Below are 56932 nucleotides of genomic sequence, written 5' to 3'. Positions count from 1 at the left end.
CGGGGCCGACGGCCCCGGAATCGTCTCGTTGGTCGTACCGCGTGGGCGGCGGTACCGGGAGCCGTCCGTCGGGCCCCGGGGCGGGGATCGGCGGACGGCCCTTGCGCGGGTGCTGCTCGGTGCTGCTCGGTCGTGCGGTTCGGCTCGGCGCCCGGCTAGTGGACGGGAGAGCCGCCGCGCTTCTTGTGCAGGCTGATCGACACGGTTTTGTCCTCGGCGACCGAGGAGTCGACCTCGCCGGCCAGGGCGGAGAGCACCGTCCAGGCGAAGGTGTCCCGCTCGGGGGCCTTGCCGTCGGTGGTCGGGGCGGAGACGGTGACCTTCAGCGAGTCGCCGACCAGCCGGAACTCGCAGGACAGGACGGAGCCGGGCACCGCCTGCTGGAGCAGGATGGCGCAGGCCTCGTCGACCGCGATCCGCAGGTCCTCGATCTCGTCGAGTGTGAAGTCCAGCCGGGCCGCCAACCCGGCCGTCGCTGTTCGCAGGACGGAGAGGTAGGCCCCCGCTGCGGGCAGCCTGACCTCCACGAAGTCCTGAACACCGAGATCGCCGTCGATCTGGGACACCCTTGCCTCCTGGGTGACGCGCTGTGCCTTCTTTGGTACCCCGCTTGTTACCGCTTGCTGCCCCCGAAGGGGGGTCCGGCGCGGCGGATCCACCATCGCTCTGCCTTCCGCAACCCCGGTTCGGGAGTTACTCATGGTAAGGCATTGCGACGCAGGGTGGCAGACCCTTTCTCCGGACTCCGGAGAGCCGTTCAGCGCCGTCCGGCGTCGGCCAGCGCCTCGTCGGTGAGCCGGTACACCGTCCACTCGTCCATCGGCACCGCGCCGATGGACTTGTAGAAGTCGATCGAGGGCTGGTTCCAGTCCAGGACCGACCACTCGACCCGGGAGTAGCCGCGCTCGACGGCGATCCGGGCCAGTTCCAGCAGCAGCGCCTTGCCGTGGCCGCCGCCGCGGGACTGCGGGCGGACGTACAGGTCCTCCAGGTAGATCCCGTGGGTGCCGCGCCAGGTCGAGAAGTTGCGGAACCAGACCGCGAAGCCGACCGGCTCGCCGGTGGTGTCGTCCTCGGCGATCAGCCCGAACAGGGCCGGGTTCTCGCCGAAGAGGGCCTGGTGCAGCTGTTCCTCGGTGGCCTTCGCCTCGTGCAGTGCCTGCTCGTAGTCCGCGAGTTCGCGGATCATGGCGTGGATGACGGGGACGTCGGTGGCGACGGCGGTGCGGATCATGCCACTGAGCCTACTGCTCGGGACCGGTCTCGTCCCAGGCCTGGACGGAGGTCTGGTCGACGATCCGGCCGTCCCGCAGCCCGGCCATCGAGGACATCAGCACCCGGACGCCGTCCGGGTACCGGCAGGACTCCAGGAAGGCGACGTGGTCGCCCTGGACCACCACCTGTTCCAGCTTGTGGGTCATCTCGCGGCTGTAGATGTCGTCCAGCATGGCGCCGATCTCCTCCCGCCCGTGCATCACCAGGGGGTGGCTGGGCTGGGTCTTGCGATCGACCATGCGCAGTTCGGCGTCCTCCGCGTAGAGCGCGAGGAGGGTCTCGGCGTCGCGGCGCTCGATGCCCTGGCGCAGTGCGCGGGTGTCGAAGGCGGCGGGGGCCGCCGTGGTGGTCATGATCTCGCTCCTCCGGTCGGGTTCCGTCGGCTCGTACCTTGAGCGTACGCCCGGCCGCCCGGGGCCGGAGGAGCGAGAGCGGGGCCGGTCAGCGGGCCGGGACGGTGCGCAGGTACCCGGCCAGCGCGCCGATCGCGGCCGGGTTGCGCGGGCTCTCCACCAGGTCGACGTAGTCCATGACGAAGATCTGGTCGTTGCGGATCGCGGCGACGCCGGCCAGCGGCGGGAAGGACTTGAGGAACTTCCGCTTCTCCTCGGCGCCGGTGCTGCCGTAGTTGTTGATCACGATCACCTCGGGGTCGCGCTCCACCACGCTCTCCCAGCCGGCCGTGAGCCAGGTGTCGGTGAGGTCGCCCATGACGTTGGTCCCGCCGGCCTTGGCGATGATCTCGTTGGCGGCGGCGAACTTCCCGGCGGTGTACGGCTTGTCCTGCCCGCTGTCGTACAGGAAGACGGACGGGCGGCGCTCGGGCTGCGGGACGGCGGCGATCCGCGCCTTGAAGTCGGCGATCAGCTTGTCGGCGCGGTCCTTGACGTCGAAGACCTCGCCGAGGTTGGCCAGGTCGGTGTAGAGCGCCTCCAGCGGGTCCATCACGCCGCGCTCGGTGCCCTTGCCGCTGCGGCAGGACTCGCTGAGCACGTACGAGTCGATGCCGAGCGCCTTGAGGGTCTGCGGGGTGACGCCGCGGCCCTCGTCGAAGCCGTAGTGCCAGCCGGCGAAGACCAGGTCGGCCTTGGCGTCCAGGGCGATCTCCTTGGTGATGATCTGCTTGGAGAGCCACTTCGCCTGCTGGTAGCCGTCCTTCCAGGCGACCTGGTCGATCTTCCCCTTGTCGTCGGGCATCACGTAGCCGGCCATCCGGTCGGCGAGGCCCAGGGAGAGCATCAGTTCGGTGATGCCGACGTCGTTGGTCACCACCCGGGCGGGCTTCCGGTCGAAGGTGAGCTTCTCGCCGCAGTTGTCCACCGTCACCGGGTAGTGGGCGGAGGCGGTGGCGGTCTCCTTGGGGGCGATCTCGGCCCCGCAGGCGGTGAGTCCGAGGGTGAGCAGGGCGGTGGCGGCAACGGCCTTGGTGCGCACGGTGGTTCCTCTGGGCAGGGGGGCGGATCAGGCGGGGCGGTCGAGACGGTCGAACAGCAGCTGGAGGGCGCCGCTCTCCGGGTGCCGCACCGGGGTGGCCCGGACGCCGAACACCTCGGCCAGCAGGGCGGGTCGGAGCACCTCCTCGGGCGTGCCGGAGGCGACGATCCGGCCGGCCCGCAGCACGTACAGCAGGTCGCAGTGACCCGCGGCCAGGTTGAGGTCGTGCAGCGCGGTGAGCACCGTCGGGCCGGCCTCGCGGGCGAGCGCCAGCACCTCCAACTGGTGGGCGATGTCGAGGTGGTTGGTGGGTTCGTCCAGCACCAGCAGGCGCGGCTCCTGGACCAGGGCGCGGGCGAACAGCACCCGCTGCTTCTCGCCCCCGGACAGGCTCAGGAAGCCGCGCTCGGCCAGGTGTCCGGCCCGGACCTTGCGCAGCGCCTCGGCGCAGCGCTCGGCGTCCCCGTCGGTGGGGGCGCCGAAGCCGCGGCGGTGCGGCAGCCGGCCCATCGCGACCACCTCGGCGACGGTGAAGTCGAACTCGGCGGAGTGCTCCTGGGTCAGCGCGGCCACCCGGCGGGCCGCCTCGCGGGCGGTGAGGGCGTGCAGGTCGTCGCCGGCCAGCCGGACCGCGCCGCCGGCCGGCTTCAGCACCCGGTAGACGCAGCGCAGCAGCGTCGACTTGCCGCTGCCGTTCGGGCCGATGAGCCCGACCACCTGTCCGGCGGCGGCCGCCAGGCTCACCTCGTGGACCAGCCGGGTGCCGGCCAGCTCCACCGAGGCGGCGTCGACGGCGAGGTCCTGGGCGTGCGCGGCCACGGCGGCCGCCTCGGTCACGTCGGTCACCGGGTGCCTCCGAAGGACTGGCCGCGGCGCCGCATCATCAGCAGGAAGGCGGGCACGCCGAGCACCGCGGTGAACACCCCGACGGGCAGTTCGGCGGGCGCCAGCAGGGTGCGCGAGGCGATGTCCACCCAGACCAGCAGCAGGGCCCCGGCGAGCGGGGCGATCACCAGCACCCGGCGGTGCCCGGCGCCGACCAGCATCCGGGCCAGGTGCGGCATCAGCAGCCCGACGAAGCCGATCGCCCCGCTGACCGCGACCACGGTGCCGGTGACGGCGGCGGTCACCACGAACAGCTCGCGGCGCAGCCGGTCCGGGTCCACGCCGAGCGAGGCGGAGGTCTCGTCGCCCATCGCGAGCGCGTCCAGTCGTCCGGCGGCGCAGGCCAGGTAGGCGAGGCCGGCCAGGACGGTGACGGCGGCGATCGGCACCGAGCCCCAGGTGGCGCCGCCGAGGCTGCCGAGCAGCCACATCATGGCGTCCCGGGCGGCCTCGCCGCGGTCGGCGGCGAAGACCATCAGGGTGGTGGCGGCGGAGAACCCGTAGGACAGGGCGGTGCCGGTGAGCACCAGGCGCAGCGGGGTGAGCCCGAACGCGGTGCGGGCGGCGAGGTAGACCAGCGTCATGGCGGCCAGGGCGGAGCCGAAGGCGGAGGCGGAGATCGCCCACACGCCGAGCGAGGCGAAGGCGCCGAACAGCAGGACGGCGTTGGCGCCGACGGCCGCGCCGGAGGAGATGCCGAGGACGAAGGGGTCGGCCAGCGCGTTGCGCACCAGGGCCTGGACGGCGACGCCGCAGGCGGCCAGTCCGGCGCCGACCACGGCGGCCAGCACGGTGCGCGGCAGCCGGATCTCCCAGACGATCGCGTACGCGGCCGCCTCGTCCGCCTCCAGCCGACCGTCCGTCAGCCCGGCGCCCAGCAGCCGCAGCACCCGGGGCAGGCCGAGCCCGGAGGAGCCGAGGGCGACCCCGCAGACCAGCGAGAGCAGGAGGGCGGCGCCGAGGCCGGCGGCGAGCGGGACGACGGGTATGCGACGAGTGGGCGGGCCGACTGCCCGGTCTGCGGGTGCGCGGTTCACGGGTGCGCCTTGCCTCGGGCCGGGGTGCGCCGGGGCGGGCGCGGGCCGGGGCGTGCCGGGGCGCCGTTCCCCTCGCAGTCCACGGCGAGTTGTCGGGAGTTCGGCGGCCGAGGGCGATCGGGCTGGCGCGGCCGTACGGGCTGGTACGGGCCGTGCTCACCGTTGCGGGTCAGCGCCGGATTCACACCGGACTTCCCCCTCGGACGCCCTGGCAGCATAACAGCCACTCAGGGCAGGCAACCCTTACCGGCCGGGGATCGGGCGTGAACGCACGACCGCCCCCGTCCGGTGGTCCGGACGGGGGCGGTCGGGTGGCGACGCGTCAGGCTCAGGCCTGCTTGGTCTCCCAGAAGATCTTGTCGACCTCGGCGATCAGGTCCAGCAGGGCCTGGCCGGTGGCCGGGTCGGTGGACGCCTTGGCGGCCGAGGCGGCCTTCAGGGTGTCGTTGATCAGCTGGTGCAGCTGCGGGTACTTCTCGAAGTGCGGGGCCTTGAAGTAGTCGCTCCACAGCACCGAGATGTGGTGCTTGACGGCCTCGGCGCGCTGCTCCTTGATGATGATGGCGCGGGCGCGGAAGTGCGGGTCCTCGTTGGCCTGGTACTTCTCCTGGGTGGCCTTGACGGACTCGGCCTCGAGCTTGGCCTGCGCGGGGTCGTACACGCCGCAGGGCAGGTCGCAGTGGGCGTGGGCGGTGGCGCGCGGTGCAAACAGACGAGAGAACATGGGAGTCCTTCCTTAGATCGTCTTCCCGCGCCCGAGATTACCCTTCCGCCCTCCCGGTTTCGCGATCGGGCGGCGGGCCTAGGGCGAAAGACGGACCCGGAACCGGGGTATTCCGGACATCGGAGCGCTGACGGCCCGTACGGCAGACTGGGGGACGGGCGGAGCGGGAGGAGGAGTCGTGGCGCGGAGCACGCGACCGGAGGACGTCGGAGCCGGGGACCGGGGCGGAGTGCTGCCGTTCGGGCTGGTCGACGTGGCGGGGCCGTCGATGGTCCCGACCCTGCGCGAGGGCGACCGGCTGCTGGTCCGGTACGGCGCGCCGATCCGGCCGGGCGCGGTGGTGGTCTTCCGGCACCCGTTCCAGCAGGACCTGCTGGTGGTGAAGCGGGCCGCCGAGCGCCGGCCCAAGGGCTGGTGGCTGCTGTCCGACAACCGCCCGGTGGACAGCGACAGCCGCAGCTACGGCGCCGTCCCGGACGAGCTGGTGCTCGGCCGGGTGCTGCTGCGGCTGAGCCCGAGCCCGGCCTGGCTGGCGCCGGGGCGCCGGCTGGAGCGGCTGCTGCTCACCCCGCGGCTGGCCCGGGTGCCGGGCCTGGCCCGCCGGCTCGGCGCCTGGGTGGAGGAGGTCTGAGGCCCCGGGGCCCCGAACTCCCGGGGCCCCGAACTCCCCAGGCCCTGAGTTCGCGAGGGCCTGAGTTCGCGAGGGCCTAGGCCCGGGCCGCGGCCTCCGCCTCCTGGCGCTTGCGGGCCCGGTAGGCGGCCACGTTGGCGCGGGTCGCGCAGCGGTCCGAGCAGTAGCGGCGGGAGCGGTTGGTCGAGGTGTCCAGGTAGGCGTTGCGGCAGGGCGCGGCCTGGCAGATGCCGAGCCGGTCGGCGCCCAGCTCGGTCAGGTGGACGGCCAGGCCCATGCAGGCGACCGCGGTGTAGTGCGCGGTGGCGGTGGGGGAGTTGTCGGCCAGGTGCAGGTGCCAGCGCGGCCGCCCGGCGTCGTCCAGGAGGTCGTGCCCGGAGACCAGCGGGCTGACCGGGTACTCCATCAGCAGGCTGTTCAGCAGGTCGACGCCGCGGACCTCGTCGCCCTCGGCGGCGGCCTCGAAGACCCCGCGCAGCCTGGTCCGCACCGCCCGCAGCCGGGGCAGGTCGGACTCGTCGGCGAGGGCGGCGGCCCGCGAGGAGTCGGAGAACAGGCCGCGCACCGCCTCCACGGAGGTCAGCGTGTCGGTGCCGCGCTCGGGCTCCTCGGTGTTCACCAGCCGAACGGCGAGATCGGCGTAGGCGGCGAGCTCCACAGGGGTCCTTCCAGATTCGGTAACGGGCTGACTGCCTCCAGCCTATTACTCGTACGGCGTTCCAGCCTCCTTTCCCCGGTGGGAAAGGGGTCGGCGCCCGGCAGGACGGGTCTGCCGGGCGCCGACGGTACGGCCTAGAGCACCTTGGACAGGAAGGCCCTGGTGCGCTCGTGCTGCGGGTTGGTGAGCACCTCGCGGGGGTTGCCGGACTCGACCACCACGCCGCCGTCCATGAACACCAGGGCGTCGCCGACCTCGCGGGCGAAGCCCATCTCGTGGGTGACGACCACCATGGTCATGCCCTCCTCGGCGAGGCCGCGCATGACGTCGAGGACGTCGCCGACCAGCTCCGGGTCGAGCGCGGAGGTGGGCTCGTCGAAGAGCATCAGCTTGGGCTTCATGGCCAGCGCGCGGGCGATCGCCACGCGCTGCTGCTGGCCGCCGGAGAGCTGCGAGGGGTAGTTCCCGGCCTTGTCGGCCAGGCCGACCCGCTCCAGCAGGGCCATGCCGCGCTCGCGGGCGTCGGCCCTGCTCTCGCCCTTGACCTGGACCGGCGCCTCCATGACGTTCTCGATGGCGGTCATGTGCGGGAACAGGTTGAAGCGCTGGAAGACCATGCCGATGTCGCGCCGCTTGAGGGCGACCTCGCGGTCCTTGAGTTCGTGCAGCCGGTCGCCCTTCTGCCGGTAGCCGACCAGCTCGCCGTCCACCCAGAGGCGGCCGCCGTTGATCTTCTCCAGGTGGTTGATGCACCGCAGGAAGGTCGACTTGCCGGAGCCGGAGGGGCCGATCAGGCAGAACACCTCGCCCTGCTCGACCTCCAGGTCGATGCCCTTGAGCACCTCGACCGGGCCGTAGGACTTGTGCACGTTCTCGGCGCGGACCATGGGCTCGGTGGACGCCGCGGCGTCGGCGGGGGTCTTGCTCAGGTCGGTCATACGTGACCACCTCCCTCGAGCCCCGGGACGACGTCGGCGTTCGTCTTGGGGGCGGGCTTCCCGGCGAACAGGCCCCGCAGCCGCTGCAGCGGGGTGGGCGGCAGGGTGCGGTTGGAGCCCCGGGCGTAGTGGCGCTCGATGTAGTACTGGCCGATGGTCAGCACCGAGGTGAAGAACAGGTACCAGAGGCTGACCACGATCAGCAGCGGGATGTTCTGGTAGTTGCGGGAGTAGATGACCTGGCCGGCCCGGAAGATCTCCTCCAGGGAGATCACGGAGACCAGCGAGGTGGTCTTGAGCATCGAGATGGTCTCGTTGCCGGTCGGCGGGATGATCACCCGCATGGCCTGCGGCAGGACGATCCGGCGCATGGTCTGGAACCGGCTCATGCCGAGCGCGTGCGAGGCCTCGGACTGGCCCTCGTCGACCGACTGGATGCCGCCGCGGACGATCTCCGCCATGTAGGCGGCCTCGTTGAGGCCGAGGCCCAGCAGGGCGGCGACGAAGGTCGGGATCAGCACGTTGGTCTGCTCGGACCAGAACTCCGGCCCCCACGGCACGCCGATCGACAGCTTGGCCCAGATCAGGCCGAGGAAGTTCCAGAACACCAGCTGAACCAGGACCGGGGTGCCGCGGAAGATCCAGATGTAGACCCAGGCGACGCCGGCCAGCAGCGGGTTCGGGGAAAGGCGCATCACCGCGAGGACGATGCCGCCGACCACGCCCATGAGCATGGCGAGAACGGTCAGTTCCAGCGTCACCAGCAGGCCGTGCATGATGCTGTCGTGGAACAGGTACTGACCGACGATGTCCCACTTGAAAGCGGGGTTGGTGAAGAGGGCGCTCACGAGCATCGCCGCGAGTACGGCGATGACGACGGCGCCGGCCCAGCGTCCGGGGTGACGGACGGGGACGGCCCTGATGGTCTCGGGCCGCCCCTTCTCCGCCGTCCCCTTGTCCAAAGAGTTCACGGTGTGGCCTCGGGGGAGAAGTGAAGCGTACGAGGGTCAGGAGGCGCCGTTGACGACCGACTTTTCGATGGCGCCGGCCTCGACACCCCACTTGTTCAGGATCTGCTTGTAGGTGCCGTCGTCGATCAGCGACTGGACGGCGCCCTGGATGGCCGGGGTGAGCTTGGAGCCCTTGGCCAGGGCCACGCCGTAGGGGGCCACGCCGTAGGTCTCGCCGACTTTCTCCAGCTGGCCGCCGGACTGCTTGACCGCGTAGTCGACGACCTGGGAGTCGGCCATCAGCGCCTGGTCGCGGCCGGAGACCACGGCGTTGGTGACGTCCGTCTGGAGGTCGAACTTGTCGCCCCCGTTCTGGATGCCCGGCTTGCCGGCCTTGGCGCAGTCGGGGTCGCGGGTGTCCTTGATCTCGTCGGCCTGGGTGGTGCCGGTCTGGACGGCGACCTTCTTGCCGCAGAGGTCCTTCGGGTCGATCTTCTCCGGGTTGCCCTTCTTCACCGCGACGGCGCTGCCGGAGTTGAAGTAGGTGACCATGTCGACGATCTGCTCGCGCTCCTTGTTGTCCGTGAAGGACGACATGCCGAGCTGGAACTTGTTCGACTGGATGCCGGGGATGATCGCGGTGAAGCCGGAGTCCTGGACCTCGGCCTTCAGGCCGAGCTTGGCGGCGATGGCGTTGGCCAGGTCGACGTCCATGCCGATGACCTTGCCGCTGTCGTCCTTGAACTCGTCCGGCGCGTAGGAGGCGTCCGCGCCCACCACGAGCTTGCCGGCCGCCTTGACGTCATCCGGGACGAGCGAGGCCAGCTTGGGATCGGCCTTGACCTCGTTGACGGTCGCGGAGGCGTTGGGGGCGCCGCTGCCGTCGCTCTTGCTGCTGCTGCAGCCGGTCAGCACGAGGGAGACCGACGCGGCGACCACACCGGCTGCGAGGAGCCGGCTGCGCTGGGTACGGGTGGTCATGAGGGGGATCTCCATCCTGGGGGAGAGAGGTCGGGCGGAGCGCGCCGCGGGAGCGGCGCACCGGAACGGCGAGCCGCGCGGCTCGGTACGGGTGCGTGTCGCCGTACGTCGTCGTACGTGCAGGCCGGGTCGTGCAGTTGCCCGGGCGCGGGGGTGCCGCCCGGGGGTGTACGAGGTACTGCTTCCGCCACCCTCCGCCGAGGTGGACGTTGACCGGTCGGCCTCGACCAGTGGCCGGCTCGATCCGAGATGGGGGGAATCCTGCCATCTGATGACAGTCAGGTGGCCCTCATCCAGATCAAAATCGGATAACGAGGGGTCGCACTGTCCGCTATTCGGACTTATCCCGTGTCCCTGTCACTCTGCGCATAGGTATGCAGACCCGTCCGTGCCGTACCCGGGGGTCCGCCGCCCGCCGGTCAGATGCCCCCGTTGACCACCGCGTTCTGCGCCGCGCCGGCGCTCACGTTCCACTTGGCCAGGATCTTGTCGTACTCACCGCTGCGGATCAGCTGGTCGATCGCCTTGGCCAGCACGTCGCGCAGCTGCCCGTCGTCCTTGCGCAGCGCGATCCCGTACGGGTTGGAGGTGGACTGCCCGCCGGTCACCTCGAAGCGGGCGCCGCCGTCGGTGGTCTTCGCCGCGTAGGCGGCCACCGGGAAGTCGTTCAGGCCGGCCGCGGCCGCGCCGGAGGCGACCTCGGCCAGCGCCTTGGTGTCGGTGTCCAGCTTGTGGGGGACCAGCGCGGGACGGCCGGCCCGGGTGCAGACGGACACCTGGCGGGTGACGATCTCGTCCTGGGTGGTGCCCTGCTGGAGCGCGACGGTCTTGCCGCACAGGTCGTCCAGGCTCTTGATCGCCTTGGGGTTGCCCTTCGGGACGACGATCGAGGTGCCGGCGATGAAGTAGTCCACGAAGTCCACGCCGGGGCCGGCCTGCTTGCCGTTCTCGTCCAGGGCGTCACGGCGCTTGCGGGTGTCGCTGAGCGCCGACATCGCCACGTCGTACTGCTTGGCCTGGAGGTTCGGCACCAGCTTGTCGAAGGGGGTGTCGACGAACTCGACCCGTACGTCGAGGATCCGGCCCAGGGCGGCGGCGAGCTCCGGGTCGAGGCCGGTCGGGGTGCCGTCCGGGCCGCGGAACTCCACCGGGGCGTAGTTGACGTCCATGCCGACCCGCAGCACCCCGGCCGACCGCAGGGTCTTCGGCAGCTTGCCGCGCAGGTCCTTGACCGGATCCTCCGCGGCGGCCTGCCCGCCACTGCCGCAGCCGGTCAGCAACAGGGCTCCGGCGGTCGTCAGGGCGGCGGCGGCCGGGATCGGACGGCGGGCGAGGCGGGCGTGACGCATGAGGGCGGCTCCTGTGGGAGGGACGGGCGCCGCCACGGTGTCGCGCGGGTGTACGCGAAATGGCGGACAAGCGATCCTGCCATCCCGGCCTGCCGGGCCCGGCAGCGGGTGTGTCAGAATTCGGTACCGGGTGACCCCCGAACGCTCGAACCAGACCGACGAGCCCCGACAGGCTCGCGGTGCTCGGGAACGGAAGTCCTCACGCGGCTCCGTATCCGGGGCGCCGACTCCCTTCGGACCTGCGTTCACTCCTGCGGGTGCGGGTGCGCGTGCGCTCATGCCGCTGCCGCCGCCGGTGCCCTGCGCTGAGACGCCGGGCTTCCGTGACGCGACAGCTCGGCGATGAACCGTACGTGACGAGGACGAAAAGGCATAGGTGCGATGCCGTCGTCCGACCTACGCTCGGCCCGTAAGCACAACGCGGACAACAGAAGACCCAACAAAACCCTCATCCGAGGGCGCCGCCCGACGGCAGCGCCCCGACCCTGACCCCGGGTCCGCTTCGGCGTACCCGGTTTCCGGTTTCCGGCCGGGTCGTCCTCCCGTCGGCCGCGCGTCCTCGCCAGATCAATGACGAAGAGGTCATCGTGGCAGCGGAGATCATCAGCAGCACCCAGGACACCGACGATCCGGTCGACGCGGTTTTCGCGCTCCACCGCGGCGGCAAGATGGAGATCCGGGCGACCGTCCCGGTGCGCGACGCGGACGACCTGTCCCTCGCCTACACCCCCGGTGTCGCCCGGGTCTGCACGGCCATCGCCGAGCAGCCGGAACTGGTCAACGACTACACCTGGAAGTCCAACACCGTCGCGGTGGTCACCGACGGCACCGCGGTGCTGGGCCTCGGCGACATCGGCCCGCAGGCCTCGCTGCCCGTGATGGAGGGCAAGGCCATCCTGTTCAAGCAGTTCGGCGGCGTGGACGCGGTGCCGATCGCGCTCGCCTGCACCGAGGTCGACGAGATCGTCGAGACCGTGGTCCGGCTGGCGCCCTCCTTCGGCGGCGTCAACCTGGAGGACATCTCCGCGCCCCGCTGCTTCGAGATCGAGCGCCGGCTCCAGGAGGCCCTGGACATCCCGGTCTTCCACGACGACCAGCACGGCACCGCGATCGTCACCACCGCCGCCCTGTGGAACGCCGCCAAGGTGACCGGCCGTGAGATCGGCTCGCTGCGGGCCGTCATCTCCGGCGCCGGCGCGGCCGGCATCGCCATCGCCAAGATGCTGGTCGCGGCCGGCATCGGCGACGTGGCCGTCTGCGACCGCAAGGGCGTGGTGTACGAGGGCCGCGGCGATCTCACCGACGTCAAGGCCGAGATCGCCGCGCGGACCAACCGCACCGGCCTCAAGGGCTCGCTGGCCGACGCGATGGCCGGCGCCGACGTGTTCATCGGCGTCTCCGGCGGCACCGTGCCGGAGGAGGTCGTCGCGACCATGGCCGAGGGCGCGTTCGTCTTCGCGATGGCCAACCCCACCCCGGAGATCCACCCCGAGGTCGCGCACAAGTACGCCGCGGTGGTCGCCACCGGCCGCAGTGACTTCCCGAACCAGATCAACAACGTGCTGGCCTTCCCGGGCATCTTCGCGGGCGCCCTCCAGGTCCGCGCCTCCCGGATCACCGAGGGCATGAAGCTGGCCGCCGCCAAGGCGCTGGCCGGCGTCGTGGCCGACGAGCTGACGCCGCAGAAGGTCATCCCCTCCCCGTTCGACGAGCGGGTCGCGCCGGCGGTCACCAAGGCCGTCGCCGAGGCCGCCCGGGCGGAGGGCGTGGCGCGGATCTGACGATCCGACCGGACACCGCCGATCGGCCCGGGGCCGGGACACGCGTCACACGTTCGCGTGGTTCCCGGCCCCGGCCGTCGGGGCTATCGTCCGGGGCATGTTCGCTGCCTACGCCGCACGTATCGACGCCGCCGACCCGCTGAGCGGGCTGGAGCTGGGCGAGCTCCCCGAGCCGCAGGCCCGTCCCGGATGGAGCGTGGTCACGGTCCGGGCCGCCAGCCTCAACCACCACGACCTCTGGTCGTTGCGCGGGGTCGGCCTGCCCGCCGAGAAGCTGCCGATGATCCTCGGCTGCGACGCCGCCGGCGTCGACGAGCACGGCAACGAGGTGGTCGTGCACTCGGTGATCGGCCAGAGCGGCTACGGGGTCGGCCCGGACGAGCCGCGGTCCATCCTGACGGAGCGCTACCAGGGCACCTTCGCCCAGCGGGTGGCCGTACCCACCTGGAACCTGCTGCCCAAGCCCGCCGAGCTGAGCTTCGAGCAGGCCGCCTGCCTGCCCACCGCCTGGCTGACGGCGTACCGGATGCTGTTCACCAACGCCGGGGTCAAGCCCGGGGACACCGTCCTGGTGCAGGGCGCGGGCGGCGGGGTGGCGACCGCGCTGGTCGTCCTCGGCAAGGCGGCCGGCCTGCGGGTCTGGGTCACCGGGCGGGACGAGGCCAAGCGCGCCCGGGCGGTGGAGCTCGGCGCCGACGCGGCCTTCGAGAGCGGCGCCCGGCTGCCCGAGCGGGTGGACGCGGTCATGGAGACGGTCGGCGCCGCGACCTGGTCGCACTCGGTGAAGTCGCTGCGCCCGGGCGGCACCATCGTCATCTCCGGGGCCACCTCCGGCCCCAGCCCGAGCTCCGCCGAGCTGAACCGGATCTTCTTCCTGGAGCTCAAGGTGGTCGGCTCGACCATGGGCACCAAGGAGGAGCTGGCCGGGCTGCTCTCCTTCTGCGCCAACACCGGCGTCCGGCCGGTGATCGACTCGGTGCTGCCGCTGGCCGAGGCCAGGGACGGCTTCGCCCGGCTCGCCAAGGGTGACGTCTTCGGGAAGGTCGTCCTCAACCCCTGACCCGGGGCCCGCCCGACGGCGCCCTGACGCCCCGGCACATGTGGCGGCCCGGCACCTCCCGAAGGGGGCACCGGGCCGCCGTTCCGGACCGTCGGCGTCAGCCGAGCAGTCGCTTCAGCCGCTCGCCCGCGGCGCCCAGCACCGTACGGGCCTCGGCAAGCTTGTCCGCGCCCACCCCGCCGTCCCTGGCCGCGTCCCGCACCTGGTCGCGGAAGCGGTCGAGCAGCCGCTCCAGCTCACGGGCCGGATCCCCGGCCGGGCCGGTGTGGGCCCACGACGGCAGGTCGGCCGGGGTTCCGGGCTCGTTCTCGTCCTTGTCCAGGTCGATCCTGGTCACGTTGACCTTCTCGGCGGGCTCCGCGGCCGGCTCCTCCGGGCCGTGGCCCCAGCGGGCCGCGTCGGCCAGCCCGGCCAGGCCCTTGGTCAGCTCGGACAGGCCCTCGGCCAGCCCGGTCGGCCAGTCGCCCTTCGCGGCGTGCTCGCGCACCTGCTGCTCGACCCGGCGCTTGATCCGCAGCGCCTCCTGCTGCGCGGCGGTGCGCGAGGCCTTGGCCTGCTCGCGCAGCCGGCGGGCCTCCGCCTCGGCGGCCTTCGCCTTGGCCTTGGCGGCCTGCTCCTGCTCCCGGGCGCGCTTGGCCTGCTCCTTGGCCTGCTGCTTGAACTGGGCGAACTCCTCCTTGGCGCGCTGCCAGGACTCGTTGTCGCCCCAGGGCCCGGCCCACGGGTCGCCGTTCTCGGCGCGCTCCGGCCGGGGCGCCTGCTTGGCGGCGTTCCACAGCTCCTCGCGCAGGTCCTTGGCGCTGTCCCGGACGTCCTCGCGGATCGCCCCGGCGAGCTGCGCCACGGAGTCGTGGATCTCCAGCTCCAGCTCGTCCAACTCGCCCTGTCGGGCTTCGAGTTCGGCGCGTCCGGCGTCGGTCAGCCGGTAGACCTTGCGGCCGCCCTCGGTGCTGTGGGTGACCAGGCCCTCCTGCTCCAGCTTGGCCAGCCGCGGGTAGACCGTCCCGGCCGAGGGGGCGTACAGGCCCTGGAAGCGCTCCTCCAGCAGCCGGATCACCTCGTAGCCGTGCCGCGGGGCCTCGTCCAGCAGCTTCAGCAGGTACAGGCGGAGCCGACCGTGGCCGAACACAGGGGTCATCTCAAGCCTCCTTGGTGAGGTTCGGCGTGCCGGGGCCGGCCGGGAGTTCCTTGACCACCACCGGGCCCTCCTCCTCCGCGTCGGGGCGGCGCAGCACGGTGACCGCGCCGGAGACGGTGGTGACGTTGAGGTTGCCGCGGCCCTCGCCGAGTCGGCCGGAGATCTTCTTGGCGCCCCAGGTGCTGCTCATCTGGAGCTGCTCGAAGGTGCTGGAGACGTCGCCGCTGGTGGAGCCGGCCTCGACGGTGGCGTCGGCCGCGGAGGGGATCCGGACCACGACAGCGCCGCTGACGGTGTTGACCTTGACGTCGGTCTCGCCGGCCACGTCGAGGTCCAGGGTGACGGCGCCGGTGACGGTGTTGGCCTGGATCCGGTCGGCGGTGCCGGCGATCACGGTGAGCTGCCCGGAGACGGTGTTGACCTTGAGCCGGCCGCCGACGGCCTGGGCGTCGACGTCGCCGGTGACGGTGCTCGCGTCGATCCGGCCGGTCACCCCGGCGAGGGTGGTGTCGCCGTTGGCGCTCTGCACCGAGACGTGCCCGTCGATGCCGCTGACGGTGGCGTGGGCGGACACGGTGCCGACCTTGACCTCGACGTCGGCGGGGACGGTCACGGTGACGCCGGCGATCCGCTTGCGCTTGAAGGAGCCGAAGAAGTTCCGCACCGAGCCGACGGACTTGACCCAGTCGCCGAACTCGCCCCAGCTGTTGATGTCCTTGTAGGTGACGGTCAGGACGCCGTCCACCAGCGTCACGTGCAGCGGGTCGCCGACCAGCTCGGTGACCTCAAGACGGGCCGGGCCGTCGGCCGCCACCACGTTCACCGTGCCCTCGATGGTCCGCACGTGCAGCGCGCGCACCGACTCGTCGAAGGTGATCCTCTCGGTGCCCTCGACCGTCCACTGGCTCATCTCTGCCGCCTCCCGTTGGCGATCGCGATGTATCGCGTTCTCTTTTAAAGACGATATATCGCGTGCTGGCAGAGTCAAGCGCTCCGGCCCCCGTCCCGACCCCGATCCGTCCCGGATCCGTCCCCGAGGCCTCCCCTACGGGGACGGCGGAGCTCCGTGCCCGAACACGCGTGAGGCCCGGGAGGCGATCGCCTCCCGGGCCTCACGACGGCCGTCACCGGGTCACTCGTCGTCCTCGTCGTCGAGCCGCGCCAGCCAGGTGGCCAGCCGCTCGACCGGGACCTCGAAGTCCGGGTTGAGGTCGACGAACGTGCGCAGCTGCTCGGCCAGCCACCCGAGGGTGACCTCCTCCTCGCCGCGCCGGTTCTCCAGCTCCTCGATGCCTCGGTCGGTGAAGTACACGGTTCGCTCCGGTCCGGTGGGGATTGACCTGGTCAGGATAGGGCGTGCGCCCTGGTCGGGTCAGCTCGCCCGCCAGGTGCTGACGGTGACCTTGGCGGCCCCGGAGGTCGGGTCGGCCTGCTCGATCGCCACGATGGCGATGTTGCGGGTGACCCGGTCCCGGACGCAGAGCAGCCGGCCGGGCGCGACCCGGTTGTACGAGAGGTCGGTGTCCGGCCGGGAGTCGATCGCGGCGGCGCACTGCTCGGCGGTGACGGACGGCTCGGTGATCACCGCGAAGTCCGACTTGTTGTCGCCGTAGCTGGCGAAGGCGTTGGCCTTGCTGCCGCTGCTGTTGTTGGTGACCCCGAAGCCCCACTTGAGGTCGGTGGAGCGGGGCACCACGGTGCCCGAGTCCAGGTCGATCCGGTAGGCGTCGGAGGAGTAGTCGGCGCTGGGGATCGCCAGCGACTTCTTGTCCAGCATCGGGGAGTAACCGGTGGGCCGGGCCGGGGCCGAGACGGTGCTCTGGCCGGGCTTGGGGGTCGAGGCCGTCACCGGGTCGGTGGAGGCGGAGGCGCTGGGGGAGGAGGCCGGCTTGGTCGGATCAGGGCCCTGGGTGACGGTGACCGCCGGGGCCGGCTTGGCGCCCGACGCCTTGCCGTCGTCCAGCTTCTTCATCAGCACCACGCCGCCCGCGGTGCCGCCGACCGCCATCACCAGGGCGACGGTGAGCAGCACCTTCCAGGACACCCCGCCCTTGCGCCCGGGCTCCGGCGCCGGGGTTGGGGCGGGCGCCGGGTCGGCGGTCAGTGCCGGGCCGGGCGGCGGGGTGTCGTAGGACGGCGGCTCCGACTGGAGCCGGACGGTCGGCGGGGTGGGCAGCACCGGCGCGGTCGGCGACTCGGTGGGCGGCTGCGGGGCACCGTACGAGCCGACCGGCGGCGGCGTGAAGCCGTGCGGGGGCGTCGGCGGCTGCTGCGGCGGGTGCACCGCGGTGGCCGGGTGGGTCGGCGCGCCGGGCGGCGGCGGGGGAGTGGCCGGCATCGCGGGCGGCGGGGTGGCGGGCGCGGCCGGCAGCGGGGTGGGCGGGGCCAGAAGGAATTGTTGCTGCGGCAGGTCCGAGCGGCGGGTGATCTCGGTGTTGACCTCGCGCGGCAGCCAGTCGTCGCCGAACCGCAGCTGGCCGCCGACCTCCGGGTGGTTGCGGGCGACCCGGATGATCTCGGCGGGCGTGGGACGGTCCTCCGGGGACTTCGCCAGGCAGCGCTGGATCAGCTCGCGCAGGTCCGCCGGAACGGCGGTGAGGTCCGCGTCCTCGTGCACCACCCGGTAGAGCACCGCGGTGTCCGGGCCGTCGCCGAACGGCGCGGTGCCGCCGGCCACGTACGCGGCCAGGGCGCCGAGCGCGAAGACGTCGGTGGCCGGGGTGACCGGGCGGCCCTGGGCCTGCTCGGGGGACATGAAGGCGGGGGAGCCGATCCGGTAGCCGGTGCCGGTCAGCGCGGTGGCGTCGGCGGCCCGGGCGATGCCGAAGTCGATCACCCGCGGGCCGTCCCCGGCGACCAGCACGTTGGCGGGCTTGAGGTCGCGGTGGACCACCTCGACGCTGTGGATCGCCTGGAGGGCCTCGGCGATGCCGCCCATCAGCAGCAGCACGGTGCGCACCGGGAGCGCGCCGTTCTCGCGCACCACCTGCTGGAGGGACGGGCCGGGGACGTACGCGGTGACCAGCCAGGGGGCGTCGCCGTCCAGTCCGCCGGAGTCGATCACCTGCGCGGTGTAGAGCCCGTGGATGCGCTGGGCGTTGCTGACCTCCTGGGCGAAGCGGCGGCGGAACTCGCCGTCCTCGGCGAACTCCGGGCGCACCACCTTGAGCGCGACCGGGCGCCCGCCCGGGGTGTACGACAGGTAGACCCGGCCCATGCCGCCGGCGCCCAGCCGGGCGAACAGCCGGTAGCCGCCGACCTCCCGCGGGTCGTCCGGGAGGAGCGGCTGGAAGACCGGTGGGAGCTTTCCGGCGTCCCGAGGCGTGTCGGCGGTCATGTGGTGGTCCCCCTGGGAGAGCGGTGAGGCGGTACGGCCGTGGCGGTCGGGCGCGCGGACGGGCGCCGGGGCCGCCGGACGGCGAGGCATAACCTACCGACCCGTCAGGAGCTCGCGCACCGCGGTTCCGCTTTGGTTGCAGAGCTGGGACCAAAAGGTCGGTGCGCACGGACCCCTGACGGGCACGCGGGAACGCCCGACCGGCGCGCGGGAACGCCCGCGGCCCCGCCCTCCGGTGGGAGGACGGGGCCGCGGGCGTGGAGAGTGCGGGCTTCAGCGCGTCAGAGCGCGAAGACCTCCTCGACCAGGGCCTGCTGCTCGGCGGCGTGCCGCTTGGCCGAGCCGACCGCCGGGGACGAGGCCGCGGTGCGGGCGACGCGGCGCAGACGGGCGTCGCCGCCGCTGCGGCCGATGACGACCTGCAGGTGGTCGACCAGGTTCATCGCGATGAACGGCCAGGCACCCTGGTTGGCCGGCTCCTCCTGCGCCCAGACGAACTGGACGTCGTCGCCGTAGCGGGCCAGTTCCTCCTGGAGCTCGGCCACCGGCAGCGGGTAGAGCCGCTCGACCCGGACGATCGCGGTGTCGGTGACGCCGCGCTCGGTGCGGGCCGCCTCCAGGTCGTAGTAGAACTTGCCGGCGGTGATGACCACCTTGCGGACCTGCGCCGGGTCGACGGTGTTGTCGCCGATGACCGGGCGGAACGAGCCGGACAGGAACTCCTCGGTCGCACTCGCCGCGGCCTTCAGACGCAGCATCGACTTCGGGGTGAAGACGACCAGCGGCTTGTGGTGCGGGTTGTGCGCCTGCCAGCGCAGCAGGTGGAAGTAGTTCGACGGCAGGGTCGGCATGGCGACCGTCATGTTGTTCTGCGCGCACAGCTGGAGGAAGCGCTCCGGGCGGGCGGACGAGTGGTCCGGGCCCTGGCCCTCGTAGCCGTGCGGCAGCAGCAGGGTGACGCCGGAGTGCTGGCCCCACTTCTGCTCGGCGGAGGCGATGTACTCGTCCACCACGGTCTGCGCGCCGTTGACGAAGTCGCCGAACTGCGCCTCCCACATGACCAGCGAGTTCGGGCGGGTCAGCGAGTAGCCGTACTCGAAGCCCATGGCCGCGTACTCCGACAGCAGGCTGTCGTAGACGGTGTAGCGGGCCTGGTCCTCGGTGAGGTACTGCAGCGGGGTGTAGTCCTCGCCGGTCTTGCGGTCGATCAGGACGGCGTGCCGCTGGCCGAAGGTGCCGCGGCGGCTGTCCTGGCCGGCCAGGCGGACCGGGTGGCCCTCCATCAGCAGCGAGCCGATGGCGAGGGTCTCGCCCATCGCCCAGTCGATGGTGTTGTCCTCGACCGAGGCGGCGCGGCGCTGCAGCTGCGGCATCAGGCGCGGGTGGACGGTCAGCCAGTCCGGCAGGTTGACCTGCGAGGCGGCGATCCGCTTGACCATCTCCTGGGAGATGCCGGTCCGGATGGAGACCGGGAAGTCGGCGACCGGCTTGCCGGCGGTGGTGGCGGCCGGCGCCTGGGCCGCGTCGCGGACCTCGGCGAAGACCTTCTCCAGCTGGCCCTGGAAGTCCTGGAGCGCCTGCTCCGCCTCTTCCATGGTGATGTCGCCGCGACCGATCAGGCCCTCGGTGTACAGCTTGCGCACCGAGCGCTTCTTGTCGATCAGGTCGTACATCAGCGGCTGGGTGAACGACGGGTTGTCGGCCTCGTTGTGACCGCGGCGGCGGTAGCAGATGAGGTCGATCACGACGTCCTTGTGGAACGCCTGGCGGAACTCGAAGGCGAGCCGCGCGACGCGGACCACGGCCTCCGGGTCGTCGCCGTTCACGTGGAAGATCGGGGCCTCGATCATCCGCGCCACGTCGGTGGAGTACATCGAGGAGCGGCTGCTGGCCGGGGCGGCGGTGAAGCCGACCTGGTTGTTGACCACCATGTGCACGGTGCCGCCGGTGCGGTAGCCGCGCAGCTGCGACATGTTCAGGGTCTCCGCGACGACGCCCTGGCCGGCGAAGGCCGCGTCACCGTGGATCTGGATCGGCAGCACCGGGAAGGTGGTGCCGCCCTGGTCCAGGATGTCCTGCTTGGCGCGGGCGATGCCCTCGACGACCGGGTCCACGGCCTCCAGGTGGGAGGGGTTCGCGGCGAGCGAGACCTTGATGGTCTCGCCGTCCAGGCCGGTGAAGGTGCCCTCGGAGCCGAGGTGGTACTTGACGTCGCCGGAGCCGTGCATCGACTTCGGGTCGAGGTTGCCCTCGAACTCGCCGAAGATCTTGCCGTACGGCTTGCCGACGATGTTGGCCAGCACGTTCAGGCGGCCGCGGTGGGCCATGCCGATGACGGCCTCGTCGAGGCGGTGCTCGGCGGCGGCGTCGATGGTGGCGTCCAGCAGCGGGATGAGCGACTCGCCGCCCTCCAGCGAGAAGCGCTTCTGCCCGACGTACTTGGTCTGCAGGAAGGTCTCGAAGGCCTCGGCCGAGTTCAGGCGGCGGAGGATCCGCAGCTGCTCCTCGCGCTCCGGCTTGGTGTACGGCTTCTCCAGGCGCTCCTGCAGCCACTGGCGCTGCTTCGGGTCCTGGATGTGCATGTACTCGACGCCGACGGTGCGGCAGTACGTGTTGCGCAGCAGGCCGAGGATGTCGCGGAGCTTCATCATCTTCTGGCCGCCGAAGCCGCCGACCGCGAACTCGCGCTCCAGGTCCCACAGGGTGAGGCCGTGGGTGGTGACGTCGAGGTCGGGGTGCTTGCGCTGCTTGTACTCCAGCGGGTCGGTGTCGGCCATCAGGTGGCCGCGGACCCGGTAGGAGTGGATCAGCTCCATGACGCGGGCGGTCTTGTTGACCTCGTCGTCGTGGGTGGTGGCGACGTCGGTGGCCCAGCGGACCGGCTCGTACGGGATCCGCAGCGACTCGAAGATCTCGTCGTAGAAGCCCTTCTCGCCGAGCAGCAGGCGGTGGATCTCGCGCAGGAACTCGCCGGACGCCGCGCCCTGGATGACGCGGTGGTCGTAGGTCGAGGTCAGCGTCATGATCTTGGAGACGCCCAGGCGGGCCAGGGTCTCCGGGGCGGAGCCCTGGAACTCGGCCGGGTACTCCATGGCGCCGACGCCGACGATGGTGCCCTGGTTCTGCATCAGGCGCGGCACGGAGTGCACGGTGCCGATGCCGCCGGGGTTGGTCAGCGAGACCGTGACGCCGGTGAAGTCGTCCATGGTCAGCTTGTTGGCGCGGGCCCGGCGGACGATGTCCTCGTAGGCCTGCCAGAAGCCGAAGAAGTCGAGCGTCTCGGCCTTCTTGATGGCCGCGACGACCAGCTGGCGGTCGCCGTTCGGCTTGACCAGGTCGATGGCCAGGCCGAGGTTGACGTGCTCCGGCTTGACCAGGAAGGCCTTGCCGTCCTCCACCTTGTAGCTGTGGTTCATGCCCGGGGCGGCCTTGATGGCCTGGACCAGGGCGTAACCGATCAGGTGGGTGAAGGAGACCTTGCCGCCGCGGGCGCGCTGCAGGTGGTTGTTGATGACGATGCGGTTGTCGATCAACAGCTTCGCCGGGACGGCGCGGACCGAGGTCGCGGTCGGCACCTCCAGCGAGGCGTCCATGTTGGTGGCGACGGCCTTCGCCGGGCCGCGCAGCTGGATCAGCTCGGGGCCGGTGGCGGCGGCGGGCGCGGCCGGCGCCGGGGCGGCGGCCTTGGGGGCCGGCGGCGCGGCGGGCGCGGCGGCGAGCGGAGCCGGGGCGGCGGCCGGGGCCGGGGCGGCCGGAGCAGCCGGGGCGGCGGGCGCGGCCGGAGCAGCAGCAGCGGCGGGCGCGGGGGCAGCGGCAGGGGTCGGCGCGGGGCCGGCCTGGGTCGCGGCCTGGGTCACTGGGGTCACCTCGGTACCGGGCTTGTAGTCGGCGAAAAAGTCCCACCAGGCTCGGTCGACCGAGTTCGGGTCCTGGAGGTACTGCTGGTAGATCTCGTCGACGAGCCACTCATTGGGGCCGAAGCCAGTGGAGCTTGCCGAGCTGTTGGGGGTTTCAGGGGACTGTGGCGACACGGCGGCAACCGCCCTCTTCCGCTTCCTTTTGGGATGTTTGGACAGCGGGGATTAAGGCTACGCCCCTGACCAGTGATCGCGCAGTCCCCGGGGCCCAGGCGTCGCCCAGATCACAGTGTTGACCTGCACTTTGGCTGAAAAAGTGCGTTAGGAAGCCGCATCTGGGGGGAAGCGATCGGCGCCGAACAGGGTCTATATCCGGACCAAACCGGACAAAAACTCGGTCGAATCCTTTAACGATCTTCGTATGCGTCTGTGTCGGATCTGTGACAAATGTCCCGACCGTCACCCTGGCGCTGCCCCGGAAGCCGGACCTCGATCCGGCAGCCGCGCGGGGACTCGGCCACCGCGATCCGCCCGCCGTGCAGGTCCACCGCCCAGCGGGCGATGGCCAGGCCCAGCCCGGTGCCGCCGTCCGCGCCCGGCCCGGCGGCGGTGGCGGTGCCGCTGCGGCCGAACCGCTCGAAGACCCGGGTGCGGTCGGCCGGCGGGATGCCGGGACCCTCGTCCTCGACCTCCAGCAGCAGGCCGCCCGGCTCGCCCTCCGGTCTCGCCCGCACCGTCACGGTGCCGCCGGGCGGGGAGTGCTTGCAGGCGTTGTCGACCAGGTTGGCGACCACCTGGTGCAGCCGTTCGGGGTCCGCCACGCCGGTCAGGCCGGTCGGGCTGACCTCCAGGGCCAGCCGGACGTCCCCGCGCCGGGAGAAGGCGCCGCCGGCCGTCGCGCCGTCCACGGTGACCCCGCGCAGCACGCCGTCCAGGAACTCGCGCACCTCGAAGGGGCGGGCGTCCAGGTCGACCACGCCGTCGTCGATCTTGGAGAGGTCGAGCAGGTGGGTGACCAGCCGGCCGAGCCGCTCGGTCTGCTCCAGCGCCGCCTCCAGGGTGGCCGGATTGGGCTGGACGACGCCGTCCACCACGTTCTCCAGGACGGCGCGCAGCGCGGCGATCGGCGTGCGCAGCTCGTGCGAGACGTTGGCGACCAGCTCGCGGCGGTGCCGGTCGGCGGCCTGGAGGTCGGCGGCCATGGCGTTGAAGGCGGCCGCCAGCTCGCCGATCTCGTCGCGTGAGCTCGCCTCGACCCGGCGGCTGTAGTCGCCGGAGGCCATCGCGCGGGCGGCGGCCGTCATCTCGCGCAGGGGGGCGGTCAGCCCGTGCGCGAGGAACTGCATGAAGAGCAGCGAGGCGATCATGGAGAAGACCACGATGATCCGGATCTGGGTCTCGGACCGGATCGCCACGACCACCATCCCGGTGGCCAGGAACACGGAGACGATCACGAGCAGGGCGAGTTTGCCCTTGATCGAGCGGACCGGGTCGAGCGGCCGGATGTCGGCCCAGACCCGGCGGGCGGCGCGGGCGGCCAGGTTCTGCTGCCGCGTGCCGTCGGATTCCCCGTTGCGTTGCTGTGGAAAGGTCATTGTCCCCTGTGGTCCCGCGTTGTCCCCCGCGTGGTGGCACGGCGTCGTCCGGACACGGGCCCCCCGGTGGCCCGTCGCCCGTGAGGCGAACGCTAGGAGAGCGGTGCTTCCAGCGCGTAGCCGACGCCGTGGACGGTGCGGATCCAGCTGGCGCCGATCTTCCGGCGCAGCGCCTTGACGTGGCTGTCGACGGTGCGGGTGCCGGAGGCGTCGGTCCAGTCCCAGACCTCGGCCAGCAGCTGCTCGCGGGTGAGCACGGCGCGCGGCTGGGCGGCCAGGCAGGCGAGCAGGTCGAACTCGGTCGGCGTCAGGTGGACGTCGCCCGAGGCTAGCCGGACCCGGCGCTGCACGTGGTCGATCTCCAGCTCGCCGAACCGCAGGCTGCCCAGGGCGGGCGTGCGGGCGGCCTGCTGGGCGCGCTCCACGCGGCGCAGCAGGACGTTGACGCGGGCGGCCAGTTCGCGCATCGAGAACGGCTTGGTCATGTAGTCGTCCGCGCCCACGCCGAGGCCGACCAGCAGGTCCGTCTCGTCGTCGCGGGCGGTCAGCATCAGCACCGGCACCGGGCGCTGGGCCTGGATCCGGCGGCACACCTCCAGGCCGTCGAAGCCGGGCAGCATGATGTCGAGGACGACCAGGTCCGGCTGCCAGGTGTGAAAGCCGTCGACCGCGCCGGGGCCGTCGTGGGCCACGGCGACCTTGAAGCCCTCGGCGCCCAGCCGGGCGGCGATCGACTCGGCGATCGTGGGCTCGTCCTCCACCACCAGTACTCTGCGCTGGCTGCTCACAGTGCCACCGGTGTGCTGGTTGTCCTGCTGGATTTCTGTCACGGTCACGCCACCGCCCCCAGGGCTGCGGGCCGGCCACCTGTGGGGATGGCGGGGCTCCGCTCGTAGTCTTGTTCCGTCGTGGACTGTGCCGGGTCCGCCGTCCCGCCGCGCGATCGGGAGACGGGGACGGATGGTCGGCCGCCCACTTCTCCCGCGCACTTCGCAGCGTACGGACAGCGGATGCTTCCCGGCAGGTGGACCGGACGTTTCCGGCCCGTGGGCCGGCTCTCGGGCCGCCCTCGGACCCACTGCACGAGTGGGCACGGGCCGATACCTTACCCGGCGAATTTTCTCTGCGTAACGGTACGTATGCAGTCCAGTTGACGCCAAGGCGCCGGTCAGAGGCCCTGTTGCCGCGTTGTGGGGGAGAAGGTCTGGACCAATGTCGGGAATCCGGCGGTCCGCCGCGGCGACCGTCTTCACGGGCTTTTCCCAGGTGCCTCTCAGAACCTCGACGTACCGTGGCCGCGACAAGACCCGACCGGGCGGAATCCGCGGCGCGCGCCGGTACGTTGGGCACCTGACGAGGAGTCGGTGGCTGCGGCGTGGAGCGGAGGCGGCATGGCGGGACTCGGGCGGGGCGCCGAGGGGTTCGGGGCCGCTGGGGCGCCGTACGGAATGCTCCGCCTGGGGCTGCGCGCCGGCGTCGTGGAATGGCTGCTGGAACGGGTGCCGACACCCCGGAGAACGCCCTTCACCATCGGATACCTCGCCGTCGTGGGAGCCACCACGACCTTCGCGAGGCTCGCCGATCCGGAACTCGTCCAGCGTCTGCAGGAAGCGTCCAGTTCGGACGGGCACAACCTGCTCCAGCACCCTTTGCGCGCTCTTGTGCTGAGCGGATTCTGGGTGGCCGGCGAGGTGTGGATGCCGTACCTGTGGGGATTCGCCCTCACCCTCGCGCCGCTGGAGCGCAGGGTCGGTCCGGCCCGGGCGGCGGCGGTGTTCGCGGCCGGGCATGTCGCCGCGACGCTGCTCTCCCAGGGCGTGGTGATCACCGCGGTGGAGGCCGGGCGGATGGCGCCCGAGGCGATGGACTACCTGGACATCGGGGTCAGCTACGGCGTGCTCGCCTGCCTGGGCGCGGTGGCCGGGCTGCTCTCCTGGCGCGGGCGGCTGCTGGCGCTGGGCGGTGCCGGGCTGATGATCGCCGAGCAGATCGCCTCCGACCGGGACGTGATCACCGGGGTGGGGCACCCGGCCGCGGTGCTGACCGGGGTCGCGCTGTGGCGCTGGCTGCGCCGGGTCGAGCGGCGCCCGTCCAGGCCGAGTCCGGTTGCCGCGACGGCCCCCGGCGGTGCGCCGGCGCGGGTGCGGGCGGTGCGTTGACGCCGTCGCCCGGTCGGGGTTCACCCAGGCTCGGGCGCTCGTCTGTCAGGACTTCCCCAGGAGTCCTTGGCCTCCTCTTGGCCTCCTTTTGACGCGGTCGCGGGAAGGGCTTTCCGTACCGCATCCCGTTCGCTCACAGCGAACAGAGCGTCGGGAACATCCGGCGGCCGCCAGGCCTTAGTCAGGTCGACTCAAGTTCGCTGACTGGGGAGAGATCATGGCATCGACGTCCACACCGCTCACCCTGCCCGTGCTGCCGCTCGACGACGAGGTCGTCCTGCCGGGCATGGTGGTCCCGCTGGACCTGAAGGACACCGAGGTGCGCGCCGCGGTCGAGGCCGCCCGGGCCGCCGCCACCGGCAACGGCAAGCCGCAGGTCCTGCTGGTCCCGCGGGTGGACGGCTCGTACGCGGCGGTCGGCACGCTGGCCACCGTGGAGCAGGTCGGCCGGCTGGCCGACGGCCCCAACACGCTGTTGCAGTCGGCCGCGCTGGTGCGCGCCGTGCGCCGGCTCCGGATCGGGGTCGGCACCACCGGCCCCGGCGCCGCCCTCTGGGTGGAGACCACGCCGTTCCGGGAGTCCTCGGTGGGCACCCCGGTGGCCGGCCGGGCCGCCGAGCTGGTCAGGGAGTACAAGGCGCTGTCCACCCAGTGGCTGCGCAAGCGCGGCGCCTGGCAGATCGTCGACCGGGTCGACCGGATCGATGTCGTCGGCGAACTCGCCGACAACATCGGCTACGCGCCCTTCGCCACCGCCGAGCAGAAGCTCAAGGTGCTGCTGGAGGCCGACCAGGTCGCCCGTCTGGAGTACGCGCTCACCCTGCTGCGCGACCACCTCGCCGAGGAGGAGGTCAACGACACCATCCGCAAGGACGTCGAGGAGGGCGTGGCCAAGCAGCAGAAGGAGTTCCTGCTCCGCCGCCAGCTGGAGGCCGTCCGCAAGGAACTGGCCGAGCTGAACGGCGAGGCCGCCGACGAGGAGGGCGACTACCGCGCCCGGGTCGAGGCCGCCGACCTCCCCGAGAAGGTCCGCGAGGCCGCGCTCAAGGAGGTCGACAAGCTGGAGCGCGCCTCCGACCAGTCGCCCGAGGGCTCCTGGATCCGCACCTGGCTGGACACCGTCCTGGAGCTGCCCTGGAACGAGCGCACCGAGGACGCGTACGACATCGCCGGCGCCCGCGCGGTGCTGGACGCCGACCACGCCGGCCTGGCCGACGTGAAGGACCGGATCGTCGAGTACCTGGCCGTCCGCAAGCGCCGGGCCGACCAGGGGCTCGGGCCGGTCGGCGGCATCAAGGAGGTGCCGGGCGAAGCCCATCCCGAGAAGGGTGGCGGTGGGCGGCGGGCGGGCGGCGCGGTGCTGGCCCTGGTCGGCCCGCCCGGCGTCGGCAAGACCTCGCTCGGCGAGTCGGTGGCCCGCGCCATGGGCCGCTCCTTCGTCCGGGTCGCGCTCGGCGGCGTCCGGGACGAGGCGGAGATCCGCGGCCACCGGCGCACCTACGTCGGCGCGCAGGCCGGCCGGCTGGTGCGGGCGATCAAGGAGGCCGGCTCGATGAACCCGGTCGTCCTGCTGGACGAGATCGACAAGGTCGGCTCCGACCACCGGGGAGACCCGGCGGCCGCCCTGCTGGAGGTGCTGGACCCGGCACAGAACCACACCTTCAGGGACCACTACCTGGAGGTCGAGCTCGACCTCTCCGACGTCGTCTTCCTCGCCACCGCCAACGTGCTGGAGGCCATCCCCGAGCCGCTGCTCGACCGGATGGAGCTGGTCCGGCTGGACGGCTACACCGAGGACGAGAAGATCGTCATCGCCCGGGACCACCTGCTCCCGCGCCAGCTGGAGCGGGCCGGTCTGAACGGCGAGCAGGTCACCGTGGACGAGTCGGCGCTGCGCGGGCTCGCCGGGGAGTACACCAGGGAGGCGGGCGTCCGGAACCTGGAGCGCTCGATCGCCCGGGTGCTGCGCAAGATCGCCGCGCAGGCCGAGCTGGGCGAGCGCGAGCTGCCCGTCTCCGTCGGCGCGCAGGACCTGCGCGCCCTGATCGGCCGGCCGCACCACGTGCCGGAGTCCGCCCAGGCGCCGGCCGAGCGCCGCACCGCCGTCCCCGGCGTGGCCACCGGCCTCGCGGTGACGGGCGCCGGCGGCGACGTCCTCTACATCGAGGCCTCGCTGGCCGACGCCGAGACCGGCGGCACCGGGCTGACCCTCACCGGGCAGCTGGGCGACGTGATGAAGGAGTCCGCGCACATCGCGCTCTCCTACCTGCGCTCGCGCGGCGCCGAGCTGGAGCTGCCGGTCACCTCGCTGCGCGACCGCGGCGTGCACCTGCACATCCCGGCCGGGGCCGTCCCCAAGGACGGGCCGAGCGCCGGCATCACCATGACCACGGCGCTGGCCTCGCTGCTCTCCGGCCGCAAGGTGCGCACCGACGTGGCGATGACCGGCGAGGTGTCGCTGACCGGGCGGGTGCTGCCGATCGGCGGGCTGAAGCAGAAGCTGCTGGCCGCCGACCGGGCCGGGATCACCACGGTGATCATCCCCAGGCGCAACGAGGCCGACCTGGACGACGTCCCGGCCGAGGTGCTGGAGCGGCTCGCCGTCCACCCGGTGGCGGACGTGCGGGAGGTGCTGGAGCTGGCGCTGGAGCCGGCCGGGGCCGCGGTGCTGGTGGCCGCCTGACCGGGAGCCCGGGCCGCCACCGCGGCGGCCCGGGCACCCGGCGGCGGCCCGGGCGGACGGCGGCGATCTGACGGGCCGACGGCATCCCCGCGTGCGAGACTGCGGAGATGCCGTCACCCACGCAGCGCGCCCTGGCCCGGGTGCCCGACCGGCTGCGCCCCTTCGTGGTGCGGCACCGCCGGCTGGTGAAGTTCCTGCTGGTCGGGAGCGGCTGCTTCGTGCTCACCACGCTGGTCAACTTCGAGCTCAAGCTCACCGTGCTGCAGCACAAGCCGGTGGTCGCGCTGACCGTCTCGACCGTGATCGGCACCGTCGTCTCGTACGTGCTGAACCGCCGCTGGGCCTTCCGGGCCGCCGGCAGCCGGCGCGAGGCGTTGATGTTCGTCCTGGTCAGCGCGGTGGCGATCGTCGTCAACGACGTACCGCTGGCGGTCTCCCGGTACCTCCTGGACCTGCGCGAGCCGTACGTCGACCCCGTCGGGCAGGAGGTCGCGGACTTCCTCAGCGGCATCGTCGTCGGCACCTTCGCGGCGATGGTGTTCCGCTACTGGGCGATGCGGCGGTGGGTCTTCGCCCCGTCCGCCCGGCCGACCCCCGGTCGGCCCGTCCCGGCACCGACGACGGCGCCCCGGGAACCCGGTTACGCTGCACCCGAGATGCCACGGGACGTGCCGTAGAGGGGCGAGGTGAGCCTTGTGCAGGAGCCGGACCCCGTTCGGACCGGGCCCGCCAGCCAGCAGGGGATGCGCCGGGCCAACCTGGCCCTGGTGCTCGGCACGATCGCGAGCGGACCGCGCTCGCGCGCCGAGGTGGCCGCCGGGACGGGGCTGACCAGGGCCGCCGTCTCCTCCCTCGCCGAACAGCTGATCGCCGCCGGCCTGGTGGTCGAGGAGGGCCCCGCCGCGCCCAGCGGCAAGGTCGGCCGCCCCGGCACCGCGCTCGGCCTCAACCCGGCCGGGCCCGGCGGCCTCGGGGCCGAGATCGGGGTGCGGCACCTGGGCGCCTGCGTGGTCGACCTGCGCGGGGAGGTCCGCGCCTGGCGGCGCCGGGAGGTCTCCAACCACGGCCGCGAGCCCGCCGCCGTGATGGCCGAGCTCGCCCACCTGCTGCACGAGGCCGTCGCCGCGTCGGGGCTGCGCCCGGCCGGACTCACCCTGGCCGTGCCCGGGCTGGTCGGCGGCTCCGGCGGGGTGCTCCGGCGGGCCGCCAACCTCGGCTGGCGGGACATCCCGCTGGCCGCCGCGCTGCGCCCGGCGCTGCGGGCGGCCGGGCCGGGCCCGGTCGGTGACGGCCTGGCCGAGCTGCCGATCGAGGCGGACAACGAGGCCAACCTCGGCGGACTGGCCGAGCGCTGGCTGGGCGAGGGCCCGGAGGACTTCCTGTACGTCTCCGCCGAGGCCGGGGTCGGTGCGGCGATCGTGGTCGGCGGCCGGCTGCTGCGCGGGGCCGGCGGCTACGCCGGCGAGTTCGGCCACGTGCCGGTCCACCCGGACGGACCCGCCTGCGCCTGCGGGGCGCGCGGTTGCCTGGAGCAGTACGCGGGCGAGGCGGCGGTGCTGCGGGCGGCCGGCCTGACCGGAGCCCGGGGCGACTGGGTGACGCTGCTCGCCGACCGCGCCGGGGCCGGGGACACGGCCGCCCTCGCGGCGCTGGCCGGGGCCGGTGCGGCGCTCGGCACCGCGGCCGCCGGCGCGGTCAACCTGCTGGACCCGACCGAGGTGGTGCTGGGCGGCGGCTACGCCCGGCTGGCGCCCTGGCTGCTGCCCGCGATGCGGGCCGAACTGACCGCCCGGGTGGCGGTGCGGCCCTGGTCCGGGGACCGGCTGACGGTCTCCCGGCTGGGCCGGCGGGGCCCGCTGCTGGGCGCGGCGGCGCGGGTCGTCCGGGCCGTCCTGGCCGACCCGGGAACGCTCGGGGCGGGCACGGGGGCCTGAACCGCAGGGGCCCGGAACGCGGGGGCCTCGGAAGACGGGGGCCGGAAAGCGTGCGAGCCCCCGGCCGTGGCGGCCGGGGGCCCGGTGACGATCGGCGGCGGGCGGCTCAGGCCTTGGCCGCGGCCTCGGTCCCGCTCTCGGTCTCCTCGGAGACCAGCTCGCGGCCGCCGGAGCGCGGGCCGCGCAGCACGGCCAGCAGGGCGACGCCGATGCCGATCAGCGCCCAGACCACCATGACCAGGATCGGCATCCCCAGGTTGGTGGAGTCGAAGTAGGCGATCGACTTGGTGGCGGTGGTGCCGGCGCCGTTCGGGAGCCAGGAGCCGATCGCCCGCCAGAACGGCGGCGTCATCGGAGCCGGGTAGACCCCGCCCGCGCTGGGGTTGCCGAGCACCACGAAGATCAGCACCGCGACGCCGATGCCGAGGATGTCGAACAGGCACTGCAGGGCCATGGTGAACGCGCCGACCGTGAACACCACCAGGGCGCCGATGGCGCTGAGGGCGAGCACCGAGCCCGGCAGGGCGTCCAGCACCGGCCCGGCGATCATCGTGCCGAGGGCGCCGGCCCCGATCGAGTACACCGCGAGGACGCCGAGGCGGATCAGCAGGCGGTGGACGTTGGCCGGCTTGGAGCCCGCGCTGATGCCGAGGATCGAGGCGACCAGGTAGCCGCCGACGCACCAGCCGATCACCAGGTAGAAGGCGGAGAGGCCGTTGTTGTCGCCCTTGGCGAGCGGCACCACGTCCTGGACCTTGACCGTACGGCCCTGGCTCTGGTCGATCGCGGTGGTGATGCTCTCGGCGGCCTTGGCGGCGGCGGTGCCGCGGGCGTTGGCCACCAGCAGGGTGTCCTGGGTGGAGGTCGGGTTCACGACCAGCGCGGCGTAGAGCTTCTGGTCCTTGATCTGCTGGATCGCCGTCTCGGCGTCCGGCGCGGTGACGGCCCGGACGGCGTCGTTCGGCACCGACTCCAGGGCGCCGACCAGCTTCGGGGTGACCTGCGGCGGGGCGACCACCGCGATGGAGAGGTTCTGCGGGGCCGGCTTGTGCAGCGCCCCGATGTAGGAGGTGATGAAGCCGAGCTGGAGCAGCAGCACGCCGATCACGAGCAGTGCCGCGCGCGGGGTGACCGCACTCTTCAGTTCGGCGACGAAACCCTGCCCCGGGGCTGCCATCCACATCTCCTTGCGTAACGGGGAAAAACGGTCCTTCCAGAACCGATACTTCATACCATGAAGTAGTTGGCTTGTCGCACCGGCCGCGCCGGACCGTGGCCGGTGCCACTGCGCGATACTGGCGCGGTGAGCGACGAGGAAGCCCTGGTGGCGGTGGAGCGCGAGGTCGCGCTGATGTTCCGGCGGGGCCGGGCCAGAGTGGCGGAACTCTCACGGCGGGTGCACCCCGGACTGGAGGGGATGGCGTACAGCCTGCTCGGCTACATCGAGCAGGCCGGGCCGGTGCGGGTGACCGACGTCGGCGTGCACTTCTCGATCGGCAAGGCGACGGTGAGCCGGCAGATCCGGACGCTGGAGGAGCTGGGCCTGGTGGCCCGGGAGACGGACCCGCTGGACCGCCGGTCCGCGCTGGTCTCGCTCACCGGGGACGGGCGGCGGCGCTACCTGGTCGCGCACGACGCCCGGATGCGGCGGGTGCGCGAGGTGATGGGCGGCTGGTCGTCGGAGGACGTGAGCCGCTTCGCGGAGCTGCTGCACCGCTTCAACGACGCGCTGGAGGAGCCGGCGGCCGAGTGACCGGGCGGTCGTCGGCGGCGTGAGCGGGCCCGCACCTGCGGGCTTTACTTTCCCTTGAAGAAAGTTGCCTAACTCAACCATCTCGTCTTATGGTTGCTTACGGCAACGAAATTTCATGATCCGCGTATCCCGCGCGCCTCGCCGAAGGACCCAGATGACCGTGACCACCGAGGCCGCGAGCGGAACCACCGCCGCGGCCGACAGTCAACAGATGACGCACCGGCAGGTGATGGAGGCCCTCTCCGGCCTGCTGCTCGGCCTCTTCGTGGCCGTGCTCTCCTCGACCGTCGTCTCCAACGCCCTGCCGCACATCCTGGCCGACCTGCACGGCGGCCAGTCCGCCTACACCTGGGTGATCACCGCGGCCCTGCTCAGCCTCACCGCCTCCACCCCGATCTGGGGCAAGCTCTCCGACCTCGTCAGCAAGAAGCTGCTGCTCCAGATCGCGCTGCTGATCTACGTCGGCACCTCGGCGCTGGCCGGCCTCTCGCAGAACACCGGCGAGCTGATCGCCTGCCGCGCGCTCCAGGGCATCGGCGCCGGCGGTGTCGTGGCGCTCGGCCAGATCTGCCTGGCCGCGATGGTCCCCGCGCGCGAGCGCGGCCGCTACAGCGGCTACTTCGGCGCGGTCTTCGCGCTCGCCACCATCGGCGGGCCGCTGATCGGCGGCGTCATCGTGGACACCCCCTGGCTGGGCTGGCGCTGGTGCTTCTACGTCGGCATCCCGTTCGCGCTGGTCGCGATCCTGGTGGTGCAGCGCACCCTCAAGCTGCCGGTGGTCAAGCGCCAGGCGAAGATCGACTACCTGGGCGCGCTGGTCATCACCGCCTCGGTCAGCCTGCTGATGATCTGGATCACCCTGGCCGGCAAGAACTACGCCTGGCTGTCCTGGCAGACCGCGGCCATGGTCGGCGGCGGCGTCCTGCTGGGCGCCCTGGCCATCGTGATCGAGCGCCGCGCCGCCGAGCCGATCATCCCGCCGAGCCTCTTCAGGTACCGCACCGTCACCCTGGCCGCGGTCGCCAGCGTGCTGGTCGGCGTCGGGATGTACGGCGCGACCACCTTCCTCAGCCAGTACTTCCAGCTGGCCCGCGCCAAGTCCCCGACCATGGCCGGCCTGATGACCCTGCCGATGATCCTCGGCCTGGCGGTCTCCTCGGCGGTGGCCGGCCGGCTGATCACCAAGTACGGCAAGTGGAAGGCCTACCTGGTCTCCGGCACCGCGCTGCTCGCCATCGGCTTCGGCCTGCTCGGCACCGCCCGGGCCGACACCGACTACGTGCTGCTCTCCGTCTACATGGCGATCACCGGCGTCGGCCTCGGCCTGACCAGCCAGAACCTGGTGCTCGCGGTGCAGAACACGGTGCCCCGGCACGAGCTCGGCGCGGCCAGCTCCGTGGTCACCTTCTTCCGCACCATGGGCGGCGCGATGGGCGTCTCCGCGCTCGGCGCGCTGATGACCAACAAGGTCGGCCACTACCTGGCCGAGAACCTGGCCGCCGCGCACGTCCCGGCGTCGCCCGCGGCCTCCGGCGGCGGCATCCCGGACCTGGCCAAGCTGCCGGCCCCGATCGTGCCGCTGGTGACGGACGCGTTCGGCCACGGCGTCGGCACCGTCTTCCTGTGGGCCGCCCCGTTCGCGGCGCTGGCCTTCGTCACCGTGCTGTTCATCCGGGAGACCGCACTGAAGACCACCACCCAGGAGGGCTGACCGGCCGGCGGGACCGACCGGCCGTCGGGATACGCGAACGGGCCGGGGAGTGTGGAGACACTCCCCGGCCCGTTCTGCTGCGTCCGGCCGTCCGGCTGTGCGGCCCGAACGTCCGTGCGGTCAGTGACCGGCGATCAGCGACAGCCCGTAGAGGACGACCCCGCCGCAGAGCGCGAAGCAGGCGTACGCGCCGGCCAGGGCGAGCTTGCCGCCGCCCGCGGCCCCCGCGGTGCCCCCGCTCTCACGGGCGGCGCTCACCGCGGCCTCGCGGCGGGACAGCGCCAGGATGCCGAGCGCGAAGACGGTGACCACGGCGACGGTGATGCCGAAGCTGAGCCCGGCGGTCTGGGCCAGGGCGTTCCACTTGATGTGCATGGTGAGTGCTCCTCAGTCCGCGCTCAGGCCGCGACGGTGGTCGAGGCGGGGGTGGGGGCGTTCGCGGTACCGGCCGGTGCGACCTCGACCGGGGTGACGTCGACGTCGTTGACGTTGTCCGCGCCGACCGGCTGGCGGCGGGAGATCAGCCACATCGCGCCGGCGCCGGCCACCAGCACGGCGCCGACCAGGGCGACGCCCCAGCTGCCCTGCTCGGCCAGCAGGGCCGCGCCGCCGGAGACCAGGGCGGCGGCCGGCAGGGTCAGGCCCCAGGTGTAGACCATGCGGCGGACCAGGCTCCAGCGCAGCTCGCCCTTCGGGCCGCCGAGGCCGGCGCCCATGATGCCGCCGGAGCAGACCTGGGTGGTGGAGAGGCCGAAGCCCATGTGCGAGGAGGTCAGGATGACGGTCGCGGCGGCCGACTCGGAGGCGAAGCCCTGCGGCGGGCGGATGTCCGCCAGGCCCTTGCCCATCGAGCGGATGATGCGCCAGCCGCCCATGTAGGTGCCGAGCGCGATCGCGGCGCCCGCGGAGACGATCACCCAGGTGGGCGGCAGCGCGCCGTGCGGCAGGGCGCCGACCGAGACCAGGGTCAGGGTGATGATGCCCATCGTCTTCTGGGCGTCGTTGGTGCCGTGCGCGAGCGAGATCAGCGAGGAGGAGAAGACCTGGCCGGTCTTGAAGCCCTTCTCGGTGGCCGCGGTGTTGCCCTTGCGGGTGATCAGGTACGCCATCTTGGTGGCGCCCCAGGAGGCCAGGCCGGCGACGAACGGCGAGGCGACGGCCGGGATGAGGATCTTGGTGATCACGGTGTCGAAGTTGACGCCGTTCATGCCGACCCCGACGATCGTGGCGCCGATCAGGCCGCCGTACAGGGCGTGCGAGGAGCTGGACGGCAGGCCGCGCAGCCAGGTCAGCAGGTTCCAGAGGATCGCGCCGGCCAGTGCGGCGAAGATGATCTCGGGGTGGACTCCGGCCTTCTCGTTGACGATGCCGCCGGAGATGGTGGTGGCGACCTTCACGGACAGGAACGCGCCCGCGAAGTTGAGCAGGGCCGCGATGGTGACCGCGACCTTCGGACGAAGGGCTCCGGTCGCGATCGCGGTGGCGGCCGCGTTGGCGGTGTCGTGGAACCCGTTGGTGAAGTCGAAGGCGAGCGCAGTGATGATCACAACGGCCACCAGGAACGAGATGTGTTCCATACCCAAACAATCGTCTTAGTTGTCGCACGGACGTTGATGACGTCGCGACCGTAGGTCTGCAGGGTAAACGGAAGGTGAACTGAGCCGGGAATCGTGGTTCCGATGGTTGACTCGTGGTGACCATTGGCTTTCGTCAGGGTGACCCAGGGCGCGCTGAGCTGGACTTTAGCGAAGAACGCACCGGTTCGACCCGGTTTGCTGAGAGCTGTCTCACAGATCAATCGAGAATTAACCTCCCAGTCCGCCCGCGCCCTGTTTCCGGCGAGTAACCCGTGGGAGGATCTGCGGGATCCGGATACCCGGGACAGGGGCAGTGCGCGGCGGGGAGGGCCAGGTCATGGGCGGGGCGGGACAGAGAGCGGAGACGGCAGGCGTACGGCCCTGGGTACGGGCGGCGCTGCGCTGCGGAGCCGTCCTCGCGGCCGCGGCGCTCGCACTGCCGGTGGGCGCCCAGGCCGCCTGGGCCGTACCCGACCCGGGCACCGGCCGGGTCGCAGCCGACGCGGACCCGCTCGCCGCCGCCAAGGCCACCCTCGGCCCGCTGCTCGACCAGCTGCACGCGCTCTACCAGGGCGCCGAGGCCGCCACCGAGCAGTACAACGGCGCCGTCGCCAAGGTGGCGGAGCAGCAGACCTCGCTCACCGACCTCCAGGGCCGGCTGGACCGCCAGCAGAAGCAGGTCGACGCCGGCACCGACATCGCCTCCCAGCTCGCCGCCGCGCAGTACCGCAACGGGTCCGCCTCGGCCTACGCCGAGCTGCTGCTCTCCAAGGACCCGTACGAGGCGGTCGTCATCGCCGAGCTGCTGGCCTCGGCCAGCCGCTCCCAGTCGGAGTTCCTGGACAAGCTGAAGAGCGACCGGGACGAGCTGGACGGGCTGAGGAAGCAGAACGAGGAGGCGCTGAAGACCTCCCAGACGCTGGTCGCCCAGCAGGACGCGGCCAAGGCCAAGGCCGCCGCCGACCTCGCCTCGGTCGAGCAGCTGGTCTCCTCGCTGACCGGCGCCCAGCGGGCCGAGCTGGAGCAGCTGGAGAAGGCCAAGGCGGACGAGGCGCAGCTCGCGTTCCTCGCCTCCGGGGCGCTCGGCAAGGGGGAGCGCACGCCCTCGCTGCAGGGGCGCGGGGCCGTGGCCTTCGCGCTGGCGCAGCTGGGCAAGCCGTACCTGTGGGGCGGCACCGGCCCGGGCGCCTACGACTGCTCCGGCCTCACCTCGCAGGCCTGGCTGCACGCCGGCAAGCCGATCCCGCGCACCAGCCAGGAGCAGTGGGCGCAGCTGCCGCACGTGGCGCTCAACCAGCTGCGGCCCGGCGACCTGGTGATCTACTTCCAGGACGCCTCGCACGTCGGGATGTACATCGGCGGCGGGCTGATCGTGCAGGCGCCGCGGCCCGGGGCGTTCATCAAGATCTCGCCGATCGGCTCGATGGCGATCCTCGGGGCCGTCCGGCCCGACCCGTCCGGCACGGCGGACGACGCCGGCGGCGCGTGGAAGGTGCCGGACCTCCCGGCGGGCTGGGACTCCGTCACGCCGATCGCGCCGAGCCCGGCCAACCAGGTGCCGGCCCCGCCGGCCCCGGGCGGAGCGGTGACGCCGCCGGTCGTGCCGGGTACGCCGACCGACCCGGCCACTCCGGGCGGGGCGGGTACGCCGACCGACCCGGCCACGCCGACCGCGCCCTCGACCGGCACGCCGACCGGGCCGGGCACCCCGACACCGACCCCGACCGGGACCGGGACGCCGGGCACCCCGAGCGGGACCGGCACGCCCACCCCGACCGGGACGGGCACCCCGACGGAGGGCCCGAGCGGCACCGGCTCGGCGACCGCCTCGGCCCCGGGCAGCGCGACCGCCACGCTGCCGCTGGGCAGCCCGACGCACTGACGGCCACCCGGCCGGTACGAAGGCCGCCCCGCGTCATCGGACGCGGGGCGGCCTTCGTGTTGTTCGGAGCCGGCGGACGCCTCAGGCGCCGCTGTCGGGGGCGAAGCGGATCACGACGGCCTTGGAGGTGGGGGTGTTGCTGACGTCGGCGGTGGAGTCGAGCGGCACCAGGACGTTGGTCTCGGGGTAGTAGGCCGCCGCGCCGCCGCGGGCGACGGGGTAGTGGACGACCCGGAAGTGCGGGGCGCGGCGCTCCACGCCGTCGCTCCACTCACTGACCAGGTCGACGTACAGGCCGTCGGCGAGCCCGAGTTCGGTGGCGTCCGCGGGGTTGACCAGGACCACCCGGCGGCCGCCCTTGATGCCGCGGTAGCGGTCGTCGAGGCCGTAGATCGTGGTGTTGTACTGGTCGTGCGAGCGCAGGGTCTGGAGCAGCAGCCGGCCCGGCGGGACCTCGGGGGCGGTCAGCGGGTTGACGGAGAAGTTGGCCTTCCCGGTCGCGGTCGGGAAGGTGCGGGAGTCGCGGGGGCCGTGCGGCAGGGTGAAGCCGCCGGGGCGGCGGACCTTCTCGTTGTAGTCCTCGAAGCCGGGGACGACGCGGGCGATCCGCTCCCGCAGGGTGTCGTAGTCCTCGGCGAAGTCCTCCCACGGCACGGTGTCCTGCGGCCCGAGCACGCCGCGGGCGAGCCGGCAGACGATCGCGGTCTCGGAGAGCAGGCCGGGTGCGGGCGGGCGCAGGCCGCCGCGCGAGGCGTGCACCTGGCCCATCGAGTCCTCGACGCTGACGAACTGGGCGCCGCGCGAGGTGACGTCCTTGTCGGTGCGGCCCAGGGTGGGCAGGATCAGGGCGCGGGCGCCGGTGACCACGTGCGAGCGGTTGAGCTTGGTGGAGACGTGGACGGTCAGCCGGCAGCGGCGCATCGCGGCCTCGGTGACCTCGGTGTCCGGGGTGGCCGCGACGAAGTTGCCGCCCATCGCGAAGAAGACCTTGACTTTGCCGTCGCGCATCGCGCGGATGGTGTCCACCGAGTCGAGGCCGTGCTCGCGCGGCGGCTCGAAGCCGAACTCCCCGCCCAGCGCGTCCAGGAAGGCGGTGGTGGGGCGCTCGAAGATGCCCATCGTCCGGTCGCCCTGGACGTTGCTGTGCCCGCGCACCGGGCAGACCCCGGCGCCGGGGCGGCCGACGTTGCCGCGCAGCAGCAGGAAGTTGACCACCTCGCGGATGGTCGGCACGGAGTGCTTGTGCTGGGTGAGGCCCATCGCCCAGCAGACGATGATCTTCTCGGACTTCAGGACCAGCCGGCCGAGCTCCTCGATCTGCTCCCAGGGCAGGCCGGTCGCGGCGAGCACCTCGGCGCGGTCGGTCGTCCGCGCCTGGGCCTCGAACTCCTCGAAGCCGTGGCAGTGTTCGGCGACGAACCCGCGGTCGACGCCGTCCCGCTCCAGGACGATCCGGTTCAGCGCGCGGAACAGCGCGAGGTCGCCGCCGAGGCGGATCTGCAGGAAGAGGTCGGTCAGCTTGGTGCCGTGGCCGACCAGGCCGCGGGCCTGCTGCGGGTTCTTGAACCGCTCCAGGCCCGCCTCCGGCAGCGGGTTGACGCTGACGATGGTGGCGCCGGCCCGCTTGGCGCGCTCCAGCGCGGAGAGCATCCGGGGGTGGTTGGTGCCCGGGTTCTGGCCCGCCACGATGATCAGGTCGGCCTGGTAGAGGTCCTTCAGGCTGACGCTGCCCTTGCCGACGCCGAGCGTCTCGGTGAGCGCCGAGCCGGAGGACTCGTGGCACATGTTGGAGCAGTCCGGCAGGTTGTTGGTGCCGAGCCGGCGGGCGAACAGCTGGTACGCGAACGCGGCCTCGTTGCTGGTCCGGCCGGAGGTGTAGAAGGCGGCGCCGTCCGGGGTGTCCAGGGCCTTCAGTTCCTCGGCCACCAGCGCGAAGGCCTCGTCCCAGGAGACCGGCCGGTAGTGGGTGGCGCCCTCGTCCAACAGCATCGGCTGGGTGAGCCGGCCCTGCTGGCCGAGCCAGTAGCCGGAGCGCTCGGCCAGGTCGGCGACCGGGTGGGCGGCGAAGAACTCGGCGCGGATGCGGCGCTCGGTGGCCTCCTCGGCGACGGCCTTGGCGCCGTTCTCGCAGAACTCGGCGGTGTGGGTCTTGTCGGGCTCCGGCCAGGCGCAGCCGGGGCAGTCGAAGCCGTTCGGCTGGTTGACCTTGAGCAGGGTGGCCAGGGTGCGGCGGGCGCCCATCTGCTCGGCGGCCATCCGCAGGCTGTGGCCGACGGCGGGCAGCCCGGCGGCCGCGTGCTGGGGCGCGGACACCTCGGGGGCGTCCTGGGCCGGGTCGCTCTGCGGGGCCTGCTTGGCCATGGCCGCTCTCCTCGGGCTGCTGGTCCGGGCCGCCGCACCGTCGCGGGGCTCACCGTGCATCCTTCCACCTGCTGCTCGAGAGGGGGAGGGCCGTCTTCACGGCGGGGGAGGGCCGTCTCCGTCGCGGGGGGCGCGCCGTCGGTAGAGTCTGGGCGTCATGGCGGGAGGGGAGAGGGCGCGTGCGAGTCGGGGACGTCCTGGACGGCCGGTACGAGCTGGTGGAGAAGCTCGGGCAGGGCGGGTTCGGGGTGGTGTGGCGGGCCAGGGACACCCGGATGGGGCGGCCGGTGGCGGTCAAGGTCATCGGGCACCACGGCGGTGACCGGGCGAAGGCCGCGCTGCGGTTCGTCCGGGAGGCCGGCGCGGCCGGCAACCTCTCGCACCCGCACATCGTCACGGTGCACGACCTCGGGCAGTGCGAGCTCGGCGGCGAGGAGGTCACCTACCTGGTGATGGAGCTGCTCACCGGCCGCACCCTCACCGAGGTGCTGCGGGCGGGGGTGCCCGGGCCGGCGCTCAGCCTGCGCTGGGGGCGGCAGATCAGCGGCGCGCTGGCGGCGGCGCACGACGCGGGCATGGTGCACCGGGACATCAAGCCGGACAACGTGATGATCACCGACGCCGGGCACCTGAAGGTGCTGGACTTCGGCATCGCCCAGCTGGACACCGGCGCGGGCGGGCTGACCACCACCGGGACGATCGTCGGCAGCCCGGCGTACATGGCACCCGAGCGCTGGACCGGCGGCCGGGTGGACGGGCGGGCCGACCTCTACGCGCTGGGCTGCGTCCTGGTCGAACTCTTCACCGGGGCACGGCCGTTCGGCGGGGACTCGACGCCGGTGCTGATGTACCGGCACCTCAACGAGGTGCCGCCGCCGCTGGACCCGGCGCAGTTCGGGCTGCCGCCGCAGGTGGCCGGTCTGGTCGCGGAGCTGCTGGCGAAGGACCCGGCGGCCCGGCCGGCCGACGCCCGTACGGTCGAGCGGCGGCTCGCCGAGCTGGCCGGGTGGCAGGGCGGCCAGGCGGCGGCACCGGTGCCGGTGCCCGTACCGGCGGTGGTGGAGCGCCCGGCGCCGATGGTGCCGCCGCCGCCGAGCGCCCCGCCGGTCGTGCCCGCGCCCGCCGCGCCTCCCGCTGTGCCTCCCGCCGTGCCCGCGCCCGCGCCGGTCGTGCCTCCCGCCGTGCCCGCCCCGATCGTCCCGTCGGTGCCGTCCCCGGTCTCCTCGGTGCTGCCGCCGCTGACCACGCCGCCGGTGACGGCCACGCCGCCGGCCGAGTCGGTACGGGCCGCGCTGAGCGAGCGCCGCTCGGCCGCGTACCGGGCGGCGACCGCCGGCGAGTCGGCGATGCTGCTGCAGGCCGTCGCCCAGGACTGCGTGACCGCGCTCGGCGCGAGCGACCGGGACACCCTGTGCACCTGGCGGGACTTCGCCTGGTACCTCAGCCGCACCGGTGACCTGGACGGTGCGATCCGGCTGCTGACCGCCCTGGTGGCCGACATGCGCGCGGCCCTCGGCCCGATCGACCCGGACACCCTCGGCGCCCGCTACCACCTGGTCTGGTGCGTCGGCGAGAGCGGTGCGCCCGTCACCACGGTCCGGCTGATGAACGAGCTGCTGCCCGACCTGCACGCCGCCTGGGGCCCGTACGACTCGCGGGTCCTGAAGGCCCGGCACGACCTCGCGCTGCACCACGCCAACCGGGGAGACCTCCAGGGCGCGGTGATCCAGCTGCACGGGCTGCTGCCGGACCTCGCCCGGGTGCTGGGCGAGCACCACCCGAGCACCGTGCAGGCCTGGCAGGACCTGGCCGGCTACCAGCAGCAGCTGGTCCAGGCCGGCCGCAAGGGGCCGGGGCCGCGCCGCCGGACCCCGCGGATGAGCCCGATGGAGGCGCTGGTGCTGGTGCGGCGGCTGCGGGTGTGGGACTTCGCCACCGACGCGCAGGCCCGGGCCTGTATGGACGCCCTGGACCGGGGGATCGGCCTGAAGGGCGTCGCGGACGTGGTGTTCGAGGCCCCGGACCACGTCTCGGACGAGGACCTGGTGGAGGAGATCTTCGGCGCCTGAGTGCTCCTCGGTGCCGGGGTGCCGACGCCGCGGCTCTCACGGCGCTCACGCCGCCAGGGCCCGGGCCGTCGGCAGGGCGGCCAGGGCGTGGAGCAGGGCGCGGGCGGCGGCGTCGTTCTGGCGGAAGGCCGGGGCGTCGGTGCGGGGGCGGGCGAAGGCGGCGGCCGCGCGCAGGCTGGTGTGCGGGCCGAGGGCGGTGCGGCGCGGGTGCGGGGCTCCGCCGAGGGCCGGGTCGAGCAGCCGGCTGTCGGCGGGGGCGATGGTGACCAGGCCCGAGCGGTGGGTGTGGTCCGGGTCGGTGACCACCTCCTCGACGACGCGTCCGGTGCGGTGCAGCTCGCCCAGCAGCGGGTCCAGGGTGCGGGCCAGCGCGTGCTTGGGCAGGTACGCCTCGACCAGCGCCGTCGCGGTGACGTGGTGGCCGGGCACGGTGGCGCCGGAGGCCCGCCAGGTGCCGCTCTCCTCGTCCCGTTCGATCCGGACGTCCGCGCCGAGGAAGCGCACCACCCCGGCCTCGGAGAGGGCGAGCAGCTGGCGCAGCCGGAAGCCGGGCGGGCCGGAGGCGAGGAAGCCGAAGTAGCCGAAGAACCACTCGTCCACCTCCTCGGCGATCGAGCGGGCGGTGAGCCGGCCGCTCGCCGTCACCCGGGGGAGCTGGCCGAACAGCGACAGCAGGGCGAGGAAGGCGCCGAGGTCGGCGCTGTGGGCGGGGTCGGCGCGGCGGCCGGCGTCCGCGCCGACGTACCCGCGCAGGTGCTCCTGGAGTTCCTCGTCGCTGCCGAGTTCGAGCCCGGCCAGCGGGTGGTCGAGCCGTTCGAAGTCGATCCGGTCGGCGGGGTCGGGGACGGCCTCGGCGACCAGGGCGGCGCGTTCGGGGGTGTACCAGCCGTGCCGGTCGTAGCGGGTGAGGAACTCCGGCCAGGGCAGGGTGGTGCGCTCGGGGTGGGCGTGGAACAGCTCGTGGTAGTGCCCGAAGGCGATCTCCTTGGCCATCAACGGCCAGAAGTCGCGCCGCAGTTCGAGCTGTCCGCCGGTGGCGAGCACGGTGTCCACGGCGGCCGCGTCGAAGTACCGGGGGAGCGGGGCGGGTGGCCCCTGGAGGCGGTAGCCGGTCTTGGAGTGGTACGGGACGCCGCGCCGGGAGCCGAGGTGCAGCACCGGCTCCCGGCCGGACGGCAGGTAGCGCAGCGCGGGCCCGTCCCCGGTGGGTTCGAAGCGGCCGCCGCGGCCCTCGGTGAGCAGGGCGACCAGGTCCACCGAGGCGAGGCCGAGCCCGCGCAGCACCACCGGCTCGCCGGGGGCGAGGGCGGCCAACTCGGCGGTCACGTCGGCGGAGTAGGCGGGCGGGAGGTGGAAGCGGCCGTGCCGGGCGGCGAACTCGGCGTCGGCCGCGTGGCGCGGGTGGGGGGCGGAGTCGAGGTGGCCGAGGGTGAGCACCACGTGGTCGGCGGTGAGGGTCCGGTCGCCGAGGTGGACGGTCTGCGGGCCGTCGGCCGGGCCCTCGATCCGCCGGACGGTGTCGCGGTGGACGGTGACCGTGATGTGCGCCGGCAGGTCGGCGACGGCGCGGCGGAACACCCAGTCCAGGTAGGCGCTCTGGGCCCGTCGGGTGGGGAAGTCGGTGGGCGCGAGGGTGCGCAGCTCGGCCCGGACGGCCGGGTCGGCGACCTCCCGGTAGGGAGTGAACTCCCGCTGCCGCCGGGCCCATTCGGCGAGCGAGGGGCCGGGGCGGACCGGTCCTTCGAGGGTGGAGCGCTCGTCGGTGAACATGGTGACGTCCTCGGCCATCGAGTTCATCCGCAGCAGCGGGGACTGGTCGTGGCGCCAGATCCGGCCCGCGCCGGGCGGGTACGGGTCGACCAGGTGGATCGCCAACGGCCGGTCGGCGGGCAGCAGTTCGGCGGCGTTGGCGGCGATCCGCTCCAGCAGTCCGGTGCCGCGCGGGCCGGCGCCGACGATGACGAGGGACGGCGTCATGCCCGCACCGCCCTGGCGAGGGCCGCGCGGGCCCGTTGCAGCGGGGTGGGTGGCAGGCCGTCGCGGGTCGCGCCCCGGGCGAAGCGCCGCTCCACGTAGTACTGGCCGACGGACAGCAGGGTGGTGACCACCAGGTACCAGAGGGTGGCGACCATCAGCATCGGGATGACCTGGTACGACTGGAGGTAGACCAGCTGCACCGAGTAGAGCAGGTCGGAGACGGCCAGCACGCTGACGATGCTGGTGCCCTTGAGCGCGCCGATCAGCATGTTCCCGGCGCTCGGCACGATCGCCCGCATCGCCTGCGGCACCACGATCCGGCGCAGCACCCGCCACCGGCCGAGTCCGAGCGCGGCCGCCGCCTCCAGCTGGCCGCGGTCCACGGAGAGGATGCCGCCGCGGATCACCTCGGCGGCGTACGCGGTCTCCAGCAGGGTGAGGCCGATGACGGCGGTCAGGGTGGGGCCCATCAGGTTGACGGTCCTGACCGTGACGAACTCGGGGCCGAACGGGAGGCCCAGGCCGAGGGTCGGGTAGAGCGCGCCGATGTTGAAGAAGAACAACAGCTGCACCAGCGGCGGGGTGGAGCGGAACACCCAGACGTAGCCCCAGCTCAGCGTGCGCAGCACCGGGTTGGCGGACAGCCGCATGGTGGCGAGGAGGGTGCCGAGCAGGAAGCCGAGGGCGAGGGTGGCGGCGGTCAGCCAGAGGGTGAGGGCGAGCCCGTTGAGCACGGACCGGGCGGTGAACCAGTCGGCGACCACGCCCCACTGGAAGGCCTCGTTGCGGATCACCGAGTTGACCGCCATCGCGGCCAGCAGCAGGGCGACGCCGGCGGCGGCCCACTGGCCGGGCCTGCGGCGGGCGACGATCCGGGCCTCGGGGGCGGGCGGTGCGGCGGGGCGGTCGAGCGGGGAGGGGGCGGGCAGGACGTCCTGCGGGGTGGCCATGGCGGCGGCTCCTGGGCGGAGTGCGGGCGGGAGAGGTACGGCGGTGGTCACGTACGCGGGCGCGGCCCGTGTCCCTCAACACGGCCGGCGCATGGCACTGCACTCCGCGCCGATCGTACGCATGCGCGATCGACGGCTGTCAAGGGTGATCGGGGCGCGGGAGGGCCGGTCCGGGGCGTGTCGGAGAAGTGACAGGAGATCGCAACAGTGCGGCAATGATGGACGGTTGACGGACCGATCGGCCGACTGCTCAACTTGAGGCCATGTACGTCGAGCAGCCCCTGGTCAGCCGCGACCACATCGACTTCGGTCGGGTGTGGTCCGCGGCGTGTCGCGGCTGACCTGGCAGCGGGCCGTCCGTCCGGCCTGAACTCCCGGTGGGGTGCCCTCCCTCGGCTCGCCCCGTCGTGGCCCGGATCCGTCGTCGGTGACCGACGACGCGTCAAACCCTCGCTGTCGCCGACGACTTCGCACTGCGCTCCGGCTCTCCCGCACTCCGGCAGTCCCTCCCGTACGCCGTCACCCGTCACCCGTCACCCGTCCGACGGTCGCCCCGCCGCGGCCGCCTCCGGTCCGTCCACCCGCAGCCCGCTTGCGGCCCGCCCGCAGCCTGCCCGCGGCCCGACGGGCTTCCGCCCACCCGAAAGGTTCCGCCATGCCCGTCGAATTCCTCGGCATCGCCGCCACCGGCGACGGTTCGGAGACCACCGCCCGCACCACCGCCGCCTTCGACCGCGACTACACCCTGCGGCTGGCCCGGGCGCACGAGGACCACGGCTGGGACCGGGTGCTCTTCGCGTACGGGGCCGGCACCCCGGAGCCGGCCGCCGCGGCGGCCTACCTCGCCTCGCACCTGGAGCGCCTGCAGATCCTGCTCGCGCACCGGCCGAACGTCTCCTACCCGACCTTCGCGGCCAAGACCTTCGCGACCCTCGACCGGATCAGCGACGGCCGACTGGCCGTGCACTTCATCACCGGCGGCAACGACCACGAGCAGCAGCGCGAGGGCGACTTCCTGACCAAGGACCAGCGCTACGAGCGCACCCGCGAGTACATCGGCATCGTCAAGAAGGCCTGGACCAGCCGGGAGCCCTTCGACCACGAGGGCCCGCACTACCGCTTCAACGACTTCGTCTCGGACGTCTTCCCCGTCCAGCAGCCGCGCCCGGCGGTCTCCTTCGGCGGCTCCTCGGACGCGGCCTACGCGGCCGGCGGCGCCGAGGCGGACATCTACTGCCTCTGGGGCGAGCCGCTGGCCCGCACCGCCGAGCAGATCGAGCGGGTGAAGGAGGCGGCGCGGGCGGCCGGGCGCACCGACGTGCCGCGGATCCAGGTGGCGTTCCGGCCGATCATCGCGCCGACCGAGGAGCTGGCCTGGGAGAAGGCGCACCGGACGGTGGCCGCGATCAGGGCCCGCCGGGGCTCCGGCCGGCCGGGGGCTCCGGGCACCGCGGCGCCCGACGCCGGGACGCCCGGGGCCGTGACACCCGAGGCTGTGACACCCGAAAACGTCGGCTCCCGGCGGCTGCTGGAGATCGCCGAGGCCGGCGAGCGCTACGACCGCGCGCTGTGGACCCCGACGGCCGCCGCCACCGGCGGGGCGGGCAACTCCAACGCCCTGGTCGGCACCCCGGAGACGGTCGCCCAGGCACTGCTCGACTACTACGACCTCGGCGTGGACATCCTCTCCGCGCGCGGCTACGACCTGCTGGACGACGCGATCGACTTCGGCCGGTACGTCATCCCGATCGTCCGCGAGGAGGTCGCCAAGCGGGACGCCGCCGCGGCCGAGCGCGCCGAGCGCGACCGCCACCAGCTGATCGCGGCGCAGGCGTGAGCGCGGCCGCCCGCTCCGGGTTCCGCCGGGCCGCCATCGACGACCCGCTGGTCGAGCCGCTGCTGCGCGAGCTCACCCACGAGTACGTCACCCGGTACGGCCCCGAGGGCCGCGAGGAGATGACCCGCTACCCGGCCGAGGCCTTCGCCGAGCCGCACGGCGTGCTGCTGCTCCTGCTGGAGGACGGCGAGCCGGTGGCCGGCGGCGCGTACAAGCGCTACGACGAGCACACCGCCGAGGTGAAGCGGATGTGGACGCACTCCGCGCACCGCCGCCGGGGCCTGGCCCGCCGGGTGCTGGCCGAGCTGGAGCGGACGGCTGCCGCGGTCGGCTACACCCGGATCCACCTGACCACCGGGCCGCGCCAGCCCGAGGCCATGAACCTCTACCTGGCGGCCGGCTACGCCCCGCTGTTCGACGTCTCGGCCGACCCCCTGACCATCGGCCCGCTTCCCTTCGAGAAGCGGCTGCCCGCCGGCGCGGCGCAGCCGCCCGTCCTGGCCCCGACCTCCTGAGAGGCCCCCCGTGAGAACCAGCACCGCCCGCCGCCGCCTGCTCGCGACCACCGCCCTGCTGCCGGTCCTGGCCCTGACCCTGGCCGCCTGCGGCTCGGACCCGAAGATCGCGGGCGCGGCGGTGGCGGGCGGCCCGTCCGCCGCCACCGAGGACCTCGTCTCCGGCCTCACCAGGTCGGACGCCGCCGCCGCGCTGCTGCCCGAGGAGGTCCGCAGGGCCGGCACGCTGAAGTTCGGCTCGTCCTTCGGCACGCCGCCCAGCGCCTTCCACCTCGACCAGGTCACCAAGAAGCCCGCCGGGATCGACGTGGACCTCACCGACGCCGTCGCCCGGCTGCTCGGCCTGACCGTGCAGCGCGAGGAGGCCGCCTTCGAGACCATCCTGCCCGCCCTGGACAGCGGGAAGTACGACGTCGGCACCGGCAACTTCGGGGTCACCACGGCCCGGCTGAAGACCATCGACTTCGTCACCTACATCGACGACGGCCAGGGCTTCGCGGTGCGCAAGGACAACACCGCGATCCAGCCGGTCACCGACCTGGTCCAGCTGTGCGGACTGACCGTCGGCACCGGCGCCGGCACCACCTTCGAGACCACCCTCAACAGCCGGCGCGGCGTCTGCGCCGACGCCGGGAAGAAGCCGTACGAGGTCAAGGCGTTCAGCGAGAGCGGCGCCCTGCTGACCGGCCTCCAGCAGGGCCGGGTGGACGTCGAGATGTCCACCATCAACGGCCTGCGCCACCAGGCCGCCCAGGAGGCCTCCGGCACCCGCTTCCTCGGCGAGTTCCACCGCCTCGACGTCGGCTTCGCCCTGAAGAAGGGCTCGAAGCTCGCTCCGGCGCTGCAGGCGGCGGTCAACCAGCTGATCAAGGACGGGACGTACGAGCGGATCCTGCGCAAGTGGGGGGTCACCGAGTCGGCGATCACGGAATCGCGGATCAGCCCGCCCGAGCACGCCTGAGCGCCGTCCCGTCCGAGGAGACCTCCGATGACCGTCAGCACCGAAGCACCGCCCGCCCCGCCGAGGCCGGCGGCCGCCCCCGACCTCGACGAACTGGCCGGCCTGCGGACCGTCCCGGCCCGGCACCCCTGGCGCTGGGCCCTCGGGATCGCCGCGCTGGTCGTGCTCGCCCAGTTCGCCCACGGCCTGGCCACCAACCCCGGCTGGGACTGGGCCACCTTCCGGCTCTACTTCACCGCCGACACCATCCTCCGGGCGATCGGGCGGACCCTCGAACTCACCGCCTACGGCACGGTGCTGGGCTTCCTGCTGGGCACCGTGGTGGCCGCGATGCGGCTGTCCCGCAGCGCGATCCTGCGGTCCGTCGCCTGGGCCTACGTGTGGGTGTTCCGCTCGATCCCGCTGATCGTCCAGCTGGTGTTCTGGTTCAACCTCTCCTACCTGTACAAGCGGTTCGGGATCGGCATCCCGTTCGGCCCGACCTTCGGCGACGTGGAGACGGTCGGGGTGCTCGGCGCGCTCGGCGCGGCGGTGCTCGGCCTCGGGCTGCACCAGGCCGCGTTCGCCGCCGAGATCATCCGCGGCGGCATCATCGCGGTGGACGCCGGCCAGCGGGAGGCCGCCGCCGCGCTCGGCATCCCGCGCTGGCGCCAGGGGTGGCGGATCGTGCTGCCGCAGGCCATGCGGGGCATCCTGCCGGCCGCCGCCAACGAGGTGATCTCCCTGCTCAAGGGCACCTCGGTGGTCTACGTGATGGCCATCGGCGAGCTCTTCTACCAGGCGCAGGTCATCTACGGCCGCACCGGCCGGGTGGTGCCGCTGCTGATGGTCGCCACCGTCTGGTACGTGCTGCTGACCACCGTGCTCTCGATCGGCCAGTACTACGTCGAGCGCCACTTCGCCCGCGGCGCCGAACGCACCCCGCCGCCCACCCCGTGGCAGCGCGTCCGGGCCTTCGCCCGGAGCCTGCCCGACCGCACCCGGCCCGCCGCCGCCCGTACCTCCGGAGGACAGTCGTGACCGCCCTGACGAAGCCCGCCCCGGCCCCGGCCGCCCCGATGGTGCAGGTCCGCGGCCTGCACAAGAGCTTCGGCCGGCTGGAGGTGCTGCGCGGGGTCGACCTGGACGTCCCGGCCGGCTCGGTGACCGTGGTGCTCGGCCCGTCCGGCTCCGGCAAGTCCACCCTGCTGCGCGCGATCAACCACCTGGAGAAGCTCGACCGCGGCCACGTCGCCATCGACGGCGAGCTGATCGGCTACCGGCGCTCCGGCGACCGGCTGTACGAGCTCAGGGAGCGCGAGGTGCTGCGCCAGCGCACCGGCATCGGCTTCGTGTTCCAGAACTTCAACCTGTTCCCGCACCTCACCGTGCTGGAGAACCTGGTCGAGGCGCCGGTCGCCGCGCTGCGCCGCCCCAGGGCCGAGGCCAGGGCGACGGCGCTGGCGCTGCTGGAGCGGGTCGGGCTGGTCGACAAGGCCGCCGCCTACCCCCGGCAGCTGTCCGGCGGGCAGCAGCAGCGGGTGGCGATCGCCCGGGCGCTGGCGCTGGAGCCGAAGGTGCTGCTGTTCGACGAGCCGACCTCGGCGCTCGACCCGGAGCTGGTCGGCGAGGTGCTGGACGTCATCAAGGACCTGGCCCGCGGCGGCACCACGATGATCGTGGTCACCCACGAGATCGGCTTCGCCCGCGAGGTCGCCGACACCGTGGTCTTCATGGACGGCGGTGTGGTGGTCGAGCAGGGCCCGCCCGCCGAGGTCCTGGACCGGCCGCGGCACGAGCGCACCCGGGCCTTCCTGGCCAAGGTCCTCTGACCCTCCCTCCCTCTCTCTCACCGATCCCCTTTCACCGAACAGGAGTTCCGCCATGTCCCTACCCCGTCGCGCCCTGGTGGCCGCCGCCGGCGCGCTCGCCGCCGCCCTCGCCCTGACCGGCTGCGGCGGCAGCGCCACCGGCGCGGCGGGTCCCGCCCCGGCCAAGGGCAGCACCGCGCCGAACGGCACGGTGGTGAACCTGTCGCCGAACCAGAACCGGGTCACCACCCCCAAGGTCGACGCGATCGCCGCGCTCGTCCCGGAGGAGATCAGGAAGAAGGGGACGCTGGCCGTCGTCGGCTCGGTCGGCAGCACCCCGCCGCTGGGCTTCTACGCCGACGACGACAAGACGATCATCGGCGTCGAGCCGGACCTCGCCTCGCTGATCGGCGACGTGCTGGGCCTCAAGGTCGCGTACGACACGGTCTCCTGGGAGAACATCTTCGTCGGCCTGGACAGCGGCAAGTACGACGTGGGCGTCTCCAACATCACCGTCACCGAGGAGCGCAAGGAGAAGTACGACTTCGCCACCTACCGGCTGGACGTCCTGGGCTTCGAGGCGAAGAAGGGCAGCGGCCTCAAGGTCACCGGCCCCAAGGACCTCGCCGGCAGGTCGGTCGGCGTCGCCACCGGCACCAACCAGGAGAAGCTGCTGATCTCCTGGAGCGAGGAGAACGTCAGGAACGGCCTCAAGCCGATCGACATCAAGTACTTCCAGGGCACCGAGTACTACCTGGCGCTCGCCTCCGGCCGGATCGAGGCCTACAGCGGCCCCAACCCCAGCCTGGCCTTCCACGCCGTGCAGACCGGCGAGACCGAGGTCGTCGGCACCTACTCGGGCGGCGGCGCGGACGTCCTCGGCAAGATCGCGGCGACCACCCGGAAGGACAACGGGCTGGTCAGGGCGCTGAACGGGGCGATCGACGAGGTGATCGCGAACGGCACGTACGGGCAGGTGCTCAAGCGCTGGGGCCTGGACGGCGAGGCGGTGCGGAAGTCCGAGATCAACCCGCCCGGCCTGCCCAGGCCCAAGCCGTAGCGGGATCCGGGCACACCGGCCCGCGGTCGTTCACCCGTTCGTCCCCACCCGCCGCTATGGTGACCCCTCCGACGGCGAACGCCGGGCGGGCGCGGTCGAGTTGGGGGAGGGCATGGAGAAGGGCGAGGTGCTCGGCGGTCGCTTCCGGCTGGAGCAGCAGCTGGGCAGGGGCGGTTTCGGCGTGGTCTGGCGGGCGACCGACACCACCATCGACCGGGAGGTCGCGGTCAAGGTGCTGCTCGCCGAGCACGCCACCGACCGGGAGGCGGTCAGCCGCTTCGTCCGCGAGGCCCGGACGGCCGGCGGCCTCAACAATCCGCACATCGTGACGGTGTACGACTACGGGTGGACCGAGACCGGCTCCGGGAAGATCCCGTACCTGGTCATGGAGCTGGTCCGCGGCCGGGCGCTGTCCGAGGTGCTCAAGGCCGGCCCGCCGGACCACAAGCAGGCGCTGCGCTGGATGCGGCACGTGTGCAAGGCGCTGGACGCCGCGCACCGCTCGGGGATCGTCCACCGGGACATCAAGCCCGAGAACGTGATGATCGCGCGGGAGGGGGAGCGGGCCAAGGTCCTGGACTTCGGCATCGCCCGACTGGTCACCCAGACCGTCCGGCTCACCTCCACCGGCAACGTGGTCGGCACCGTCCCGTACCTGGCCCCCGAGTGCTGGTCCGGCGGCACGGTGGACGGCCGGGCCGACCTCTACGCCCTCGGCATCATGCTGTACGAGGCCTGCACCGGCGCGCGCCCGTTCCGCGCCGCCTCGGCCGCCGAGTACATGTACAAGCACCTGGAGGAGGTCCCGCCCCGGGTACGCGGCAAGGACCCGGCACTGGCCGGGCTGATCGCCGAGCTGCTCGCCAAGCGGCCCGAACAGCGGCCGGCCGGCGCCGCCGAGGTGCTGGAGCGGCTGCGCGGCATCCAGCCCGGGATGCTGCGCCCGGAGGATCCCAGCCCGGAGCAGCTGCGCCGGCGGGCCGACCGGGCCTGGCGGCACGGCGAGGCCGGCGAGACGGCGGAGGCGGTGGAGATCCTCACCGCGCTCGTCCCCGCCTTCGCCCGGATCTGCGGCCCGGAGGACCCGCGCACCCTGCGCACCTGCCACGACCTGGCCCTCTGGCTGGCCGCGGACGGCAGCCCGGGCGCCGCCGTCGACCTGCTGGACGAGCTGACCCGGGCGCCCGGCGCCACCCCGGAGGCCCGGGCGGACGCGCGGCGCGACCTCGCGCACTGGCAGCGGGAGGTTGCGCGGTCGGGACCGGGCCGGCCGCGGGCCGGCGAGGCGGCGAGCCTGGGGGCGCTGCTCGGCGGGTGACCGGGGCCGGTGCCCGCCGGGCGGATTCCGCCCGGCGGGACGGCGAGGGTCGCCCCGACCCCCGGCACGGGGTCGGGGGCCTCGCTCAGCCGCCCAGCACCGCCCGCAGCCGCTCCGCCCGCTCCGGCCGCGGCCCCTCCAGCGCCAGCACCCCCGCCAGCACCTCGGCCGTCTGCGGGTCGTGCAGCGCCGTCGCCGCCGCCATCGCGGTGAACTGGTCCACCAGCCAGTCGCGCAGCTCCGCCACCGGCAGTGCGCGGCCCTCGTCCAGCCAGCTCAGCGACGCCCCCTCGACCACTGCGATCCAGGAGCGCACCAGCAGCGTCAGCCGCGGACCGGCCTCCCGCACGCCCAGGTGGCGCAGCGTCCGGCGCAGCGCCGCCCGCCGGACGTCGTCCACGATCGCCGAGGTGCGGGCCGTCTCCACCACCGAACCGCCGCGCAGCAGCGCCGAGTAGCCCGCGTCGTGCTCGGCGACGAAGGCGAAGTAGCCGTCCAGCACCGTCGACAGCTGTTCGGACGGCGTCCCGCTCACCCGTACCGCGAAGCGGCTGGTCAGCTCGTCCGCCGCGGTGCGCAGCGCGGCCTCGTACAACTGCTGCTTGCCGCCCGCGAAGTAGCGGTACACCAGCGGGCGGGAGGCCCCGGCGGCCTCGGCGACGTCGTCCAGGCCGACCTCCTCGGGCGGCCGGGAGGCGAACAGCTCCAGGGCGACCGCGATCAGCTGCTCGCGCCGCTGCTGGACCGGCAACCGCCGGTAGCCGGTGCGGCGCGGACGCGGCTCGGACGCGGCCGGAACGGGCGCCTGACCTGCCGAAGTGGGGCTGGCTTCCATGGCGGCCAAGCGTAATCGGCGTCGGGCCGATCCGATCCTGTCGGGCCGAACGGATTTTCGCGGACGAACCCCGCTCGCAAAGGGGTTGCAAAGCAGCGGCGCCACGCAATGATGGCGGAATGCCTGAAGAACTGATCACCGCCGACGGCGCCACCCCCCGCCGCATCGCCGACGACCACGTCCGCGAACTGGCCGACCTCGACCCGCTGACCGCGGTCTACCTCGGCCTCAACCTCGACGACGACCGGCTGCCCGACCTCTCCCCGGCCGGCCCCGAGGCCGTTGCCGACCTCGCCCGCCGCACCCTGGCGAAGCTCGACGAGGCCGAGCGGGCCGGTGCCGCCGACGACGAGGCGGAGCGCCGCTGCGCCCGGCTGCTGCGCGAGCGGCTGTCCGCCGAACTCGCCGTCCACGACGCGGGGGAGAGCTTCCGCTCGCTGCGCAATCTCGGCTCCCCGGTGCACGACCTGCGGGAGTCCTTCACGCTGATGGGCACCGACACCGAGGCCGAGTGGCAGGTGATCGGCCGCCGCCTGGCGAGGATCCCGGTGGCGTTCGAGCAGTACCGGCGGACGCTGGCCGAGGGCGTCGAGCGCGGGCTGCTGTCCGGCCCGCGCCAGGTGGCCACGGTGCTCGGGCAGTTCGCGGAGTGGCTGGGCGAGGACACGCCCGCCGAGGAGCGGGTTCCCGGTGCGTGGTTCGGCCAGTTCGTCTCGGCTGCGCCGGAGTCGCTGCGGCCCGAGCTGTCGAAGCACGCGGTGGCCGCCGCCGACGCGCTGGCCGAGCTGCGCGACTGGCTGCGCGACGTGTACGGCCCGGCCGTGGCCGGCGCCCCGGACACCGCGGGCCGGGAGCGTTACGCCCGCTGGGTGCGCTACTGGACCGGTGCCGACCTGGACCTGGACGAGGCCTACGCCTGGGCGTGGAGCGAGTTCCACGACCTGCTGGCGCAGATGGAGGTCGAGGCCGAGAAGGTCCTGCCGGGCGCGGGCCCGCTGGCGGCGATGCAGTGGCTGGAGTCCGACGGCCCGGCCATCGAGGGCGCCGAGGCCGCCCGGGAGTACCTCCAGGGCCTGATGGACCAGGCCATCGGGGACCTCCAGGGCACCCACTTCGACCTGGCCGAGCCGGTCACCCGGGTCGAGTCGAGGATCGCGCCGGCCGGCAGCGCCGCCGCGCCGTACTACACCGCGCCCTCGCTGGACTTCAGCCGCCCGGGGCGGACCTGGCTGCCGCTGGTCGGCCGGGACCGCTTCCCGGTCTGGGACCTGGTCTCCACCTGGTACCACGAGGGCGTGCCGGGCCACCACCTCCAGCTCGCGCAGTGGAACTACGTCGCCGACCGGCTCTCCACCTACCAGGTGAGCCTCGGCGGGGTCAGCGCCAACCTGGAGGGCTGGGCGCTGTACGCCGAGCGCCTGATGGACGAGCTCGGCTACCTCACCGACCCGGGCCACCGCCTGGGCTACCTCAACGCGCAGATGATGCGCGCGCTGCGGGTCATCGTCGACATCGGCATGCACGTGGGCATGGACTTCCCGGCGGACTCCCCGTACCGGCCGGGCGAGCCGGTCGGCCCCGAGCACGCCCGGGAGTTCTTCGGCCTGTACTGCGGCCTGTCCGCCGAGTTCCTGGACAGCGAGCTGGTCCGCTACCTGGGCCTGCCCGGCCAGGCGATCGGCTACAAGCTCGGTGAGCGCGCCTGGCTGCGGGGGCGGGCGGCGGCGAAGGCGGCGCACGAGGCGCGGGGCGAGGAGTTCGACCTCAAGGCCTGGCACATGGCGGCGCTCTCGCAGGGTTCGCTGGGGCTGGACGACCTGGTCGAGGAGCTGTCGGCGCTGTGACGGCCGCGCCCCGGTGACGATGCGCTGAGCGGGCCGGGGCGCACGCGGTAGCCGCGATCGGGGGAACCAGGCCCCCGGGACTCGGTCCGGAGTCCCGGGGGCCTGGTTCTTTTGTCCCAAAGGTCCGGTTTGGTGAGGTTTTTCCTTGCGCTCCGTCCCGACCGGAGTTTGGCTGGAAGGCGAATGTGTGACCCCTCCGCCCCCACACCGGAAGGCTCGGCCTGTGACTGCGCAAACCGTCACCGGTCATGAGGACGCGGACCGTCGCCGCTGGTGGGCGCTGGCCGTCATCGCCACCGCCCAGCTCATGATCGTGCTCGACGTCACCATCGTGAACATCGCACTGCCGTCCGCCCAGCGGGAGCTGGGCATCTCGGACGCCGACCGGCAGTGGGTGATCACCGCCTACACGCTCGCCTTCGGCGGTCTGCTGCTGCTCGGCGGCCGGCTGGGCGACCTCTTCGGCCGCAAGCGCGTCTTCACCGTCGGCCTGCTGGGCTTCGCCCTCGCCTCCGCCCTCGGCGGCGCGGCGGTCGGCCCCGCCATGCTCTTCGGCGCCCGTGCCCTCCAGGGCGCGTTCGCCGCCCTGCTCGCGCCCTCCACGCTGGGGCTGCTCTCCACCACCTTCTCCGATCCGCGCGAACGCAGTACGGCCTTCGGCGTCTTCGGCGCGATCGCCGGCGGCGGCTCCGCGATCGGCTTCATCGCGGGCGGTCTGCTGACCGAGTACCTGGACTGGCGCTGGTGCCTGTTCGTGAACGTGCCGATCGCCGTCGTCGTCGCCTTCGCGGCGTTCGACCTGCTGAAGCGCGACCACGTGGAGAAGGGCCGCCGGATGCCGCTGGACCTGCCCGGGGCGCTGCTCGGCTGCGGCGGCCTGCTGGCGATCGTCTACGGCACCTCCGAGGCCGTGACCAGGGGCTGGCGCGACGGTCTGGTGATCGGTGCGCTGGCCCTGGGTGTGCTGCTGCTCGCGGCGTTCGTCCTGGTCGAGCGGCGCACCGCGCACCCGCTGCTGCCGGTGCACATCGTCGCCGACCGCAACCGCGGCGGCGGCGCGCTCTCGGTGGGCCTGGCGATGGTCGGCATGTTCGGCACGTTCCTGTTCCTGACCTACTACCTCCAGGCCATCAAGCACTTCTCGCCGATCGTGTCCGGGCTGTCCTTCCTGCCCATGACGGTCGCCATCGTGCTGAGTTCGACGGGCTTCGCGGCCCGGATGATGACCAGGGTGCCGACCCGGGTCCTGGTCGGCCCCGGGCTGCTGCTGGCCGCGAGTGGCATGGCCTGGCTGACCCGGATGCGGGTGGACAGCCCGTGGGCCGGTCTGGTGCTGCCGGCCGAGCTGCTGATCGGCGTCGGCATGGGCCTGGTGTTCACGCCGGCGATGAGCCTGGCCACCCTCGGGGTCGCCCCGAACGAGGCCGGCGCGGCCGCGGCCACCCTCAACTCGGCTCAGCAGGTGGGCGGTTCGGTCGGCACCGCGCTGCTGAACACGGTCGCCGCGAGCGCCACCGCGAGCTTCCTGGCCACCCGGATCGCCTCCGACCCGGCGGTGCGGGCCCAGGGCGCCGTGCACGGCTACGTGGTCGCGACCTGGGTGGCGATGGGCGTCCTGCTGGCGGCCGCGCTGGTCGCGGTGCTGATGATCGACCACCGGCCGACGCCCGGCGAGGCCACCGTCGTCCCGGTCGGTGCGCAGGCGGAGGCGGCGGAGGCGGCGTCCACGGCGCACGTGGTGGACGGACCACCGATCGACTGAAATTTGCAGCAAGGTCTTGCAGTCAACCTCCGGCGCCTGCTTGACTCCTGGCACCGTTCAGGGACCAAGGAGGCGCCATGCTGCCCGAGTTCGACCTGCTCGTCGTCGGCGGCGCCGGGGTGGACACCATCGTCCGGGTCGAGCGGCTGGAGATCCCGCCCGGCGACTCGCAACTCGTCGAACCGGTGCGGGACTACGTCGGCCACACCGGCAACGGGGTCGCCCTCGGCGCCCACCACCTCGGACTGCGCACCGCGTTCGTCGACTTCCTCGGCGACGACGCCCAGGGCGACCTGATCCGCGCCCACTACGCGCGCCACGGCC

47 protein-coding genes and 1 riboswitch (1 of these 48 only partly in view) are annotated in these 56932 nt (G+C 73.0%); of the genes, 21 read left to right on the top strand and 26 right to left on the bottom strand.

Annotation, left to right across the window (positions count from 1 at the left end; all coding sequences use genetic code 11):
• Nucleotides 1–155: 155 nt before the first annotated feature.
• The 7 genes from ACGF13_RS13600 to sodN all read right to left on the bottom strand — a co-directional run bounded on the left by ACGF13_RS13600 (nt 156) and on the right by sodN (nt 5355).
• Complete coding sequence (locus tag ACGF13_RS13600; RefSeq protein ID WP_392873258.1) at nt 156–566, bottom strand: anti-sigma regulatory factor; 411 nt, start codon at nt 564–566, stop codon at nt 156–158.
• 191 nt (nt 567–757) lie between these two features.
• Nucleotides 758–1234 (bottom strand): GNAT family N-acetyltransferase, encoded by a 477-nt coding sequence (locus tag ACGF13_RS13595; protein ID WP_392873255.1) that lies wholly within the window; start codon nt 1232–1234, stop codon nt 758–760.
• Between the two features lie 10 nt (nt 1235–1244).
• Nucleotides 1245–1628, bottom strand: coding sequence for a nuclear transport factor 2 family protein (locus tag ACGF13_RS13590; RefSeq protein WP_392873252.1), 384 nt, complete (start codon nt 1626–1628; stop codon nt 1245–1247).
• Between the two features lie 88 nt (nt 1629–1716).
• Entirely contained in the window at nt 1717–2709 is a 993-nt protein-coding gene (locus tag ACGF13_RS13585; protein ID WP_392873249.1) for an ABC transporter substrate-binding protein, read from the bottom strand.
• A gap of 27 nt (nt 2710–2736) precedes the next feature.
• Nucleotides 2737–3546 carry an ABC transporter ATP-binding protein gene (locus tag ACGF13_RS13580; RefSeq protein WP_392874225.1) on the bottom strand — a complete coding sequence of 270 codons (810 nt, stop codon included), beginning with the start codon at nt 3544–3546 and terminating at the stop codon, nt 2737–2739.
• A 5-nt stretch (nt 3547–3551) separates the two neighbouring features.
• On the bottom strand, nt 3552–4631 hold the full coding sequence (locus ACGF13_RS13575; RefSeq protein WP_392873246.1) for a FecCD family ABC transporter permease: 1080 nt from the start codon (nt 4629–4631) through the stop codon (nt 3552–3554).
• Nucleotides 4632–4721: 90 nt separating this feature from the next.
• Nucleotides 4722–4871: riboswitch (cobalamin riboswitch) on the bottom strand.
• A gap of 88 nt (nt 4872–4959) precedes the next feature.
• A complete protein-coding gene (gene sodN / locus ACGF13_RS13570) occupies nt 4960–5355 on the bottom strand; it encodes a superoxide dismutase, Ni (protein WP_045699892.1) in 396 nt (131 codons plus the stop codon).
• Nucleotides 5356–5623: 268 nt separating this feature from the next.
• On the opposite strand from sodN, the gene sodX reads away from it, so the two are divergent.
• Nucleotides 5624–5986, top strand: a complete 363-nt coding sequence (gene sodX, locus ACGF13_RS13565) for a nickel-type superoxide dismutase maturation protease (RefSeq protein ID WP_392874222.1) — start codon at nt 5624–5626, stop codon at nt 5984–5986.
• Nucleotides 5987–6062: 76 nt separating this feature from the next.
• Here sodX and ACGF13_RS13560 read toward each other — a convergent pair whose 3' ends face one another.
• The 5 genes from ACGF13_RS13560 to ACGF13_RS13540 all read right to left on the bottom strand — a co-directional run bounded on the left by ACGF13_RS13560 (nt 6063) and on the right by ACGF13_RS13540 (nt 10862).
• Entirely contained in the window at nt 6063–6644 is a 582-nt protein-coding gene (locus ACGF13_RS13560; protein WP_392873243.1) for a CGNR zinc finger domain-containing protein, read from the bottom strand.
• A gap of 134 nt (nt 6645–6778) precedes the next feature.
• A complete protein-coding gene (locus tag ACGF13_RS13555; protein WP_392874219.1) occupies nt 6779–7531 on the bottom strand; it encodes an amino acid ABC transporter ATP-binding protein in 753 nt (250 codons plus the stop codon).
• A 47-nt stretch (nt 7532–7578) separates the two neighbouring features.
• Nucleotides 7579–8553, bottom strand: coding sequence for an amino acid ABC transporter permease (locus ACGF13_RS13550; RefSeq protein ID WP_392873240.1), 975 nt, complete (start codon nt 8551–8553; stop codon nt 7579–7581).
• A gap of 36 nt (nt 8554–8589) precedes the next feature.
• Nucleotides 8590–9513 carry an ABC transporter substrate-binding protein gene (locus ACGF13_RS13545; RefSeq protein ID WP_392873237.1) on the bottom strand — a complete coding sequence of 308 codons (924 nt, stop codon included), beginning with the start codon at nt 9511–9513 and terminating at the stop codon, nt 8590–8592.
• A gap of 419 nt (nt 9514–9932) precedes the next feature.
• Nucleotides 9933–10862 carry an ABC transporter substrate-binding protein gene (locus tag ACGF13_RS13540; protein WP_392873234.1) on the bottom strand — a complete coding sequence of 310 codons (930 nt, stop codon included), beginning with the start codon at nt 10860–10862 and terminating at the stop codon, nt 9933–9935.
• A 587-nt stretch (nt 10863–11449) separates the two neighbouring features.
• Between ACGF13_RS13540 and ACGF13_RS13535 the strand changes: the two genes are divergently transcribed.
• Together ACGF13_RS13535 and ACGF13_RS13530 are read left to right on the top strand one after the other, a co-directional pair.
• On the top strand, nt 11450–12643 hold the full coding sequence (locus ACGF13_RS13535; RefSeq protein ID WP_392873231.1) for an NADP-dependent malic enzyme: 1194 nt from the start codon (nt 11450–11452) through the stop codon (nt 12641–12643).
• A gap of 97 nt (nt 12644–12740) precedes the next feature.
• Nucleotides 12741–13703, top strand: coding sequence for a zinc-binding dehydrogenase (locus tag ACGF13_RS13530; protein WP_392873228.1), 963 nt, complete (start codon nt 12741–12743; stop codon nt 13701–13703).
• A gap of 97 nt (nt 13704–13800) precedes the next feature.
• Here the strand turns inward: ACGF13_RS13530 and ACGF13_RS13525 are convergent, their stop codons facing one another.
• From ACGF13_RS13525 to ACGF13_RS13495, 7 genes are all read right to left on the bottom strand, one after another.
• Nucleotides 13801–14841 (bottom strand): PadR family transcriptional regulator, encoded by a 1041-nt coding sequence (locus ACGF13_RS13525; RefSeq protein WP_392873225.1) that lies wholly within the window; start codon nt 14839–14841, stop codon nt 13801–13803.
• Between the two features lies 1 nt (nt 14842).
• Complete coding sequence (locus tag ACGF13_RS13520) at nt 14843–15751, bottom strand: DUF4097 domain-containing protein (RefSeq protein ID WP_392873222.1); 909 nt, start codon at nt 15749–15751, stop codon at nt 14843–14845.
• Between the two features lie 222 nt (nt 15752–15973).
• The gene (locus ACGF13_RS13515; protein WP_049649445.1) at nt 15974–16153 is read right to left on the bottom strand and encodes a DUF6104 family protein; all 180 of its coding nucleotides are present in this window, start codon (nt 16151–16153) and stop codon (nt 15974–15976) included.
• Nucleotides 16154–16213: 60 nt separating this feature from the next.
• A complete protein-coding gene (locus ACGF13_RS13510; RefSeq protein WP_392873219.1) occupies nt 16214–18178 on the bottom strand; it encodes a serine/threonine-protein kinase in 1965 nt (654 codons plus the stop codon).
• A gap of 281 nt (nt 18179–18459) precedes the next feature.
• Entirely contained in the window at nt 18460–22209 is a 3750-nt protein-coding gene (locus ACGF13_RS13505; protein ID WP_392873216.1) for a multifunctional oxoglutarate decarboxylase/oxoglutarate dehydrogenase thiamine pyrophosphate-binding subunit/dihydrolipoyllysine-residue succinyltransferase subunit, read from the bottom strand.
• Nucleotides 22210–22442: 233 nt separating this feature from the next.
• Entirely contained in the window at nt 22443–23630 is a 1188-nt protein-coding gene (locus tag ACGF13_RS13500) for a sensor histidine kinase (protein WP_392873213.1), read from the bottom strand.
• Nucleotides 23631–23722: 92 nt separating this feature from the next.
• The gene (locus ACGF13_RS13495) at nt 23723–24460 is read right to left on the bottom strand and encodes a response regulator transcription factor (protein WP_392874216.1); all 738 of its coding nucleotides are present in this window, start codon (nt 24458–24460) and stop codon (nt 23723–23725) included.
• 561 nt (nt 24461–25021) lie between these two features.
• Here ACGF13_RS13495 and ACGF13_RS13490 point away from each other — a divergent pair.
• The 4 genes from ACGF13_RS13490 to ACGF13_RS13475 all read left to right on the top strand — a co-directional run bounded on the left by ACGF13_RS13490 (nt 25022) and on the right by ACGF13_RS13475 (nt 30406).
• Entirely contained in the window at nt 25022–25789 is a 768-nt protein-coding gene (locus ACGF13_RS13490) for a rhomboid-like protein (RefSeq protein ID WP_392873210.1), read from the top strand.
• 217 nt (nt 25790–26006) lie between these two features.
• A complete protein-coding gene (lon, locus tag ACGF13_RS13485; protein ID WP_392873207.1) occupies nt 26007–28472 on the top strand; it encodes an endopeptidase La in 2466 nt (821 codons plus the stop codon).
• 107 nt (nt 28473–28579) lie between these two features.
• Complete coding sequence (locus ACGF13_RS13480) at nt 28580–29149, top strand: GtrA family protein (RefSeq protein WP_392873204.1); 570 nt, start codon at nt 28580–28582, stop codon at nt 29147–29149.
• 66 nt (nt 29150–29215) lie between these two features.
• A complete protein-coding gene (locus tag ACGF13_RS13475; RefSeq protein ID WP_392874213.1) occupies nt 29216–30406 on the top strand; it encodes an ROK family protein in 1191 nt (396 codons plus the stop codon).
• Nucleotides 30407–30512: 106 nt separating this feature from the next.
• On the opposite strand, the gene ACGF13_RS13470 is transcribed toward ACGF13_RS13475, so the two are convergent.
• The gene (locus tag ACGF13_RS13470) at nt 30513–31589 is read right to left on the bottom strand and encodes an ABC transporter permease (protein ID WP_392873201.1); all 1077 of its coding nucleotides are present in this window, start codon (nt 31587–31589) and stop codon (nt 30513–30515) included.
• A gap of 120 nt (nt 31590–31709) precedes the next feature.
• On the opposite strand from ACGF13_RS13470, the gene ACGF13_RS13465 reads away from it, so the two are divergent.
• The gene (locus ACGF13_RS13465) at nt 31710–32159 is read left to right on the top strand and encodes a MarR family winged helix-turn-helix transcriptional regulator (protein WP_392873198.1); all 450 of its coding nucleotides are present in this window, start codon (nt 31710–31712) and stop codon (nt 32157–32159) included.
• 154 nt (nt 32160–32313) lie between these two features.
• Complete coding sequence (locus tag ACGF13_RS13460; RefSeq protein WP_392873195.1) at nt 32314–33870, top strand: MDR family MFS transporter; 1557 nt, start codon at nt 32314–32316, stop codon at nt 33868–33870.
• Between the two features lie 120 nt (nt 33871–33990).
• On the opposite strand, the gene ACGF13_RS13455 is transcribed toward ACGF13_RS13460, so the two are convergent.
• Complete coding sequence (locus tag ACGF13_RS13455) at nt 33991–34245, bottom strand: hypothetical protein (protein WP_392873193.1); 255 nt, start codon at nt 34243–34245, stop codon at nt 33991–33993.
• A gap of 23 nt (nt 34246–34268) precedes the next feature.
• Entirely contained in the window at nt 34269–35447 is a 1179-nt protein-coding gene (locus ACGF13_RS13450; RefSeq protein ID WP_392873190.1) for an anion permease, read from the bottom strand.
• Between the two features lie 337 nt (nt 35448–35784).
• Here ACGF13_RS13450 and ACGF13_RS13445 point away from each other — a divergent pair, with 337 nt between their 5' ends.
• The gene (locus tag ACGF13_RS13445) at nt 35785–37329 is read left to right on the top strand and encodes an NlpC/P60 family protein (protein WP_392873187.1); all 1545 of its coding nucleotides are present in this window, start codon (nt 35785–35787) and stop codon (nt 37327–37329) included.
• Nucleotides 37330–37410: 81 nt separating this feature from the next.
• On the opposite strand, the gene ACGF13_RS13440 is transcribed toward ACGF13_RS13445, so the two are convergent.
• Nucleotides 37411–39690, bottom strand: a complete 2280-nt coding sequence (locus ACGF13_RS13440; RefSeq protein WP_392873184.1) for an FdhF/YdeP family oxidoreductase — start codon at nt 39688–39690, stop codon at nt 37411–37413.
• Nucleotides 39691–39869: 179 nt separating this feature from the next.
• On the opposite strand from ACGF13_RS13440, the gene ACGF13_RS13435 reads away from it, so the two are divergent.
• A complete protein-coding gene (locus tag ACGF13_RS13435; RefSeq protein WP_392873181.1) occupies nt 39870–41759 on the top strand; it encodes a protein kinase in 1890 nt (629 codons plus the stop codon).
• A gap of 45 nt (nt 41760–41804) precedes the next feature.
• Here the strand turns inward: ACGF13_RS13435 and ACGF13_RS13430 are convergent, their stop codons facing one another.
• The gene (locus tag ACGF13_RS13430) at nt 41805–43736 is read right to left on the bottom strand and encodes an FAD/NAD(P)-binding protein (RefSeq protein WP_392873178.1); all 1932 of its coding nucleotides are present in this window, start codon (nt 43734–43736) and stop codon (nt 41805–41807) included.
• Complete coding sequence (locus ACGF13_RS13425) at nt 43733–44686, bottom strand: amino acid ABC transporter permease (RefSeq protein ID WP_392873177.1); 954 nt, start codon at nt 44684–44686, stop codon at nt 43733–43735. Before ACGF13_RS13425 ends, ACGF13_RS13430 begins: the two co-directional genes overlap by 4 nt.
• A 655-nt stretch (nt 44687–45341) precedes the next feature.
• Here ACGF13_RS13425 and ACGF13_RS13420 point away from each other — a divergent pair.
• The 7 genes from ACGF13_RS13420 (at nt 45342) to ACGF13_RS13390 (ending at nt 52167) form a co-directional block, all read left to right on the top strand.
• Complete coding sequence (locus ACGF13_RS13420) at nt 45342–46523, top strand: LLM class flavin-dependent oxidoreductase (RefSeq protein WP_392873174.1); 1182 nt, start codon at nt 45342–45344, stop codon at nt 46521–46523.
• The gene (locus tag ACGF13_RS13415; protein ID WP_392873171.1) at nt 46520–47038 is read left to right on the top strand and encodes a GNAT family N-acetyltransferase; all 519 of its coding nucleotides are present in this window, start codon (nt 46520–46522) and stop codon (nt 47036–47038) included. The genes ACGF13_RS13420 and ACGF13_RS13415 overlap by 4 nt, the downstream gene beginning before the upstream one ends.
• A 10-nt stretch (nt 47039–47048) precedes the next feature.
• The gene (locus tag ACGF13_RS13410; RefSeq protein WP_392873169.1) at nt 47049–47999 is read left to right on the top strand and encodes an ABC transporter substrate-binding protein; all 951 of its coding nucleotides are present in this window, start codon (nt 47049–47051) and stop codon (nt 47997–47999) included.
• A gap of 27 nt (nt 48000–48026) precedes the next feature.
• A complete protein-coding gene (locus ACGF13_RS13405; protein WP_392873166.1) occupies nt 48027–49019 on the top strand; it encodes an amino acid ABC transporter permease in 993 nt (330 codons plus the stop codon).
• Between the two features lie 38 nt (nt 49020–49057).
• Entirely contained in the window at nt 49058–49810 is a 753-nt protein-coding gene (locus ACGF13_RS13400; RefSeq protein WP_392874210.1) for an amino acid ABC transporter ATP-binding protein, read from the top strand.
• A gap of 52 nt (nt 49811–49862) precedes the next feature.
• Nucleotides 49863–50849 carry an ABC transporter substrate-binding protein gene (locus ACGF13_RS13395; RefSeq protein WP_392873163.1) on the top strand — a complete coding sequence of 329 codons (987 nt, stop codon included), beginning with the start codon at nt 49863–49865 and terminating at the stop codon, nt 50847–50849.
• Nucleotides 50850–50961: 112 nt separating this feature from the next.
• Nucleotides 50962–52167, top strand: a complete 1206-nt coding sequence (locus ACGF13_RS13390) for a serine/threonine-protein kinase (RefSeq protein ID WP_392873160.1) — start codon at nt 50962–50964, stop codon at nt 52165–52167.
• 85 nt (nt 52168–52252) lie between these two features.
• On the opposite strand, the gene ACGF13_RS13385 is transcribed toward ACGF13_RS13390, so the two are convergent.
• Complete coding sequence (locus tag ACGF13_RS13385; protein WP_392873157.1) at nt 52253–53002, bottom strand: TetR/AcrR family transcriptional regulator; 750 nt, start codon at nt 53000–53002, stop codon at nt 52253–52255.
• Between the two features lie 119 nt (nt 53003–53121).
• Here ACGF13_RS13385 and ACGF13_RS13380 point away from each other — a divergent pair, with 119 nt between their 5' ends.
• The 3 genes from ACGF13_RS13380 to ACGF13_RS13370 all read left to right on the top strand — a co-directional run.
• Nucleotides 53122–54846 (top strand): DUF885 domain-containing protein, encoded by a 1725-nt coding sequence (locus ACGF13_RS13380; RefSeq protein WP_392873154.1) that lies wholly within the window; start codon nt 53122–53124, stop codon nt 54844–54846.
• Between the two features lie 223 nt (nt 54847–55069).
• Nucleotides 55070–56608, top strand: coding sequence for an MFS transporter (locus ACGF13_RS13375; protein ID WP_392873151.1), 1539 nt, complete (start codon nt 55070–55072; stop codon nt 56606–56608).
• A gap of 77 nt (nt 56609–56685) precedes the next feature.
• Nucleotides 56686–56932 carry the 5' end (the start) of a carbohydrate kinase family protein gene (locus tag ACGF13_RS13370; protein ID WP_392873148.1) on the top strand. The gene runs 659 nt beyond the window's last position, so only the first 247 of its 906 coding nucleotides appear in the window; it begins with the start codon at nt 56686–56688; its stop codon lies off the right edge, out of view.

This window comes from Kitasatospora sp. NPDC048286 (assembly GCF_043201735.1).
In the GTDB taxonomy this organism is placed as follows: Bacteria; Actinomycetota; Actinomycetes; order Streptomycetales; family Streptomycetaceae; genus Kitasatospora.
Note: the sequence above shows the minus strand (reverse complement) of the source record. Positions and strands in the feature narration are given on the sequence as shown.

What these genes read in the sequence shown, in the direction of transcription:
- ACGF13_RS13595 (WP_392873255.1), bottom strand. Translation starts at nt 1,234, where the DNA reads ATGATCCGCACCGCCGTCGCCACCGACGTCCCCGTCATCCACGCCATG.
- ACGF13_RS13590 (WP_392873252.1), bottom strand. Translation starts at nt 1,628, where the DNA reads ATGACCACCACGGCGGCCCCCGCCGCCTTCGACACCCGCGCACTGCGC.
- sodN (WP_045699892.1), bottom strand. Translation starts at nt 5,355, where the DNA reads ATGTTCTCTCGTCTGTTTGCACCGCGCGCCACCGCCCACGCCCACTGC.
- sodX (WP_392874222.1), top strand. Translation starts at nt 5,624, where the DNA reads ATGGTCCCGACCCTGCGCGAGGGCGACCGGCTGCTGGTCCGGTACGGC.
- ACGF13_RS13555 (WP_392874219.1), bottom strand. Translation starts at nt 7,531, where the DNA reads ATGGTCCGCGCCGAGAACGTGCACAAGTCCTACGGCCCGGTCGAGGTG.
- ACGF13_RS13545 (WP_392873237.1), bottom strand. Translation starts at nt 9,513, where the DNA reads ATGACCACCCGTACCCAGCGCAGCCGGCTCCTCGCAGCCGGTGTGGTC.
- ACGF13_RS13540 (WP_392873234.1), bottom strand. Translation starts at nt 10,862, where the DNA reads ATGCGTCACGCCCGCCTCGCCCGCCGTCCGATCCCGGCCGCCGCCGCC.
- ACGF13_RS13530 (WP_392873228.1), top strand. Translation starts at nt 12,741, where the DNA reads ATGTTCGCTGCCTACGCCGCACGTATCGACGCCGCCGACCCGCTGAGC.
- ACGF13_RS13525 (WP_392873225.1), bottom strand. Translation starts at nt 14,841, where the DNA reads ATGACCCCTGTGTTCGGCCACGGTCGGCTCCGCCTGTACCTGCTGAAG.
- ACGF13_RS13520 (WP_392873222.1), bottom strand. Translation starts at nt 15,751, where the DNA reads ATGAGCCAGTGGACGGTCGAGGGCACCGAGAGGATCACCTTCGACGAG.
- ACGF13_RS13510 (WP_392873219.1), bottom strand. Translation starts at nt 18,178, where the DNA reads ATGACCGCCGACACGCCTCGGGACGCCGGAAAGCTCCCACCGGTCTTC.
- ACGF13_RS13500 (WP_392873213.1), bottom strand. Translation starts at nt 23,630, where the DNA reads ATGACCTTTCCACAGCAACGCAACGGGGAATCCGACGGCACGCGGCAG.
- ACGF13_RS13490 (WP_392873210.1), top strand. Translation starts at nt 25,022, where the DNA reads ATGGCGGGACTCGGGCGGGGCGCCGAGGGGTTCGGGGCCGCTGGGGCG.
- lon (WP_392873207.1), top strand. Translation starts at nt 26,007, where the DNA reads ATGGCATCGACGTCCACACCGCTCACCCTGCCCGTGCTGCCGCTCGAC.
- ACGF13_RS13480 (WP_392873204.1), top strand. Translation starts at nt 28,580, where the DNA reads ATGCCGTCACCCACGCAGCGCGCCCTGGCCCGGGTGCCCGACCGGCTG.
- ACGF13_RS13475 (WP_392874213.1), top strand. Translation starts at nt 29,216, where the DNA reads ATGCGCCGGGCCAACCTGGCCCTGGTGCTCGGCACGATCGCGAGCGGA.
- ACGF13_RS13470 (WP_392873201.1), bottom strand. Translation starts at nt 31,589, where the DNA reads ATGTGGATGGCAGCCCCGGGGCAGGGTTTCGTCGCCGAACTGAAGAGT.
- ACGF13_RS13460 (WP_392873195.1), top strand. Translation starts at nt 32,314, where the DNA reads ATGACCGTGACCACCGAGGCCGCGAGCGGAACCACCGCCGCGGCCGAC.
- ACGF13_RS13455 (WP_392873193.1), bottom strand. Translation starts at nt 34,245, where the DNA reads ATGCACATCAAGTGGAACGCCCTGGCCCAGACCGCCGGGCTCAGCTTC.
- ACGF13_RS13450 (WP_392873190.1), bottom strand. Translation starts at nt 35,447, where the DNA reads ATGGAACACATCTCGTTCCTGGTGGCCGTTGTGATCATCACTGCGCTC.
- ACGF13_RS13445 (WP_392873187.1), top strand. Translation starts at nt 35,785, where the DNA reads ATGGGCGGGGCGGGACAGAGAGCGGAGACGGCAGGCGTACGGCCCTGG.
- ACGF13_RS13440 (WP_392873184.1), bottom strand. Translation starts at nt 39,690, where the DNA reads ATGGCCAAGCAGGCCCCGCAGAGCGACCCGGCCCAGGACGCCCCCGAG.
- ACGF13_RS13430 (WP_392873178.1), bottom strand. Translation starts at nt 43,736, where the DNA reads ATGACGCCGTCCCTCGTCATCGTCGGCGCCGGCCCGCGCGGCACCGGA.
- ACGF13_RS13425 (WP_392873177.1), bottom strand. Translation starts at nt 44,686, where the DNA reads ATGGCCACCCCGCAGGACGTCCTGCCCGCCCCCTCCCCGCTCGACCGC.
- ACGF13_RS13420 (WP_392873174.1), top strand. Translation starts at nt 45,342, where the DNA reads ATGCCCGTCGAATTCCTCGGCATCGCCGCCACCGGCGACGGTTCGGAG.
- ACGF13_RS13405 (WP_392873166.1), top strand. Translation starts at nt 48,027, where the DNA reads ATGACCGTCAGCACCGAAGCACCGCCCGCCCCGCCGAGGCCGGCGGCC.
- ACGF13_RS13400 (WP_392874210.1), top strand. Translation starts at nt 49,058, where the DNA reads ATGGTGCAGGTCCGCGGCCTGCACAAGAGCTTCGGCCGGCTGGAGGTG.
- ACGF13_RS13395 (WP_392873163.1), top strand. Translation starts at nt 49,863, where the DNA reads ATGTCCCTACCCCGTCGCGCCCTGGTGGCCGCCGCCGGCGCGCTCGCC.
- ACGF13_RS13390 (WP_392873160.1), top strand. Translation starts at nt 50,962, where the DNA reads ATGGAGAAGGGCGAGGTGCTCGGCGGTCGCTTCCGGCTGGAGCAGCAG.
- ACGF13_RS13385 (WP_392873157.1), bottom strand. Translation starts at nt 53,002, where the DNA reads ATGGAAGCCAGCCCCACTTCGGCAGGTCAGGCGCCCGTTCCGGCCGCG.
- ACGF13_RS13380 (WP_392873154.1), top strand. Translation starts at nt 53,122, where the DNA reads ATGCCTGAAGAACTGATCACCGCCGACGGCGCCACCCCCCGCCGCATC.